Genomic DNA, 57,671 nt, shown 5'->3' with positions numbered 1-57,671 from the left:
CATATTTCTCTGAATAATAGTTCTCCAAATATGTCGTCAACGTAACCGGAAAGCGACTCATCATTTCGGAGAGTTCTTTATCCTTCTCAGATTCAATAATTGCCTTTGTATCTTCTGTCATAACTTTGATCACACAAGAATGAAGCAAGTTCTCACTCAATTTATTATGCCGGTAGATATATTCCTGTTTTCGTGAAACATCAATATAGACATATGTACTCATTATTGCTCTCCTTTCTGATTGCTCTTGTTACAATGCTTATTCTGTTTAGTTGATTTTTCAAGCTCAGCTTGCTTAATTGCTTTCTTGATGTCCCTGTTGAAAGCAACTGCATAAGCAAAATGCGGGAACAACATCGGGTTATTCAGCAGCATCAGCAATTGGTTCAACTGAAGATTAAGTGTCAATAACGGATTTCCATCAACCTTTAAATCGCTTAATTTCTTTGTCATCCTCAATTGATCATTGAAATGCAATTCCTTATGTTTCTTATTGAGCTTTGCGGCTTCTTCCTTTCTGTGTTTAGCCTTTTCGTCATCTGTCATCTTCCTGTTGTTCTTCTGTTCAATTTGCTGACAGTTGTCTACATGCTGTAATGAGAGAAGAGGATCTTCCTTTTTTGTGACATCAGCAAGACCTTCGTTTAAATATTCTCCCCACCATCCGATTGACTGATCTTCATAGTTGACTTTGACCTCAAACATCGGGTCATTCCCTTGCTTATCCAATATGACAAAATCAAAAATCTCTCCCAAATCCTTCATGATATTATTCTCTGTTGACTCATGGACATATTTTTTCAACGTAGCTAATATTGTGATCGGTCGGGTTCTTGTCTGGCTACCGTTTGTAAGCCCTACGACATACCCTTGTACCATCCGGGCTATTCCAGTTCGACACGGTTTTAAATCTTTGATTCTCTTATCCCACTCTTTCAGAGCTTTTGGATCATAACCGGTGCTTTTACATTCAATGACAACAGCTACCGCTTCTATCGGAATAAATTTAAGCGTATTATATTGAAAAATATAAGGTGTGTACGTCTCGTCATAAACCGCAATATCGACCTCTTTGGAAATCTTCCCTTCGGAATCAATGATCAAGACTCCTTGAGCAAGTGAATATTTGCGTGGAATGATGCTGCGGAAAAACTTCATCCACATTTCTTCGCGAAAGTTGCCGGTAAGCCCTTGGTGCTTTGAGGCCATATACATTTCGTTTCGCATCATTTGATTCATATGGCTATAATTTTTATGAATGTCGTCAAAAAGCAAGTTCTTGTTCTCATCCGTAGGCCCCAATGGCTCATTCCCCTGATCGTTCATTAATATCCCCCTAGTTTATCTGCTAAAAATCATCTACTGGTCATAACTAACCTGATAGTTTCCAAATCCTATCGTCGCATTTTTACCGACATGCAATAGTTCTCCCGCAGCCAGAAGTTGCGAAAAAGGTGTCAAATCACCTTCATATCTTGCCCAGCCGATAATCGCCGGGAGATCAAGCTTGCCGCCGCGTGTCATGGAGTAACGCGAGAAATCAACTGGTCTCCAACTCTCTGCGACTGCCTGTATACGACGCGCGTCAGCCATCATCGCTTCCTCATCCCACTGAAGCTGATATCCTGTATACGCATGGGATAATAAAGCAATGCGCCTGCTAAGAGACTGAATTAAATCTGCAAAAGAAAGTTGATGACGAAGTTGTCTGCTTACCAGTATTCGTACAGGACTTTCAAAACGTATAACCGCTGAACGTCCCCGTCTTTCGGGGAAACTCATAGGCCGAGGCTGGCAGTTTCGCATCCACAGCTTCCCGCTATTCCAAATGAGCGTATTCTGAACAGGGTTAGTAATTTGCTGCAATTCAAAGGGCAAACGCGAGGCTCCCCATCCCCGTGATTGCATTTCTTGTAACGCATCAATAAATAAACCCGCCTGTTCACTGGACTTACCAATTAATGTGATATCAAACTGGCAAGTGTCCATCGGATTCCAATCTGCTTTATCACGTGTTAAAGCTCTTAATACGTAAGGGTTGACGGCTCCCGCTTCATTCCCTGGCGAACAAAAATTTTGTGCATACGCACAATCAGCAGAAATTGTGCATAAGTGACATTTCACTTCAGGATGAGGACAAACAAAACTCCGAATGCAGTGCCCCAGTACCCCTCGAATTGTCGAGCCTAAATATGGGGGCAATCTTCCCTTGCCTGTTGCGGCAAATGTCGCACGCAACGTTATCGTATTCATATGGTCAAACATAAATCAACACCTCACTTCATTGAGAAAATATCTTTATGCGCCCAGCCAAATTTCAACAACAATTTACAATCTGTGATCTATTCAAGGGTATAATCCATATAATTGTAGGTATATTGTACCATATGAAAAGATACTTTTGGAATATTCTCCAATGCCCTCCAGACAACTTTAATTTCAATAAGGATTAGATTGAATATTCACATTGTTTTCATCTTATCGTCAATCCATATAAAACTTATATTTACACCCAGTTCCATAATTACCCGAGGCTCTCAATTCAATAAAAAACAACGCACCCATCCAGTTAAGGAATGGGTGCGTTTAGCACCTTACTTTTTAAGTCTACAGAGACTTGGACAGTTCAATTATGCGGCTTTACACTAAATATATAAATAACGGCAACTCGAATTACTGATTTACAGCAATCATAGCAAAATTCCAATTGACTACTGCTTTATCAGCTTTTTGAGTGAATAACTTCTTCTTAATGTTAGCCGTAAATAAAATGGAAACCTTTTGGCATGATTTTCGTCTTATAGTTGGACTCTCGAAAGCTTTCACTTGAAACACCTAAATCGATTATTTTTAAAACTACTTGCTTTTTCAACTTGTATTGGCATCTAGCTCGCCTCAAGCACTCTCTATTCATCATCCGATTCCCGTAGTAAGCAGATATTATGAGAGTTGTCTTAAGCGCTATGAAGAAGTGATTTACGGAATTCACAAAGGTATAGGTACTTCTGGATCAACAACATATGAGATATATGGAATGGAGTTATTAACCAATCTTATCCAGCCCAGGCGAAAGCGAAAGAAATTACAATGATTGAATAGTTTTATTCCATCTAAAATTGCTTCATTACAACAAAACGCGCCCCTCCAAGCTCTGACTTTTCATAGGCAAGCTTGGCTTGCATGCTTTCTGCTATCCGGCGGCATATAGAGAGTCCGAGGCCAGTCTGGCCTGACTCGCCTTTGAAATAACGGTCGAAAATTCGTTCCTGTAATTCAGCCGGAACTCCGTCCCCGTCATCCTCCACAGCAAGAAACCATTGCTCATCCGTTGAACCGAATGATACATGCACCTCAGCTGCCGCATAACGGATCGCATTTTGCAGCAAATTGATCAGCAGCTCGAACAGTTGCTCCGGGGGAGCCATAATGCGGGTCTCCTGCGCTGTCCATGTAATTTGAACCCCGTGCTTCATTGCATTCGTAGACAATAGGTCGCTAGCCTGAAGCACCATTTCTTTTAAGTCAATCCATTGCTCCTCTTGCAGCAGATCCGGATTTTCCAGGCGGGTCAGTTGCATGAGCCGGTCGACCATGCGAATTAAGCGGTAAGATTCCTCGGTTATAATGGCAAGTCCCTTTTCCTGCGTCACCACTTGATCTTTAATCGCATTCGCGTACCCCTGAATCGACATCAATGGCGTTCGAAGCTCATGAGATACTGTCTGCAAGAAATCTATCTGGTTGGCATGATGATTGCGAATCCGGCCAGACATCGATTGCAGGGTATCCACCAATTCGTCGATTTCCGCCGCTCCTGCCTGGGATACTTTAAGAACGCCGCGATCAGGATCATAAAGGTTGACGGCCTCCTTGAGCTTCTTGATCGGAGATGTAATTTTCCAAACGAGCAGAAAACCGATCACATATAAAATTAGACTGCTAACGGCTATAGAGGCCGCAACAAGGCGAATAGACTCCGCAAACATGCGGTTCAGGAGCTTTTCAGGAGTGAACAGAACGACCGTGTACCCGTCCATTTTTTCCGAGACATACATGACTTTGTTGCCTTCGAGCAAGCTGGTTCCATGCTTTTCTGTCTGTTGAAGCGCCGGCGGCTTCCCCACAAACCGCTCATTGCTGGCCGCGACGACCAAACCTTGCGAATCCACGATATAGAAGCGGGCATTGAACTCATGATGCTTGAACCGCAGTCTCAGATCGTCCGGCTCCAGGTCCATAAGTGAACCGCCCTCCAAAATATCTATCGCTTTATCCAGTTGCAGCAGCAGCTGGCTTTCCGTCTGATCAATAAGCATCCGGTATGTAATATGGGAATAAAAGCCGACCGTTACGATCACGGTACACACCATGACCAGCATCAGGGACCACAATATGCGCGCTCTGATCGTTCTCAAGATAGATTCACCGTAGCTTTATAGCCGTAGCCCCATACGGTTTCAATACTGAAGCCTGCCGCAGAGTTCAGGATTTTTTTCCGAAGCCGCTTGACCAGTTCATCCACGACCCGGGTGTCCCCCAGGAAATCATAATCCCAGACCTGCTGAATGACCTGCTCGCGGCTGTATGGGCGATTGGGATTTTTAGCAAAATGAAGCAGCAGCTCGAATTCCCGGAAGGTTAGCGCCAACTCCGGGCCATCTTCAACCTGAACTTTCCGATACTGTTCCGATATGAGCAAATTGCCCGCTTTAATATTCGGGACTGTCGCTTCTGCTCGCGGGTTCTGATAATATTCAACCAGCCGCATCATGGATCTGACTCTGCCAACCAATTCACGGGGATGAAATGGTTTGCCCAGAAAATCATTGCAACCCAGCTCAAGCCCCATGATCCGATCAAGCTGTTCCCCTCTTGCCGAAACCATAATAATCGGGAGCTCGCTGAAGCTGCGAATGGAAGTCAACAGTTGCAAACCATTCACACCAGGCATCACAATATCGAGGATCAGACAGTCCGGAGGGTCCCGTCTGATTCGCTCGACCAGCCCGTCGCCGTTGCCCAATTCCTGAACCTCATGCCCGTCTTTCTTCAAATATTCCGATATCAACTGGCGAATATTCTGATCGTCATCGATAACAAGGATACGCGACACGCCGATCCCTCCTCACCATTCTCCCGGAATACGGGCCATTTCCCTTAGATTACTACTCCCCAAGTAAAAAAGAAAGACGGGACGAGGATCGTCCCGTCTTGAATATTGAAAATCAATCACGTTAAGTATGATATTACTTTTTGGTGTCCGTCCCTGTTTTTTTAGCAGGATCAGCTTGCTTTTTTACAGGGGCGGCCGGTTTTTTAGGGGATGTTTTATGTTTGACATGCTTAATCGCTTTCCCAGACTTCCCGGAAGGCTTGGTTGCCGATTTTGTTGTAGCCGAAAGCTTCGCTGACTTAACCGGACCTGTTGCTCCTTTAGAAGGCGTCACTTTAACATTTGATGTTGTATTCGTAGTACTCACGGCTGGCTTTACCGCTTTCGAAGGCGTAGTACCGGTGGCTGCGAAGGCACTGCCCGCACCTGTAATCAGCAGAGCCGAGGAAACAATGGCAACCAATGCTTTTTTTGAGTTTAACATCTTCAACATCTCCTTTGTGTTTTGGAATTAATTTCATCTTACTTGAGAGTTGTGTTAGTTCTATAAAACAAATATGAGAAAAGTAAGAGAAATGGAGATAAAAGGAAGGTTGCGAGAACATTATCATCCAGGGAGGGACATAGCCGGATATTAACAATGAATAAATGAACAAGGCAAAAAGCAGTGACGCAGACCAGGAACAAACGTCCCGGACTTGCCACTGCTTTGATTGTGTGATCGCGGCAACACGATAAGACGGGAAAGGGAAAGAACAGCTATATCTATTTTTTCAGCGAGAATCGGAGCGTTCGAATTTCAAATGGCTTGAACCCAAGTTGCACCTTGCCGTCCAGTTTATCAATACGATCCCGTTTATTTTCCATCAAATCAGTCAGCCAGACCTCTGATACCGGAAGTGATGTGTGAACGGCCGCAGATGCCTTCGCACCTGCCGTCTCGTACAGCCGGACAATAATATCCCCGTTGTCCTCCGCTTTCTTGATGGCCTCAATCATGATATGAGGATGATCAAGACTGAACGCAGGCGGTACGGATTCCTGGGCAGATACTTCTGCAGGTACTTCAGCATCACGTCTGATATCAACTGTTCGCAGCGGAACGTTCAGCTCGTAACCGCGCTTGTAGACTTCAGCCTGTACATGGTCTCCCGCATGAGGATACAGCGAATACGTAAATTCATGCTCGGCGCGATCGGCTTCAGGATCGGGGTAATTCGGGCTGCGCAGCAAATTCAGATCCAGTACATGGCCTTCTGCACGATGTCCGTATTTGCAATCATTGAGCAGCGCAACACCATAATCCGGCTCAGATAGATCGATCCAGTGATGGGCGCAAATTTCATCCTTCGCATAGTCCCACATCGTATTGCGGTGTGTCGGACGCTTCAAATAGCCGAACTGAATTTCACAGGCTGCGGCATCCGTGCGAATATCAACCGGGAACGAGGTACGAAGCATTTTCTCCGATTCTCGCCAGTCCGCTTTTGTCACAAAGTCGATTCTTCGGCTGCCCTGCGTCAGCACCACCTTCTGAACAAGAGTAGATTGGCCATACCGATAAACATGCACGACTCCGGTTTGCGGTCCGTCCTGGAAGAACGTTGCTTCCACCAGCCCCGGCTTGGCGCCCGTCATTTGTCTGTAATCATGCCGGAAATCCCAGGCGTCGCCTTGGTCATTGTAGATTCGCAGATCGTTGGCAAATTCACCCTTTGCTACAATCTCGCGCCGTAGCTCTTTATCGTAGATGGAGCGTATCGTTCCATCCTCCGCAAATGCGACTGTGAGCAAGTCGTTGTCCAAATGCCGGACAGATGAAGACTCAGGCGAGGCAGCACTTGAGTCATATACGGATGAAGGCAGTACAGAGATCACGCTATTCCCCATGGCGGGTACGCGCACATGAAGCCATTGTCCCTCTTCCGTTCTATGCCATTCGTTTCGTTCCCACGGCAATGAATTGAACACAGCAATCTGATTGCCCGAATCATCCTTCTTGACAGTCATCCGGGAGGCAAGCGCATCGTACCGCTGTGCAATCAACTGTTCTACTCTGTTCAGCAGAATCTCGTATCGCTCCAGTGATTCATCATAGACTCGCTTGATGGACGAGCCAGGCAAAATATCATGGAACTGATAGAGCAGCACTTCCTTCCAGATTTCCTCCAGGTCCTCTGTCGGATAAGGAAGAACAAACCGGTCATCCCCGGCTGCCGGGGTGGCCGCAAGAACAGCCGCATACTCCAGTTCACGCAGCGCCTTCTCCAATTTGCGGTTGTAACGCTTGCTGCGCGCCTGACTCGTCAGTGTCCCCTGGTGCTTCTCCAGATAAAGCTCTCCCCGCCATGACGGATAACGATCCGCATCTTCACTGAGCTTTTCAAAAAAGACATGGGACGGCTCCTGAACAACCGGACTTAGGCCAAGCAGATTTTTTTCCCGCGAAAGGCGCTCCAGATGTTCCTCTCCCGGTCCGCCCCCGCCGTCACCAATCCCGAATAGCATGAGGGCGTGTTCGGAAATATTTTTATCCAGATAATCTGTCTCCAGCTTGATAATCGACCGTGGTGCGGCAGGGCTGTTGTAGGTATCCTCAGGCGGCATATGGGTCAGTACCCGTGAACCGTCAATTCCTTCCCACATAAACGTATGATGCGGATGCTTGTTGTACATGCTCCAGGACAGCTTCTGGGTCATCATATAATCGACGCCGGACAGCTTCAAAATCTGCGGCAGACTGGCCGAATAACCGAACACATCCGGCATCCACAGCGATTTCATCTCCATGCCGAATTCTTGTTGAAAAAAACGTTTGCCATACAAAACCTGTCTGACAAGCGCTTCGCCCCCGGGCACATTCGTATCCGACTCTACCCACATCGCCCCTTGAGGTTCCCAGCGTCCTTCACGGATTCGTTCCTTCACCCTGTCATATAACTTGGGATAATGCTGCTTCATCCAATCATATAACTGCGGCTGGCTGGCGCCGAATATATAGTCCGGGTAGCGCTCCATCATGCGGAGTGCGGTCGAGAACGTCCGGGCGCCCTTGCGGATTGTCTCCCGGATCGGCCATAGCCATGCGAGATCAATATGCGCGTGACCGATTGCACTGACCGTAAGCACAGGATCGCCGCCTTTCATGGCAAGCTGCTTGCCTAATGTCTGCCGTGCTTCCGCAACAGACTGTGCACCCAATTCATGAAGAGACAGCGTGACATCATACAGCGTCTTGAAAATCCGCGACTTGCGCGCGCTTCCATCCGGCAGCTTCTCGGCAGTTTCCAGTAGCACTTCAAAATCGTAGTAGAGCTGCCGCACCTCTTCCCGACAAATCGCAATTACTGCTTCCTTCAACGTGCCGCTGCGATAGCGCCCGAACAAATCGTTGCAGCCCGCATCTCCCCAAAGGTCTATGGTTTCCTCGCCATTCGAACAGTCGCTTATATGAACAACACGTTTGCCAGGAAGTCCAAGCGAATAGTCGAACTCGGAATTAATATTGGTCAAGCCCTGCACGGGTGAGCCTTCTTCATCCACAAGACATAGTTCCCCGTTCACGTCGATCAGCAGCACCACCTTTTCGCCGCTTCCTGCCGCGGGCACCTTGCCGCTAAAATGGAACCAGGCGCAATCCCATAAATCTCCCCATCTGTCCCCCGGCTTTAATTCCAGACGAATGCCGGATTCACGCCCGGCATAAGCTACCGGTTCACTTGTAACCCATGCCGTAACCTTCATTTCGTCGATCGGTTGATAAACATGCTGCTCCATATTCTTTAAAAAAGCTCTTAACATCTCCGGCTTCACGGTTTCGTATGGCATCGCTAGTCCTCTTCTCCTATTTCAAAATCATATTGCCAATAAATTATTGCGTCGAAACCAATTTAATATAATATATATAACAATTCAATATAAAACCTGTAAATAATACATATTAAATATAATATATATTTCATCCTTTGGCAGGCAAATGCTCCGTTTCGCGAAGAAAAAAAGCACTCGCCGCAACACTGAAGCTCCCCTTAGATCCAATTGAGATGGTCTCCAATTGTAGATCGGGAAAATTGCTTCAAGCGATGGACGAATGCCAGGCTTATTTCATGTATTCAATTGAATCGGGTACAAGGCCGGTTGTTTTGCGAATGATGAGCTTCGGCTCCATCAGGTACTTGCTGTATTTGGGTTGAGCCTCTTCCTGGGACTGCCGCTCTTGGATCGCATCGACCAGTCTGAGTACCGCTTGCTTGCCAAGATCGTATTCAAATTGCTTGACATGTGTAAAAATACTGAAGTCTTCGATAACGGATGTCGGATCGTCAAATGAAATAATGGACAGATCATCCGGCGCCTGGAGTCCTGCCCGTTTGGCCATCTGATAAATATGGACGCTCAACTCGCCGTTCAGTGTAATATACGCTGTCGCCATCCGATTGCGGATGTAACGATAGAGCGGATGCTCATCCGAATCAACGGCATTGTCAAGCCGAAAGCCTGTAATGATATGGGCTGGATTAACTAGCGCTCCCTTATCCTTCATCGCATTCATGTACCCTTCGATACGCTCCTGCACGGTCACGGTCTGAAGCGGGGAGTCCGAGCAAATTGCAATTTCCCGATGCCCGAGCTGCCACAGATGATCAACCGCAAGTTTCGTGCCAAGCCGTCCGTCCGAGCCGATAAAGTTCGTCTCAATCCCCGGCAAGTAACGATCGATAAGAACAAAAGGGAACTTGTCCAGCTTCATGCTTAATATTTCATCATTGTATTGCTGGTCATCCAGCGGGAAAATCAACAATCCTTCCGCCCCGATATCCTTTAATGTTCGAATCGCATCCTTCTCCTGCTGTAAAGTTTCTTCGGAAAACATGATCATGCTTTTATAACCCTTTTCAGCCAGGCCCTGCCGAATGCCATTAAGGAGCCGAATCGCAAAATAATCATGAATGAACGGCATGATGATGCCAATTATTTTCTTGCTTGCGCCAATGCTGACTGGCGACGGGATGTCCGTCGTCTCCGGGTGCTCAGTCGGAACATTTACCACGGCGCTTTCTTCTTGTTCCTCCAACAGGTCTTCCGCCTGAGCGCCTGCTGCACCGACGAAACTGCCCCTTCCCGGAACTCGAGTAATCACATTTTCACTTGCAAGGCCTGTCATGGCGTTCACAACAGTAATTTTGCTCACCTGAAAGCGCTCCATGAGCTCTTTCTCCGTCGGAATCCGGTCCCCCTCTACCAGCTTCTCCATGCGAATCAGCTCCCGGATGTAACCCTGCACCTTCTTATATAACGGCGTACGGTTCGTTAAACTCATTTAATCACCATTTTTCCTCATGCTTTTTTATATATACAATATATATTTTATTGGGGTTTTGTCAATATTTGTTTAGATTTGATGGATTTACAGTACAACTAGAGAGCGGAAAATACTGCGGGGCAGAGGAGTTCTTGCTCATTGAAAATTGAAAAAGACACCTATCGGTGCCTTTGATTGACTATTCTTGCAGGTTGCCCATTTTCCGCGATACGAGCTCCGCCGAACTCGTTACGGCTTGAATGGACTTTTGCTTGACCGTTTCGTCGAACCGATAGGTCGGTCCGGCGATGGACAAGCTTGCAATCAATGAGCCGTGCGAATCGAATATCGGCGCGCCGACAGCGAATACATCCGGGTCTGCCTCGCCTCGGCTCATCGCGTAGCCTTGCTCGCGGATACGGCTCAAATCCTGCTGCAGCGCTTCCCGCTCTGTCCGAGTAGACAACTTGTCCAGCACGGTCTGAACGACCTTGTCGCTCTCGTAAGCGAGAATCGCTTTGCTGGAGGCGCCCAAATGCAGCGGCAAAATGCGTCCGTTCTCCGATGAGTACTGGATAAGGGCCTTGCTCTTCACATTTTGAATGCAAATGGCATTCGTGCCGGAACGAATAAATAATAAAGAAGTCTCGTTGGTTGTCGTCGTCAGCTCTTCCATAATCGGCAGAGAAAGCGGTATTAGCTCCCGGTGCACTTGCTGGCTGAGGCTTCGCGCCAGGTCGAGAATACGCATCCCTAGCCCGATTTGGCCCTTGCCTCTTCTCTCCACGATTCCGTTCTGCTCCAGTGTTTGCAGAAACCGATAGGTCGAACTTTCCGGGATCGAAACCTTTTGCGCAATTTCACTCACCGACAGGTGACCGTCAGCCTCTGCAAGTGCAAATAAAATATCAAGCGCCCGACTTAACGTCTGTGTTCCATTCATTGTTCGCACCTCTACACTTTTACTCATATCCACCTCCTTCTAGTATTCGTTCGAAAAGTTCAAATTCCTCCCACCAGCCTTGAACTATGGCTTCGCAGCAGTGTATACGACGCTTCAATGTCATCGGTCAAGCAGCGGTCTTTATCCAGGAAAGGAACGACTTCGCGAATCGCTTTATACAGCGTCCGTGTTCCCTGCCCCAGTTGGACCGCTTCGCGCAAATCGATGGCCTGTGCAGCGTGAATGGCTTCGATAGCCAGAATATAGAGCAATCGATCTGTAATCTGCTCCACCTTGCTCACCACGAGCGGGGCGTTGCTGCCATGGTCTTCAATATCGCCTGCCAAGGCATAGTAGTCAGAGGATGACGGGTTGATCAGATGGCGGATTTCTGCGTCCAGCGCTGAAAATGTCTTTTGAATCGTGCCAAAAGCGATGGTCGCCTCGTCCGGGGCCAGGAAGCGGCTTAACCCGGTAAACGCCGGCGACGCCAGCCGGATCGTCCGGAAGCTGGCGCTCTTGGACAGATGGCTCAGCGCAATAGCCAGCGATTCGAAGCCGAGCACCCAGGTGAGCGGCTCAAAGTTGGCACTGGGCACGATGCGCGCTTCCTCGAAGATCACGCAGGGATTGTCGTCGGAGGCGTTCAGGTGCGTATGCAGCGCATCTTTGGCAAAAGCGAGCACATCCAGAGCTGCGCCGTGAATATGCGAAGCGCTGCGGAAGCTGAGCGGGTCTTGCAGCGCAGCGCTTTCTTTATCCCAAAGCGAGCTGTCGTGCAAGAAGCGGCGTATCCTCGCTGCGCTGGCTCCTTGCCCGGCATAAGGCCGGTAGCGGTGCAAGCTCGCGTCCAGAGGCGCGACGCGGCCTTGCAGCGCTTCCAGCGAGAGCGCATACACGAGATCGGCAAGCTCAAGCAGCCGCTCGCAATCGTACAACGCCAGCGCGCCTGTGCCTGCCGAAACAGCGTTCGATGATACAATTGCCAGGCCGTCCTTGGGACCCAGGCATAAGGGCTCCAGCCCGGTCTGCGCCAATGCTTCGGCGGCGGGCACTCGCTTCCCGCCAAACATCACTTCCCCTTCGCCGATGAAGGCCAGCCCCACATGGGAAAGCAGTGTAATATCGCCCACGCCGACAGAACCCCGCAGCGGCACCAGCGGATGAATGCCGAGATTCAAAAACTCGGCATACCGCTCGGCAATCGCCGGGTCCAGCCCGGTCCGGCCGACGAGCAGCGTGTTCAAGCGGGCTGCCAGCACGGCGCGGACTTGCGCTTCGCTCGCATAGGGCTGGACGCCTGCTGCGTGCGAATACAGCAAATTTCGATTATAGGTTTCATAACGCGCCGATTCGACGACACGGTCTTTATTCAATCCGACGCCGCGATTAAAGCCATACACCGGAGTATCGCTGTCTGCGAGGCTCAGTACGAATTTCCGCGACGCAGCCAGCAGTTCCTTCGCCTCCCCGGCAATTTTGACCTTGACGCCGCCATGCGCAATTGCGTGAACATCCTCAATGGTTAGATGTTGACCATTCAACACAAGGACGCGTTCTTGTTCAAAGCTCATGCGGGTTCACCCTCGCCTCTTAGAGTTTATCCACGATGACCGGCTCTACCCCGTCAAACGCGTATTCGGCTAGTGAAATGCCAAGCGCCTTCTCCACCTCCGGGTATACCGACGGGTCTTTGACACTCGTGCTGAGCGGCACCTTGCTTTTGTGAACGGACAGCACGGCCAGTTCAGCCCCTGCTTTGACATGACCGATGCTGACGGGAAGTCCTGTCTCTCCCGACAATGTTGTGATGACGTCCGGATAGGTTGTCAGACGATTGCCCTTGGCGTCGTCAACCGCCATATACTCGTTCATGACGTGCAGCGTCAGCGCCTCTCCCCCCGGTACTTCGACGGTAATTGTGCCGATGTCGAAGGCGCCGGAATAATGAACATTGCGCTCAGTAACGATGCCTTTGCCAAGCAACGTGCCTTGCGTATGATTCACAATTGTATTTATGACATGCTCCGCGCCTTCCGGCTGGGCGGCAATAATCGCTTTGCCCAACTCGATAGCGATGGAAATGCCGCCAATAGCTGCGTGTTTCTTAATATAGGAGGCAGGGAGCGGATGACGCGCCGAAGCGATAAAGCCGCCCGCCTGATCTGCCGCTGTGCGCAAAATGTTGGACGTTTTTGCCGGGGAGCCCTTGACGACCAGTTCCAGGTAAGAGCCTGTTTCGCGTTTGCCGCCCACCACAACCTGAACGGTCTCGTAGTCCTGAATCCCGGCCAGACCCATTGAGCCCATTTTGCCCGTCGGATGCGCGCGGATATCCCCGGTTGCATCGACGACAACCAGACCAAGCAGCGCTGCGGGCAGCCAGCCGTTAATCGAACTGGACATGCCGTTTTGCGGAGTCATTACGCCGACGATCTTGCCGTCATAGTTCTCCTGCAGCAATTGAACAGCTTTAATATAGTCGGTTCCGAGCATTTGCCAGTCCGTCCCGGCAGGAGCGCCGATAGCCGTAGCGGTAATAATGATGGCGTCGTCCGGCAGTTCGTCTACGGACACCAGCTTCGGTTGACCGATGGATACCGCCGCATTGCCGATTTGCAGGCCATGATCGACCCACCCGCCGCCGCCGCTGGCAAATACCGAGCCGCCGCGCACGGCAGCCCATACATCTTCTTCTGTTAAAATACGCATTTTCATGCCCTCCAATTAATTAGATAGCGTTCGTCCACTTCAATCAGGCTTAGTTCGTCCGAATCCAACGGATGTCCTTGCGGGCAATCTCATCTATCGATTCCTCATACCCGGCATCCGCATAGCGCAGCACGCCAAGACCGGTATCGTTGTTAAGTGTCGTTTCCAGACGGATATCGCCCTCCGCCGTGCCATCAGCAACAAGCGTGACCCCCGCGCTCGTCATGTAGCCTGCGTAGCCGCCGCCGCCGGAATGGATCGTCACCAGATCGGCCATGGAGGAGCAATTCAGCATCGCATTCAGCAGCGGCCAGTCGGCGATGGCGTCGCTGCCGTCCTTCATGCGCTCGGTCATAATGTTCGGATGCGTCATTGAAGCGGCGTCCAAATGATCGCGGGAGAAGGCAATTGGCCCTTTGAGTTTGCCGTCTCTAACCATCTGGTTGACGGCAAGCGCAAGCTTCGTGCGGTCACCGTGTCCGAACCAGCCGATTCGGGCTGGCAGCCCTTCTACAGGAATATGCTCGCGCGCCAGACGAATCCAGTTCACAATGATCTCATTATCTGAGAACGCTTCGAGTATATAATTGTCAATCGCGCGAATATCACTCTCTTCCCCGCTGAGCGCTACCCAGCGGAACGGGCCGATCGCCCTTGCAAAGAGCGGGCGCAGAAACGCTTCCGTGAAAATATCGATCTCGAATGCACGTTCGACCCCGTATTGCTGCGCCTGCGAACGAATATTGTTGCCGTTATCGAACACGATCGAGCCGCGCGCTTTGAACGCCAGCATGGCCTCGACCTCTCTTGCAATCGATGCGCCAGCATCGCGTTGGAGCTGCTCCGGCGACTTGCTGCGCGCTTCCTCCAGCTCTGCCGTGCTGTAGCCGGATGGCACATAGCCGTAGAGCAGGTCATGTGCGGATGTTTGATCCGTTACGATATCGGGCACGATGCCAAGACGACCGATTTCCGGATATACATCGGCCGCATTGCCGAGCAGACCGACCGAAATCGACTGCTTCTCCTGTACCGCCTCCGCAATCCAGGCCAGCGCTTCATCTAGATTGTCGGTTTTGCGCTGCAAATAGCCCGCTTTGATACGCCGGTCAATCCTCTCTTCCGACACCTCCACGCACAGGATGGCAGCTCCGGCCATCGTGCCTGCCAACGGCTGAGCGCCGCCCATTCCGCCCAGACCTGCCGTCAAAATAAATTTACCGGCTAGCTGGCCGCCAAAATGCATTCTTGCGATGCTTTGGAAAATTTCGTACGTTCCCTGAATGACGCCTTGGGAACCAATATATTGCCACGCTGCAGCAGTCAGACCGCCCCAGATGAGCAGCCCCTGTTCCTGCAAGCGGTAAAAGTTCTCGCTCGTCGCCCAGCGTCCGACCAGATTGCAGTTCGCCATGACAATGAGCGGCGCAAACCGATGCGTTTTGAAAATACCGATTGGCTTGCCCGACTGGATGACGAGCGTCTCATCCTCTTCCAGCGTTTTCAGCGTATCGACAATGGCATGATAGGAGGGCCAGTTTCTCGCCGCTTTCGCCAGCGCCGCATACACGATCAGTTCCTCCTGGTTTTCGCCGTTTTCAAGCACATTCTCCAGCATACGGAGCAGCGCTTCCTGCCGCCAGCCTTTGCAGCGCAACGTCGTCCCTCTGGCCGCCGTAATTCGTTCCACCGGAATCATCCTTTCTCTGCGTCAAGATGCTCGTCAAAGTACAATACCGACCGAATGAGCGCCGTAGCGCCAAGCGCCACATCCTCCTCATCGGTCCATTCTTCCGGACAATGGCTACGGCCATCCCGGCTTGGCACAAAAATCATCCCGATCGGCGCGATGCGCGACAACTGGTTGCCGTCATGCCCGGCGCCACTCGGCATCTCGATTGCAGACGCCGTCTGCGAGCACGCCTCCAGAATACCTGCCGCCACTTCATCCGGCACGCGAACAGGCTCCGACTTGGACAAGCTGTCAAAGGAGACCGTCAGTCCGCGCTCGGCAGCAATTTGCAGGGCACGGTCGCGATAGTGGACAAAGAGCTCTTCCAGGATTTCTACGCTAAGCGAGCGAATTTCCAGGTCGAACACCACGCGGCCCGGAATGACATTCGAGGCATTAGGCTCGACATGCAGCCTGCCAACTGTGCCAACAACCGGTTCGGCATAAGCCTGCCCCGCCAGCGCTTCCAGTTCCAGCACAAGTTGTGCCGCCCCGGTAAGCGCATCCGCCCGCAAATGCATCGGCGTCGTGCCGGCATGATTCGGGTGGCCCTCAACGACAACGCGATAGCGGTGAATGCCGACAATGCCGGTTACAACGCCAAGCTTGTTGCCGGTCTGCTCAAGTAAAGGGCCTTGTTCAATATGCAGCTCAAGATAGAGCGCGACATCCCTCTCTTGCCGCGCTTCCTCAGCGATACGTTCCGGTTGCCCCCCGGCTTGCCGGAGCGCATCGCGCAGCACGAGACCATTCGGGTCCTGCCGCTCCAGGCTCGATTCGGACAAATTATTGACCATGCCCCGGCTTCCGATTGTAGAAATACCAAATTCGCTTGGCTCTTCTGCTGTAAAATCGACAATTTCGAGCGGATGCCGCAACTGGATGCCCGATTCCCGCAACACGCGGACAAGTTCCAACCCGGCGATAACGCCGATAATGCCGTCGAAACGGCCGCCCCCGGTCACCGTATCCGTGTGCGAACCGACGAGAATCGGCTTTAGCCCAGGCTCGCTGCCAGCCACTGTACCAATCAGATTGGAAGCGGCATCCAGTCTGACCGTCATGCCCGCTTCCTCCATTTGCCTTGCCAGCCATGCCCGGCCTTCAGCATACCAACTGGTAAACGGCCGCCGCGTCCAGCCCGGCTTATCCGGGTTCGTATATCCGGCGAGTTGCTGCACATCGCCCGTTATTCGCTCCTGATTTGCCGTGACGATCCTCACACTCATACGAGCGCCTCCTTTTTGACAGCAGATCCCGGAATAAAGCGGCCGAAGCCGGGCTGCACCTGGATATCTTGTCCGTCATATACAGTGGTTCCGCGCACGATCGTGTGCGCCACTTTTCCCTGCACCTCGCGTCCATGGAACGGCGACAGCTTGGAGTTCGACCGAAACGCTTGTTCATCTATAGTCCAGATGCAATCGGGATCGATAACGGTAAAATCTGCATCGTACCCCGGCGCGATCTTCCCTTTTTCGGGAATTTGAAACACCTCGGCTGGATGCTGCGCCAGCCATTTCGCCAGTTCGACCGGCGACAACCCGGATTTGACAACCGCCCATTCAAACATGAGCGGCACAATAATCTCCACGCCAGGCATACCTGACGCCGCTTGAAAAATATTGTCATTCCCGGCGTCTTTCACCGCCTGGCCCCAAGGCGCATGATCCGAAGTTACAAGATTGATATGCCCCTTAAGTTGGTGATCGCATAAGCCTGCTGCTTCCTCCGGGCGACGGAGCGGCGGATTGTTTTTCGCTTTCGGGCCCATCCGTTCCAGATCGTCCACGTTCAGCAGCAAATACGGATAACATGTCTCCGTCGTGACGTCAGTCCCCATCTGCTGGTAAATCCGGGCCAGATCGATCGTGCGCGGGTGGCTGACGTGGACAATGTGCAGTTTCACACCGCTCCAATAAGCAAATTCCATCAGCTTCAACACAGCGCTTGTTTCCGTCAATGGCGGCCTGCTTTCCATATGGGCTGCCGGATCGACGCGTCCCTGTTCGATGAAAGAGGCAATCAGCGCTTTAATCACTTCATCGTTCTCCGCATGGAAAGCGGCTCTTAGGCCCGTCTGCCGAATTTGTTCCATCGCTTGCAAAATTTCCGCATCCGGGATAGACGGAAATCGATAGGCATCTGTTTCAAATGTTGACATCTTGAATGCGATTGCTCCGGCTTCCGCCAAGCGGCTGATTTCCGATGTGCCGCCGGTTTTGGCAATCGTAGCCCACAGCCCGACGTCGATTAGCGCTTCTTGCTGGAGCCGACCGACTTTTGCAACAAAACGGTCAGCCTGTGTAATCGGCTCGGGCAAATCGTAAGGCATGTCCAAAATCGTCGTCAAGCCGCCGGCGGCTGCCGAAGCAGTCGTCGCTGCAAAGCCTTCCTGCGGATTGCTGAAACAATGCACATGTGCATCAATCATGCCTGGAAACACAAGCTGCTCTCCAAAATCAAGCGTCCGATGCGCCTGCAGTTGTCCGACCGGTTCAATGCCGACAATCCGGCCGTCCTTTACACCCGCTTCTCCATACAGCACTTTGTCCTCCAAAACAAGATTGCCTCTCACTATTAAATCAAGCATTCCGCCATAACCTCTTCCATGTGGAGTAGATAAGCCGAAAGGACAGACGATTGTGCGAGCACAAGTCTGTCCTTATTCAGTTCTTGTCAAGTTTGTTCTCTTCTCAAGTCACGTTGCCGCTACGCGTTGACCGAGTTGTCCTTCGCTACCGGCGACCATTGTTCCCCATCAATATACAGCGCATCGACGATTTCGTTGTAAAAGCAGAGCAGCCCGGAGATTTCATGCACTTCAGGGAGTGCCTCGGGATAGCTCCATACGACATCACTGTACGTTTTTCCGCCTATTTGAGCCGACCAGTAAGCAGCGCTGCCTTTATACTGGCAGCGCGACGCGCTGTCCGATGGCTCAAGCAGGTCCATCCGCACATCTTCCTTCGGCAGGTAGTACCTGTCGGGCAAGCCTGCTTCGGATACAATCACAGGACGCCGGCTGTTCGCAACAAGTTCTCCGCCAATGTAAACCTGGATATGGCTTGTGCTTGGAACCGCTTTGAAGCGCAAATATGGATTATGCGGATGCGCGGCAATCCGCTCTTCATCCTCATGCCAGACCTCAATCTGCTTCCATACGAAGGAAATATACCCTTTTAGAAAACTGCCTTCCCCTTGCGGATCAGCGTATGCCCAGGCGGCCCTCTCGACAGTCCTGCCATCGATCTGAAGACTGAAGAAGGTCGCCTCGCCTTTATCGCCGTGCTGCTCACGGTCAGTTGAAGCAATCAATATATCCGTGCGAACATCGGAACGAGGGAAGTAGTATACCGGCAGCTTGCGGGCTTCAGCCACAACGAGCACTTGCTTGCTCTCGGCCACCGTCACGCCCGCAATCTGCACGCGGATCGACTTGGGACTGATTGCGGCATAGCCGCCGTCTTGCAACGGCCATTGCCGATCTGTTTGGGACATGCTGCTTCCTCCTTACGAGCGTCCATTGACAAAGCGGCTCGCTGGACGCTGCAATTGGAAATGTTCACGCAATGTGTTGCCTGTATATTCGGTACGGAACAAGCCTCTGCGCTGCAACTCCGGTACGACGAGATCGACGAAATCGTCCAGGCAACCCGGCAAATGAGGGAACACCAGATTGAATCCGTCCGCTGCTCCCTTCACGAACCATTCTTCCAAATAATCCGCGATTTGCTCCGGGGTTCCGACAACGCTCTTTCGATTTGTAAAGCGTCGGGCCAGTTCGCGAACGGTCAGCTTTTCTTCAGTCACCATCTGGCGCAGTCGCTCCAGGGCGGATTTGCTCTGGTTGAAGCCTTCAATCTCCGGAATGAATGGCAAGGGCTCATCAAGCGGCAAATCCGAGATATCCCGGCCCAAGAAGTGCGAAAGCAAATCCAGTCCCAGACGTACTGGCGCCAATCCTTCGATAATCGCAAGCTTCTCCTGGGCTTCCGCTTCCGTGCGACCGACCACTGCGGAGACAGCCGGCAAAATTTTCAACTCGTCCCGCTCCCGGCCGTATTTGGCCATACGTCCTTTCAAATCCTCATACAGCGAGATTGCGTTTTCGATTGGACCTCCAGGCCCAAACACCACTTCGGCTTTAGCGGCGGCCAGTTCCTTACCAGCGTCCGAAGCTCCCGCTTGAATCAGAACCGGGTAACCTTGAGGCGGTCGGCTAACATTGAGCGGTCCGCGTACAGAGAAATGTTTGCCTTTGTAATCCAGATTGTGCAGCTTGTTAATATCCGCGAAATATCCGCTTTCCTTGTCGAACAGCAAAGCGTCATCTTCCCAACTGTCCCACAGCCCTTGTGTGACATCGATGAACTCTTTCGCTCGCTCATAACGCTCGCTGTGATCCATATGTTTTTCTTTGCCGAAATTACGGGCTTCCTCATCTGCTTGCGAAGTCACGATATTCCAGGCGGCCCGCCCCTTGCTCAAATAATCCAGCGTAGCCAGCTTGCGAGCAATATGGTAAGGCTCATTGTAAGTGGTGGAAATTGTCGCCGCCAGTCCGATATGTTCGGTAACGACCGACAAGGCGGAAAGCAAGGTAAAGGGTTCGGGGCGAATTGTATTCGCATGGCTGATCCCCGATTCGAAGCGATCCCACAGATAAACTTCATCAGCATAGAAGAACAAATCGAACTTGCCGCGCTCCGCAGTCTGAATAAATCGTTTATAGTATTCAAAATCCATCAGCTTGTCCGCTTCTGCCTGCGGATGCCGCCAGCTTGCGATATGCTCGCCCGCCGGATAGAACAACATAGCGCCAAGCGACATTTGTCGTTTCTCTTTACTCATTTTGTTCATCCTCCTCTTTACCCGATCCTTACTTTTGAATCAAGCCTTGCGCTTGCAGCCATTCTTTTGCCACTTCGAGCGCTGGTCTTTTCTCTAATTCAACTTGACCATTCAACTTCTGCATTTCGCTGTCTGTAATTTTACCGGCGAGCTTATTGATCGCTGCTTTCAGTTCCGGGTGGTCTTTCAGCACCTCATCACGGACCAAAGGTACAGCATAATAAGGAAGGAACACATTTTTGTCGTCCTCAAGCACTGTAATCGGCTTCACGGCAATATGGCTGGTTGTCGTCAACACGATCATCGTATCGATCAGTTTTTGTTCCATCGCCTGAAGCATGAGGCCCGGATTTTGCATAATCGAGATATCTTTGAACTTCAACTTATACGTTTCCTCTACTCTTGGCCAAGCATCCGGGCGGTTAAGAAACTCATCACTGGTGCCAAAGATCAAATCTCCAGCATGATCAGCAAGCTCAGACGTTGTCTTGATGCCGTATTTTTCTGCGACATCGGTGCGCAGGCCAAATGCATACGTGTTATTGAAGCCAATCGGGTCCAGCACCGCAACTTGATGTTGTTTTTCCATCTCATCTTTCACTATGTCGTATACTTTTTGCGGATCAAATTCAGGAGCTTGCTTCAAAATATTGATCAATGCTGTACCCGTGTAGTCCACATATGCGTCCACTTCTTTTTTCTTCAACGCTTCCCACAGAATGGATCTGTCTACGGTAACGATATTGGTTTTAAGCTTGGTGTCATTCTCGATCAGCAATTTCAAGGCATTGGTCAAAATATCCGATTCAGCAAAGCCTTTCGTTGCCAGGTTGATAGTCGCGGTAGAACCGGAGGAGGAAGAGCATCCGGCAATCGTCGCCGCCAGGATAACCGTCAAGCCAAGGATGGTTCCTTTTTTTACCAGATTGGCACTGCTTTTTGTTAAAGATTGAAGCAATTTCATGTTGAAGTTCCCCTTTACCCTGTTGTATTTTTTTGTTGACGCAAGCCTTTCGGCGTTAACAAACGGTTCAATCCATATAGTAAAATATTTGCCGCAATAACCAGAAGAGAAACCGGGATCGCGCCTGTCAGGATCATATTCGTATTCAGAGCCGACATTCCGCGCGTAATGATATCGCCCAGACCGCCTGCAGCGATATATGTGGCAATCGTCGCCAAGCTAATCGTTTGCACCGTGACAAGCCGGATACCCGCCAGGATAAAGCTGCGGGCGATTGGCAATTGCACCATCCACAAAATTTGACGACGGGTCATGCCCATTCCCGTTCCTGCTTCAATCAAATTGGGCGATACGCTTAGAATCCCTGAGTACGTATTTTGCAGGATCGGCAGCAGCGCATACAAGGTCAGCGCAACAATCGCAGGCGTCTTCCCGATGCCCAGCAGCGGGATCATGAAGCCAAACAGCGCCAGACTCGGAATCGTCTGGATAACGGATACGACCGTAATGACACTATTGGCAAGCCGTTTGTGCGTCGTCATATAAATGCCAGTCGGAATGGCAATCAAACATGCAAGGATAATGGAGATAAATGATAATTCCACATGCTCCAGCGTTTTTTGCACAATTTTTGGCCAGTCCGATTGTATCGTTTCCCAAAATAGACTCAAAGGACAACCTCCCCTCTTTCACGGCTCAGACCTATCTTTTTGATGAAACCGGCTTGCGTGACAATGCCGCAAAGCTTGTGGCTCTCATCTACAACCGGTATAATCGGATGCTCTGCCAATAAGCCCGATAGTTTATCCAGAGGCGTATGTTTCTGCACAGTAGGAACATCCTTCGTAATCTGCTTCACTCTCGTTGAGTGGGCTGCTGATTCATTGGAATAGCGGAGTTGCTCGAAGCCAATGATGCCGACGACACTGTTCTCCTGAGAAGTAACGACCAGGTTGCTGATCTGATTCCGACCAAGCTGCTCCAACACATCCGCGATTGATGCCTGCTGCCCGATTGATACAGCGTCTTCCATTACATCATGGGCTGTCCGCTGTACTTCCTCTGCACGAAATCTATCCGCTCCAATAAATTCGCGGACAAAATCGTTGGCCGGGCTTTGCAGCAGTTGTTCCGGCGATGCTGCCTGAACGATCGCGCCGTCTTTCAATAAAATGATGTGATCGGCAATTTTCAATGCTTCGTCGATATCATGGGTAACAAAGACGATTGTTTTCTTCACCTGCTTGTTTAAGTAAATCAGCTCTTTCTGAAGCTGAATGCGGCTGATCGGGTCAAGCGCGCTGAACGGTTCATCCATCAAAATAATCGAAGGATTCGCTGCCAGCGCTCGCGCTACGCCGATCCGCTGCTGCTGGCCGCCGCTCAGTTCATGCGGATATCGTTTACGATACTGCTCAGGCTCCAGTCCGATTAAACGCAGCAGCTCTTCTACTTTACCGACAAGCGCTTTTTTCGATTCGCCTTTCAGCCGGGGGACGAGCGAGATATTGTCCTCAATTGTCATATGCGGAAACAATCCGATCTGCTGAATGACATAACCGATATTTCGCCGCAGCTCTACCGGGTCCAGTGAGCCGATATCCGTTCCTTCCAACAAAATGCTCCCGCTCTCCGGCTCAATCAGACGGTTAATCAGTTTGAGAATTGTCGTCTTGCCGCAACCGGAAGGCCCGATCAACGTTACGATGCGCCCTTTGGGAACGGTCAAATCAAATTGATTCAAGACAAATCCCCCGCCACCGTAGCTTTTGCTTACTTGTTTAAACTCCAGAGCCGCATCGCTCATCGTCTTCGCATCCTTTCTTTGAAACATAAAAGGACTCACCTTCCCGTTGCGTCATCCTATATAAGTTAAACGAATGAAAGTTGAGCAAGGGCCTTCGTTTCTTTAGTTCGACTTATTTCGACTTATATAGCAAGGAAAATGAGACCTTCAAATCGTTTGATCGATCTCTTTTATTATCATTTTATGATAACTAAAAACCATAATTTAATATTATATTCGACCATAACCACTTGTCAACGATTATTTATACTAAACCCATCGGATTTACACGTTTTGGGTAAAAGAATACTTCCTGTCGTCAGGCCAGTTTCATCCGCCATTTAATATCAAATTAAGATAATTAATTATCGTTATTAGATAATAACATCTCCTAAACGATTCGACAAGATATTTTTCCAATTAATCCAATAGGAAATGAAAAATATTTGTGTTTCTAAAGAAATTGCCACCCGCATGTGCGCGGCAATCAGGGATTGCAATCTGCTTGGTCGTTTATTGTGTTTCATGATGGTCATCCTCGCAGTTTCCTTTATTTTGCACAGTTGGGTATAAACAATACAAAAAAAAGCAGTAGCGCAGACTAGGAACAAGACCGTCCTAGACTTCGCACTGCTCACCTACCATTTGCAGCTCAATTTGCTTCATTTCATAAAAATAGCCCTTTTGCTCCATTAGCTCTGCATACGTGCCCGCTTCCATGATTCTTCCATGGTCCATGACCACGATTCGGTCCATTTCTTCCAAGCCGGTCAACCGATGGCATATCAGAATAAGCGTATCATCCCGTGCCTGTGACAACAGTTGTCTGAAGACGAGCCGCTCGGTAATATAATCCAGTGAAGACGTCGGTTCATCCAAAAACCATAAACGTCCTTTCCGGAGCATTGCCCGGGCAAGGGCAATGCGTTGCTTCTCTCCATCCGACAAGTTCTCCCCCTTCTCATAAACTGCATCGTCCAGAGATTTATTCGTCAGCTGCGCTTTATCCAGTATGGCGGACAACGCTTGGTCGGTATAACGCTCCTCGCCCAGCAGCAGATTGTCCCGAATCGTTCCCCGAAAAAAATGACTGTACTGCATTACAACATTTGAAGCTTGCCAAATGCTCGCATCATCCAGTTGATCAATCGAAACATCGTTTATACGAATCTGGCCGGATGTCGAGGCACGCAGCTTGAGCAGCAACTCAATGATCGTTGTTTTCCCTGATCCGCTCGGTCCGACAATGGCCGTTTTTGATCCCGCGGGAAAATGCAGGGAAACGTCTCTGAGTGCAGGACGCCATTCATCTTCATATTGAAACGAAACCCCGCATAACTCCAACGAAACGGCCTGATTACCGGATAGGATAGCGGTTGGCTGCGGTGCTTGCACGTCAGCAGCAAGAACTGTTTCCGCAAGCCGCTTTGCCGCATGCTCGCTATCCTGTTTATAAGCAGGCAGTGTGGCCATCGGAGCAGCTTCTTCAAACACCGTAAGCGAAGTCATGACCAGCATAGCCAGAAACACGCCGGCAAACGAACCGTTCATAATCAAATAAGCGCCCAGTACCAACACACCCCAGGAAATGAGATACATCACAAAAGCATGCAGCGATTGCCCCCGCAGCAAGTGTACGGCAGATGCCTGCTGTTCCTCTGATAGTGCTGACGAGGCATGCTGCAACTGCTCTTCCCGCTTATTCAGCTGTCCATATACTTTTAAGTCGCGGAACCCGTAAAGCAATTCAGTCACTTCAGTTGAAAACACCGTTCGTTGTCGGCGAACACGTCCATGCACCTTCCTCAGCCCAAGCAACACAAGCCCCGGAACCACAAAAGCCGCAGCCAGCATTCCCACCACAAACAAACAGGCAATCCAGATCGAAAAGGCGGACGTATACAATACCGTAGCCAAAAACACCATGACAACGATGATTGGGGGATAAGCAACGCGCAAAAAATAATGCTGCAGGCTTTCTACATCGCCAACGATTCGCGCAAGCAGCTCACCACTCCGCTTCTTGCCTAGTATCCCTGGCGTTAAAGGAATAAGCTTGGCAAAAAACGATGTGCGCAAGCGGCTGAGCAGAGAAAACGTTGCCCGATGGGCATACAAGCGTTCAGCGTATCGGCTGGCCGCCCGGAGCAGACCCAGTATTTTTACCAGGGACGTCAGCACAATCAAGGTATAGAGTGGCGGGGCGAATACCGTCTTTGAAATGAGATATCCACTAAGCGAAAAGAGGCTTACGCCCGCGATGCCGGCAATGAATCCGCCGATGATGGCCATGGCAATATCCTTACGTTCCTGAATCATCGCCTTCGTTAGAATAGCCAGTTCATTCATGCGAAGCCCCCCTTCCGATGGGCATCCACCATTTCGGCATATTCGGGCAGACAATCAAGAAGCTCCTCATGCCGCCCGCAGCCCAGCAGAGTTCCATCGCCCATAAACATGATGTTGTCGGCATTTCTTATCGTATACAATCGGTGCGCCACGGTTATCATGGTTGCCTTGCTTGCAAGCAAGGCAATGGACTGCTGCAGGACGCGTTCGGTTTGCAAATCCAATCCCACCGTGGGTTCATCAAATAAAATGACGGCTGGCCGCTTCAAAAAAGCGCGTGCCAGCGCAAGCCGCTGCTTCTCCCCGCCTGACAACCCCCTGCCTCCTTCGCCGACAAGGGTGTCATAGCCATGCTCAAGTTCGGATGCGACCGCAGCAAGCCCGGCGGCTGCAGCCGCCTGAACGACGTCATCCCTTGAGACGGCCCGACCCGCGCCTATCGCGATATTGTCAGCAAACGTACCGGCAAATATATAAGGATGCTGCGTAATGTAGCTCACATGGCCAAACCATGAATCCTCATCGTAATGCATAAGCGGAGTTCCGTTTACAAGCACTTCTCCCGATGACGGCTTCAGCAGTCCGGCAATGAGATGCATCAAGGTTGTTTTGCCGGACCCGCTTTTCCCGACAATGGCAATATGCTTCCCAGGTCCAAACGAAATGTTACCCACTGCAAGCTCGAAGGAATCCGGCGCATACCGAAACCGGACATCCCTCAGCTCAATGATTGGCGGCATCCGGGTCAAACTCATATCGTCGCTCCCTGGCTTGTTCGCCGTAATCATCCTGTCGGCCCCGCTTATTCCATCCGTAATTCCGCCATCCTCCCGCCTAGGATTTACTGCTCCTTCATCCCGGGTTCCCGCAAGCATCTCTTCCACCTTACCGATTGCCCCCATGCTGGTACGACCGCTGTGAAAAGCAGTACCCGTATTTTTTAACAGACTGTAAAACTCGGGCGCCAGCAGCAGGATCAAAAAGGCGGTGTGGAAGGAGAGCGATTTGAAAATCAGCAATTGAAGCGCCAGCTCAAGCGCAACAATGCCGATGCCAAGCATTACGATGGATTCCAGCATGAAAGTGTTGGTAAACGCGATTCGCAAAATGTCCATCGTCGCATCCCGGTATCCAATGCTGCTGCGTTCAATCTCCTGCTCATGTTGACGCGCCCGACCGAACAGCTTCAACGAAACGAGTCCTTGAAGAGAGTCGAGAAACGTGCCGGAAAATTCGGCCAGCTGCGCAAACTTCTCCTCGGATTTGTTCTTTGTTTTGAGCCCCACCAGTATCATGAATATCGGGATAAAGGGGGCGGTAACCAGCATGATGAATCCGGAATTCATATGTTGGGTAAAAACAACGACCAATATCAGAATAGGAATAACGGCAGCTTCCATCATTCGCGGCATATACTGGCTGAAATAACTGTCCGCCTCATCCACGGCATCCAGCGCCACACTCACCTTCCCGCCCGTTTGCCCGCGAAGCGCCGCCGGCATGGAGGCTCTGGTCAGCTTTCGCAGCAACGCTGCCCGCATATCCGTTTTGGCGCTGGCAGCCATCCGCAAACCGATACGCCCATTTCCATACGACAGCAACGTACGCGCAGCCATGACGGCCAGCAAAATGCCAAGAATGACCGCAACCGACGAAAAAGAAGCACGCTGCACAAATATCTTCTCAACCGATTCCGCGAGCAATGCTGCCTGGCCAACAATAGCTGCACCGAGCGCAAGAGACATGCCCCCCAAGAGAACAAGGCGTTTCCTTTGCGCGGACATTTGCTCAGAGATCAAACCCGTTTTCTTTTTCACGATGAGTCCCCTCCTTTATAGCTAATTCTGCATATCATCCACGCGTTGGTTTATTTTTTGCCTTTTACATAATCCGCATCAAACAGAAACAGCCTGAAGACCAGAATAAGGGACGGAATCAGCAGGAAGAGGCCGCCGACAAAGGCAATCACCAGTGCAACGCCCATCGATTCGTGCGTAGCGCCGCCTTGAATGGTAATATACGGGTCCAGAATATAAGGATATTGCCCGATGCCGTAAGCAAAAAAGGCACAAAAAAACTGCAGCATGACACAGATGAAGGCCAGCCCATAACGGCGTCCGTTGTACAGCAGCCACACGGATATCATAAAAAAACCAACGGAAAGCGCCAGCAGCCACCATAAATCCATCATGTTTTGAAAATGCCGCCCATTGTGTTGAGAGAGATAAATAAATGCCGTTAGTGCGGCAATGATGGTTGGCATGCTCCAAAATAAGGCATAGGTCCGCATCAACTTAAGCGCTGGTTGATCGCCCGCTCGGGAAGCATAATAGGACAGGAACGAACCACTAATAAACAGCACCGATACAATGGCCAATGCGACGATGCTCCAGGATAACGGGCTGATCATCAGCGCCAAATAATCCAGAGAAACCGTCCCGCCTTCTTCCATAATAAAACCGCCTTCGGAAAGGGTCAGCGCTACCGACAAAGAAGCCGGAATCAGCAAACCCGTTGCTCCATATAAAAACAGGTAGACGATATTTTCTTTGGAGCCGTAATTCTCAAATGCGTAAAAGGAGCCGCGAATAGCCAGCAGAATAATAGCGATACTTCCCGGAACAAGCAGGGCAGAGCCATAATAGTAGGCCGTGTCGGGGAAAAAACCGACGATACCCACGAAGAAAAACACAAAAAATACATTCGTAATCTCCCAAACCGGGGATAAATAACGGGAGATCAAACGATTGATCAAGTGATCCTGTTTCGTCAGGCGAGCATAGAAGGCAAAAAAACCGGCACCGTAATCTATGGAGGCCACGATCAAATAGCCGTATAAAAACAGCCAAAGCACCGAAATGCCTATCAATTCATAATTGATCATACCGACTCACCCTTTTGCATAGATTGTTTATTCTTTTCGTTCAACAACTTCTCCAGCTCCACTTCAACCGGTTTATGACGGAATAAGCGCCTTAGTACAAAGACACACATGACGCCCAATACAATATACAGAAGCAGAAAAACGAAAAAGAGAATTCTCACATTCGGCGATGAAGTGGCCGCTTCCTCTACTCGCATATATCCCCGGATAATCCACGGCTGCCGCCCGACTTCTGCGTAAAACCAGCCCAGCTCAACTCCTAAAAACCCCAGCAAGGCACTAAGTACAATGGATCGAAGTATCCATTTATTCAACTCATTGCGTTTTTTCCAGATCGAAAACAGGAAATACAGGAGAGCGACGCCCAACATTACAAAACCGATTCCGGCCATGAGGTCAAACAGATAGTGCACGAGAAGCGGCGGTCGTTCATCGATAGGAAACTCCTCCAGCCCCTTAACCTCGGCATCAAAGTCGCCAAATGCCAGAAAGCTGAGCGCCTTCGGAATGTGAAGCGCTCCGATTACCTCCTGTTCGGCATTGAGCCAGCCCAACAATATCAAATCCGCACCGCTTTCCGTTTCGAAATGCCATTCTGCGGCCGCCAGCTTCTCCGGTTGATGCTCCGCCAGGAACTTGGCCGACATATCTCCTGCCAGGGTTGTCAGCAAGCTGAAGACGAGAACAACACCCATCATCAGCTTCAATGCTTTCTTGTAATACAAGGACACCCCTTTTCTTAGAATAACGTAGGCCGCAATTCCAGCCAGCAAGGCAGCTCCTGTCAAATAGGCTGAGGACAATACATGGAATACCTTTGAGGGGGTCGCCGTATTAAACATCGCCTGCAAGGGATTCACTGCCGTAAAGTGGCCGTCTTCCATGACAAAGCCTCCGGGCTGATTCATAAATCCATTCACCGTCGTAATAAAAAAAGCGGACATACTAGCCCCGGCTACAACGGGTAAAGTCAGAAGCCAGTGGATATACGGATTGCGGAAACGGTCCCACGTGTACAAATAAATCCCCAGAAAGATGGCTTCAAAAAAGAATGCAAAAACCTCCATGAATAAAGGCAGAGCGATCACATTTCCTGCCAATTGCATAAAATTCGGCCAAACCAATGCCAGTTGTAAAGCAATCGCTGTTCCGGTCACCACGCCCACTGCCACAGAAATGACAAATCCTCGCGTCCATCGTTTGGCCATCAGAATGTAATGCGGGTCCTTCTTTCGTATACCTACGAATTCGGCAATGGCAATCATTAGCGGAACACCAACGCCAACCGTCGCAAAAATGACATGAAACGCCAGTGTCAGTCCCGTCAACCATCTGCTCCACAGCACAGTATCTATCATCACAATAGCTGTCTCCTTTCAAATACGGTTATTAATGGATCAGGGTGGAGCCCTTCAAACTAAAACTATAATAACGAAGTAATCTCTCCATGTAATCATTAAAGCTGCTATGTTCGAAATAGAATCAAATCTTTCTGACAACTCGGTGAAAAATGATAAAACTACTCCTTCGAGTCATTGTTTGAGTAGCCCGTGTATGGTATTTAAAACAAAATGCTTCTCATGTACATGCTCATGATTATGAAGCAGAGTCAATCCTGATCATACATTTCTATCAATATATACATTGACACATTCGAAATAGAAATATAGAATAAAAATGTAATATATATACTAATTTTGAAAGGGAGTGTAATTGTGAGAAAGTTTTCTGTAATCATCATTATGATGATCATGTTGTTGTCCTTATCGTCCATCGCTTCAGCTGGAACATCAGCGCCTTTCTATCTCCAAGGTAATGTTTCCTACAAGTTTACCGCCTACAATCCGAGTTTTAATGGGCATGGATCTGTTCAAATTACGTTGCTCAGAGTCACCCCGAACGGCGACGTTCCGGTAGGCTCCAACTCCGTTACTGTGCGCCCGCTTGAGACAACAACGCAAAAACTGCTATTAGCTTCCAACCTCCCGCCAGATTACTACAAAGTGAGAGTTACGGTTTCTTTTGGCACCGTTAATGTTTACTCGGATCAACTGATTCAAGAGTGACCCTTTAAACGAGCAACTATACTAAAACTGCAGGACGACAGCTCTATGCTGTCGTCTTTTTATCTTTGAAATTGGGCTCAAAACCAAAACTAGTGGTTGACCTCTAGGTGGAGGGACGCTGCGTGGCAGAGGATTCTTCCGATCGCTGTTAAAGCCCGATTCCTTTATAGGATAGAGACTAGCAGGGGGAATCGGGCTTTAAAGGCGACCACGTTCGTTTCTCCAGAATTCCTCTGCCCCTTCGCTGCTATCTCCTCAATGTCAACCACTAATTTTTAGATTGCGCCTGAAATTGTTTAGAAAAATCTTGGCTCCATTTTAATATTCCCAGAAAAATCAGGAAAGTATATTATTGAGGTATGTATGAAGTCAAAAACATAGGAGGACATTATGGGAAGACTTGTTCATTTCGAAATTCATGTTGAGGACATGGAGCGTGCTAAAACATTTTATAGCGAGGTATTTGGGTGGACATTCGAGGATTGGAGCGAGTATGCCGGAATGCCTTATTTCGGTGCGGTGACTGGCGATGCGGATCAACTCGGCATCAACGGGGCGCTGGTTCAGCGTAGAGGAGATTCTCCCCAACCCGGTCAGGCTGTGAATGGTTATGCATGTACGATGGGAGTAGAAGACTACGATTCTACGGCAACCAACATTTTAAATCTTGGCGGCAAGCTCGCACTGCCAAAGTATGCATTGCCGGGGATGGCATGGCAAGGGTATTACATCGATACCGAAGGAAACATTTTTGGTATTCATCAGCCGGATAAGAATGCAAAGTAGAATTTTTTAACCACTAGAGTTGTATGCAAACTATCAAAACAGCAAATGGAGCAGCATCTACAGTCGTTTCCGGCGGTAGGGGAAATCTGGCGTTTTTGACCGCATGTAATACACGAACATCGTCTTCTTGTATAGGGTACAGAGATAGAGTTCGTGTATTACAAATTTTTTTGGAAGAAAGGAAAAAATATGTTATTTATATTAAAAAAATCAACTTTTTGGCTCGGAATAGCAAGCTTAATCATATGTTTGTTCGACATTTGGAAAACTTTAAATGCACCCACTATATTTTATGTAGGAGTGGGAGCGTTTGAATCATTTAACCATTGGTTTTTGAAATTTGACAAATTCGATCTTGACATTGAAAGTGCAAGTATATCAGCAAAAATTCCGGCTTATATCGTTCATTTTATTACTTTCACTGTTGCTGGAATGATAATTGATAAGATTGTCACTACTATTCAAACACTTCGGGGCAAGACGAATCAAAAGTAAATATTCGAATGGGCAAATCTTTATTAGAATGAATGACTTTGCCCCGCCGCACTACACATCATTCTTGACAATCTGTTATGCCTATACATAATCCCCGGGAGCCGTTTTACTGCTCATCGCCACTCCAAAATCTGTATAAATTCGTTGACTAAGATTGTTCCCTCTTCCTTCGGCAATATGATATGCAAGCACTTGGAACGGTACAATCAGCACAAGCGGCGCAATCCATTCACTAATGGAAAGCTCCAGCCCAATGGTACGAGGATCGCTTGAGGCTTCCAGCACAATTCCGTACGTATACGGTGTAATTTTGCTTTCATATTGCTTCAAGCGAATTAAACGATCCCTCACCTTGCTATCCGTCTCAACGAAGAAGATTCGATGTTCCTGATTAACCTCCAAATAAGGACCGTGCATAAATGCCTCCAGCTCCACCCCTCTCGAAGGTACACGTACAGTCTCAATAAACTTCGTTTCAAACTCATTGATTGTTCCTACAGCAGGGCCACATGCGATTACAGTAAATTTAGGCGCTGTTAGAAGCTCATCCTTAAACTGCTCATAGAAGCTCTCTGTCTTCGCAATAATGCTATTGATGGAACTGCATGCAAGGTTGAACTGATTGATCTGCTCGGCAACTTCATCCGAGGAAAGCTTGCCGCTTAGATCGGCAATGCGCAATCCTGCAAGCATCAATGTCAATGTTGTAGCTGTAAATCCTTTTGTCACATAGCCAACTCTCTCTTTTCCGCAGCCTACATCTACCATAAGATCAGCAACCTCGGACATTGCACTATGCACATCACTGGATAATGCTGCAATCGGAAGACCGCTTTCTTTCTTGATTCTTTCAAGTGCGCCAATCGTAGATGTGCTTTGACCGCTTTGCGATACACCGGCAATATAATCGATATGATCGGACAACTGATCATAATTCGTGAAATGGAACGGTTCTCTAATATCTAAAATAGCGCCTGTCATTTTCTCGATATAGTATCTGGCACTTTGAGCAGCGTTTATGCTGGAGCCAGTAGCAAGCACTAGCCAGTGCTTTTTTCCGAGAGCCTGTCTAGCCATTTCATCCACATTATTTGGATAGCGGCTTAAAATTTGCTTCGTCGTCTGCTCCTGCTCTAACGTATACGACATCATCGTTGGTTTAGCTTCCACCCATATCCTCCTCACCCGTCTCTCAATGCTGAACATAATTGATCGATCTATTTCTATGTGCAGTGTGTAAGGTCTTCACGTGGGTCGCCTGACAGATGACCATCACCCTTTTGCACAACCATTCCTTGATTAGGGGCCATAAATTTCGCTGCATTACGAAGCACTTGACGAATTTCCTCCTGATAGTAGATCGGGAATGTCTCATGTCCTGGTGTAAATCCAAACACCTTGCCACGACCGCGATCATAAAGCACTCCGCTGCGGCAAACGTCTCCACCTTCCCACCATGCGATAAACAACAGCTTATCGGGGTCCGGAATAAACATAGGCTCGCCATACATTTCATCCTTGGGAATGTCGATGCAATCTGCTATGCCTTGGCAGATCGGGTGACCTGGTGTAATGACCCACAATCTCTCCCTCTCACCCTTTGGCATTGTACGGAAACGGCCCCAATCGCCTGCTTCAAATTCAATACCTAACAGGCGCTGCCACGGCTTCGAGAACGCAGCGGAATGAAGCGCTACAAAGCCCATGCCATCTTGCACAACACGCTTGCAAACAGCGTTTACCACTCGATCATCTACTAGATGATTATCAATATGACTCCACCAGAACAGAACATCCGTTCCATCCAGCACCTCATCATTCAGCCCATGCATAGGCATATCTTGCGTTGCAATCGTAACATCAAATTCACTGTCATCAAAGGCTCCTGCAATCGCAGCATGCATTCCCTCAGGATATACACTTTTTACTGGCTCATGCTTGTCTTGATTATGCTCACAAAAAACGGTTACCCGGATTTTTCTCATAATAAGTTCCCCTTTTTAATGATCTATTGCTCAGAATCAAGCTCTTGTATAAATTCAATTTCTTCTCCATCAAATCCGATAACATATGCAAAATACATATATACCGGCTTTGGCTTTGCTTCCATAATATCCGCATAGGTAGGTTCAAGCTTAGGCTTGCCTCCCGCTGCAATGGCTCGTTGATAGCTCGCCTGAATATCGTCGGTTCGAATAGCAACATGCAGCCAGCGCCCCGTTGGCGGCGTGTCCTCTTGGCCGCCCTCAAAAACCTCGATACAAGCACCGTCGCCCATATCCATCATATAAACTCGCTTGTCACGCCCCCATATATGCTTAACCGTGAAGCCCAGGCCCTCCTGATAAAACTTTATCGTTTGATCAAAATGATAAGAGGTCATGCCAATATGGTGGACACTTGGTTTTGTATTTGTCATCTATGATCCTATCCTTTCACTGCTCCTGCAACGGAGTTAATATAGTTTTTTTGGAAAAATACAAACACGATTATAATCGGAACGATCGAAATAATCGTTGCTGCGGCAATATAACCAAATTGGAAGTTAAACGCCCCTTTAAGATTGTTAAGTGCGGCTGCGATCGGATATTTATCGGAATCAAGTACAATGATCGGCCATAGAAAGTTATTCCATTTGTTAATAAAATCAAAAATAATGACTGTAGATACGGTAGGCATAATTTGAGGAACCATTACGCGATACCAAATTTTAATTTCGGATGCGCCGTCAATTCTTGCAGCCTCCAATACTTCATTCGATATGGAGAAATACGCTTGACGAAATAGAATGATACTAAATACCGTCACAGAGCTTGGGATAATAACAGCCCAGTAGCTTCCCATCATACCCAGTGCGCCTACTGTAATATAATTGACAATCAATCCTGCGGCGGCGGGAAGAATTTGCGTGACTAATAGAGCAGAGATAATCAGTTTTTTTCCGTAAAAATCAAATTTTGCAAGCGGATAGGCACATAATGATGCAAAACCTACATCCAGCAAAATTCCAAAGAAGGTCATATATAATGTGTTCCATATATATTTATGAAGTTGCAGAAATTCTACAACCCCCACATAGTTTGCAAAAGTTGGATGTTTAGGTATCAATGCCATCTCATAAATGTTTTCACTCCCCTTAAAGGAAGTGCTTAACATCCAGAAGAAAGGCCCTGCACAAATAATCGCTACGACAATTAAGATGACATATAAGAGCGCTTTTTTAGCCATTGCCCGATCCGCCTTTTCTTCCGTAAATAAAAATCAATACGCTGAAAAGTGTTGTAATTATACTCATTACTAATCCTGCTGCAGCAGAATATCCAAATTCAAAGGATTGGAAAGCCTTGTTATACGTATAGAGATTCATAACCATCGTTGCTCCATCTGGTCCGCCCTTTGTCATTGCAAATACAACATCGAATACGCCAAGCGCTGCGAGTAAGCTAAATAGTGTACAGAACCAGATGTAAGGCTGTAGCATTGGAAGTGTAATCTTAAAGAACGTTACCGCTTTGCTCGCACCATCAATCATTGCCGATTCATTCAGCTCAGCCGGCACCGACTGAAGACCAGCCAAATATAGCATCATATAGTAACCAAGACCTTGCCACACCGTTACAAACATAAGGGAAAATAACGCGTATTTTGTATCAGCTAAAAAGTAAATCGGAGATTTAATGAGCCCCATATCAAGCAATAGACTGTTAATGATTCCATCTTGATTAAAGATAAAGCTCCACATAATAGAAATCGCGATCATAGATGTAATAACCGGAATGTAATACATGACTCTAAAAAATACAATGCCTCGCAACTTTGTATTTACGAGCACTGCCAACAAAATAGATAGAATTTGCAAGACAGGCACACACGCCACGAAAATTGCAGAGTTTTTCATCGCTATCCAGAAGCCCTGATCCTGGAAAGCACGCTTGAAATTATCAAGCCCTACGTAATGCGTTTCTCCTATTGCTGAATAGTCTGTAAACGCTAGTGGTATGCTGTATACGATTGGATAGATAACAAATAGCGCTACTAGAATTAACGCTGGCGCCATGAAAAAATAAGCAATAAAGGTCAATCGAAGCTTTTTATTTATTTTTTTCGCTGGCCTATCGTTATTCTCTGTAGGGATATGGCTTGATGCGGCGTTAATACCTGCCATATGATTCATCTCCTTCATGGTGTAGTCCGCTACTCTCATCGAAACATGAGGGCAAACTTAAAGATGAATCTGACAGACTGCTTGGCGGTCTGTCAGATTCCATACAGCTTATTTCAACAATTCATTCACTTTAATTTCCACTTCATTCAGTACAGTTTGAGGGTCCTTATTCGCTTGCATAATGGATTCAAACATACTATTAACTGCAGCAGTTACTTCACTTTCCTTCTCTACACCAAGACCTAAATCGAAGCTTACTGCCGTTGCTTTAGCAGCCTCAGCACGTGCCTTGCCGCCCAATGTTTCTGTATCTGATGTGAAGAATGGATCTTCGGATGCTGTTTTAGTTGTTGGCATAATTGCTGCAAGCTTGGCAAACTCCAATAAATATTTGTCACTCGCTACAAATGTCGCAAAGCGAATTGCTTCCTCTTGATGCTTCGACGCTTTAGGAATAGCTAGGCTTTGCAGAGCGCCTTGTGCAATTCCAGCACTCCCCAGAAGCGGTGCTCCTACAGCAGTTTTACTAACAGAGCCTGGAGATTCATTTTCAATTCGTGTTACTGTTTGTGCACCAAGGCTGATTAGAGCCAGCTTATCCTGTGCATATAGCTTGATCATTTGATCCCAGCTATTCCAATCTGTCTTCGGCATCCAGCCCTCATTTACACCTGTTTTAATTTCAGTTAGAAGCTCAAGAGCTTCAGGCGTGTTAAATGCTGCTGATTTTTTGTCATCGCTTAAAATCTGAATGCCGTTACTATATAGAACCTGTGCCATTTCGTTAGGGATATACAGAAATGCACCTGTTTTTTCTTTCATTTGCTTTGCCATCGCAAGCATTTCTTTATAGTTGCTTGGAGGAGCATCAAATCCCGCTTTTTTGATTAGTTCTGTATTGTAGGTTGAAATTGGAGGCGTCACATACCAAGGAACACCGTACATTCCTTCTCCCATCATGTTGGATTTCGTAAGACTTTCAAGATAAGGAGCTAATTGTTCCGCGCTTGCACTTTTATTCAAATCAACAAGAGCATTTTTACCAGCCATACCAAGCAGCAGCGTCGTCCATATATTTACAACATCTGGCGCCTTGCTGCCAGCAATTTGTGCAACCAGTTTGGATTGCATTGCATCATACGGCAGATCTGTCCATTTAATTTTGATTCCTTCATTTTGGCTTTCAAAATCTTTAATAATACCTGTAATATACTCTGTAAAGGTAGGCTGCAGGGATAGCGTCCAGAATTCCAGCGTTACTGTCGATTTCTTTTCGCCCTCGCCCTTGGGGTTTTCTTTATTTCCATTTGTTGATGGAGATGATGCGCCACAAGCTGCTAACACAAAAAGCAAGGTCAATGTCATTAAGATAGCTAATGTTTTTTTCATTTCCCTATTCCCCCAATTTGATTTACATCAAAGTCATCCTGTTTCTTAAACGTGTTCATTCAAACCATGAACAGCCTCATGCTTTTCAAATCACGTTCAGCAACCCCAAGCTTATCACCCAATGTTTCTGCTTCATTTTCAATTGCTAGCCATTGACAATACTCACTCTCACACTGCTCGATAATCTTTGGCCAGGAATTAAGATCGCCTGGTGAGGCTATTGCGGTTTCAATCCCCCCTTCCAAGCTAAACGGTTTCGCGTGTACAACCTTGATTCTTCCTGCTGCTTCCTGCAGAGCCTTGACGGGATCATAGTGACCCTCTAAGCAATTTCCAGTATCCAGCTCCATGAAAATAGTCGGTTTTGTATGCTCAAGCAGTATATTCCATGGCGTAATGCCATTGAAATCATCCTCAAATTCGTGTGCATGCGTATGGTAGCCGAGTGTCATGCCAGCAGCTTCAACCTTCTCTGCAATCTCATTCATTTTTTTAGCGTGTGCAAGCCAGGTTTCCTTTGTATTTTCCTCTGCAGTATGTGCTACACTCCAAGGACCGCCTAAACAAGGAATAATTATATTTGGATTCCCTAGCTCTTTGTGATATTGAATGGTTTCCTCGATCGTATCAGCTTGCAGCAGCTTCCACTCGACATGCCATCCGCAGATTTCTAATTCGTACTCCTTAAGGAGTCGCTTCACCTCAACTGCAGGCCAGTTCGCTTCGCCATAGAACTCAACACCCTGATACCCGATCTGTTTTATTGCAGCCAGTGTATGTTCCAGACTTTGCTGAACTTCACCATATACGGTATACATCGCAAGAGCTAATTTCATTATGCTTCGCTCCCTGTTAGCCAGTTGATCGTGTTCGTTGCCAGCTTGAGCATTTCTGGATCATTTTGCATTTCTAGCGTATGCCCTTGGCTTATTCCAGCCACTTTCCCTGCACCATATGAGTGACACCATACACTAGCAGCCGTAATATCAACTGAAGTTGCACAAGCAAGAAGATTCGTACGAGAGATATCAATCTGACAGAAGTAATGCTCATCCTTTTGTGTAAATGGCAATACTCCTTTTGTTATAGGATGCTCTACATTTGAGAGCGGTACGACTGTAACTGGAGTTTGTTCCGGATGATGGACAAAACGACCTGAATTCAGCTTTAGATAGAATGGGCTTTGTTCGTCAATCAGCACCAGACCTGCATGGTAAAAAAGAATACCCATTCCATCTTTAACCTTATGGATAACAAGCTCTTGCTCATCAAATGTAATGTCCGCTTCTCCATCAGGACGACCGTTTGTATAAAGAATTGCAAGGTCAGGTCTTTGCTCCATCTCAATGAGATCACGCAGGCGATCTGTCGCAGTAACCTCCCATTCTTCAGAAGCAAACAGCTTTTCAACCGCAGGAGCAATGACTTCTTTTGGATGATAGAAATCATTCCAGATAATAACGACCTGTTTTTTCATTGCATGTACACTCCTTTTAGCTTAATAATGATTAGGATCTATTTTCCAGCTTCGTAAAGCCTACTGCCGCTGCTCCGATTAAACCAACGCTTGCCGGGTCCAGGCTTGATAGCTGAACTCCTTTATGAACCGCTTTTATTACACGGATATGAAGGCGTTTGGGCAACTCTCTACGCATCCATTCACTTCCTGCTAGCCCTCCGCCTAATAGAACAAGCTCGGGATTTGTTACACGAACCAAATTAATAATGAGTTCAGATGCCGCATCCACCGCATCATGAGCAATAAGCACTGCAAGCGGATCACCTTCATCAGCCAGATCAAAGATTTGCTTCGCTCCTACAAACCCAAGCTCGGCCTGCTTAAGCAGCGGCGACTCTGGATATCGCTGACCCAGTAAGCGGATTCTTCGATCCATGCCCCCGCCTGAGGCAAGCGCCTCTGCGCAGCCAAACCGGCCACATACACAAGGCGTATTGCTTTTATAATTGACAGATAAATGACCAATCTCGCCAGAATCATTCTGATAGCCCCGAATTAATTTGCCTCCAGCGACAAAACCAGCAGCAATTCCTGTACCTAAATTCAAATATATGAAGTCACTGCTGTTTTGTCCCAGACCGAACCTTAGCTCAGCTTGTGTTGCTGCCTTTACATCATTATCGATGACGACCGCCATTTCAAAGCGTTCCTCTAATACTCGAGCTATCGCAATCGGATGTTTGCGATCTGGATCAATCATGATCCATTGGCCACTGTTTGGATCGACAAGACCTACAATGCCCAGGCCCATGACCTCAGGATAGGGCTCAACAAATCCAACAGTAGTCATGTAATCTTCCAACGATTGAAGTATAAGCTCAAGTGCTTGCTCCTGATTCAGAAAGCCTGAGGGAAACTGCTTTGACCGCAGTATTTCCCCCGACTCATTCACCTGACCAATGAGAAGCTTTGTACCTCCAAGATCGATTCCAAGTACCGTACTTCCCAAATCAGTCACCGCCTATTTCGATAAAATTTCAATTTTATCCTGAAGGCTTCCATTAGGTACTAAAACAACAATCCAAGGTTTTTTGCTATTCTCTATTACTGCACTATGCTTTGTTGCTTGACCTGGAGTAGCTCTTATTACTGAAACCGCTTCCACATTGCCAGTACGGCATTCAAAGCTCACTTCTTTGTCACCAGTCACTAAAATCTCAATGTGTATCGTTTGACCTTCGATCTCATGCTTCACAGCATAGTTATTGAATTCATTCGTAAGCTCATACTCCGAGCCGTTAACTAGTGTAAGCTCTTTAGACTTATCGTCACAATGGAAGCTGTACGTTCCGCTTGGTAGCTCTAAGCTAAATTCACCAGTTCGAGCAGCTGTTTTTACGCTAAATTCTTTTCCCGTCAGCACGCATACTGCTCTTACATAGGAATCAGCATGCTCGGATAACCAGCCATACACTCTGGACTTTTTGTTGACGTGGCTGGCAAGCAGCAAGTAGCGCACGCTCGGGTGAATCCACATTTCTCGATACACTGCATTGATGCTTTGCGGCCAGTATGGAACGTCTTCATTACGGTAGCTCTGTATTCCAACACATAGCGAGCCAGATAATGGACCAGGCAAGCATACATATTGATCTGCGTAATTGTAGCCTTCACCTAGCATTAACGATTGCCCGAATGGATTTCTTCCTACAATCCATTCCAGCTGTCTATGGGCAAGCTGTTCAAGCTCATAGTCATTGCGAATGCTTGCACCATAGGCTAGAGCATTACCACTGCCAAGCACTAGCCCGCTATTTCCACGATAGCTGAACCATATCGGGAACCTTCTTAAATAGTAGCCTTTTCCAAGATTAAGACCGTTACGAACCTGCTCTTTGTATTCGTCAAGCATGCCTGGATGTGCAAATGCCTGCTGGTTCAAGAAAAGCGCAGCGTCCTTCTCTGCTTCATCCTCATGATAGATCGAAGCTGGACTCATCTCATATGGAGATGTAATTCCAATAGACTGCTTGCAGTATTCTGTATATCGTACAATGGAGTGATACCAACGTACCCAGCTCGGATGATCAGGAAGCAGCTGACACAATAAGCTCAATGCCATAATTGGTTCATATTCATGTGAGCGGTGATTGTAATGCTGAATCTGGTCCCTCTTCTCATCACGGTAGAAGAAACCTGTCATTGGAATGTCCCAATCAGGAATATCCTGCTGTTGACATGCCATCACTCTCTCTGCAATTTCTATGGCTTTATTCAGATAGAACTCATCACCATCAACTTGATAAATGTGACAGGCTGCCAGCATACCTACGCTGTACAGCAGAATTGGCGAAGATACACGCGCTGGGTCCATCGCCTCCGTATATTCCTCGAAATCGAGCTTTTCGTACGCAAAGCCCCAGTCCTCTTTAGCAACCTGCTTTAAATATCTGCTTTGCTCTGAATCAATATCCTGCAATACCTCTGCCGCTAACGCTTCAGCAGCCGAGGCCATGAAGTTTTCAATAGCGAGGTTTTGTGCTTCGCTATTCATTTGATCGCAGCTTCCAATAATATTCCCTGTCCAAACGGAACCGCCGCTACCCATTGTGCGGTAGCCATCACCAAAGCGAGTGCGGAGCATCCAATCAAGCCCCCACTTTCCTTCATCAATCAGCCTTTGGAATAGTTCGGCATTATGCTTTTGATTAATCGCTGCTTGGAAAAAGGAATACACACCTTCGGCTGTATTGGTCAAGTTCTGTGACATATCTGCTGCATCGTGCCATCCGCCATTTGCTACAACACTCTTGTCGCCATGATGACTAAGTACATTGCCATGACAGTACTTATGTACACCTGGAACCTCATAGCCGCAGCGTTCAGCAAAAAACAGATTGATTGTCTTCCAAATTGAGTTTTCCCAAACAGTGTCCGCAATGGGGAAGGTACGTGTAACGGTGTCGCCACACACGATTAAATAATTCCCTTCTTCCCTTACCGCTGAGAAGTCCAATATTGCAAATTTGCCCTGCTCATTCTGAATTTGCTCTACTTCACTTTCAAGCACAACCTTGCCCGTGATAGCGTTTACTATTTTGAAGCGCTGTGATAGCCCGTAGTGCGCGATTGCTCTTTTGATCGCACCGGGTTGATACCCCGTTCCGCAAAAGATTATTTCATTTTGTTCAGGCTCCCAACCTAGCCATTTTGCCGTCTTTTCAAGCGTCTCCAATCTCATGTCTGAGAAGTAAAAGGTTGCATGATCAACAGCTTCTCTTTCATTTCCGACCATATCGTAGCCAATTTTTAAGGCCGTAATTTTATCTCTAGATACATTTGGAATCTCAACACTTACATGATTCCATTCATGATTTTTCAGGTTAATATTGTGGCATCCCTCTCGTTCATATCGATCAGGAACTGGCTCAACACCTTCATTAACTAACTGAATGTGCAGGCTTACAAATTTAAAGCCCGGCATCTCTGGACGAATACTTAAGGAAATTCGGTCATAATTCGTCCAATCCTCATGATTTATAATTCGAGTCAGATAAGGCGTGTAGTAAATTCGTGCGTAACTGCCTGGCCAATGATCTAACCTTGTAGGAGAAACGAGTTTAATGCTTGAATGACCATCTAAGGGGTAATCAGAACTTAAAGACATTTGTGCTAACGAATCGACTGTCCAGTTATCGAGACTATTGCAAGCATCTAGTACTCTAGAGGCCAATACAGCGGTATCTTTAATCGTTTTCTCGAAGTATTCCTCTTCATCTATAAGTAACGGTTGGCGAATCATGCCACTCTCTTCCAGCTGCTTGTAGAATACGCTATTCTGCATAGGACATTATCTCCTGTCAATATCAAAGTAACTAACATGTAGTGGTGTGTAACGATATACATCATTTATACATAGAATATATCAAAACCCTTTGATATCGTCAACTAGTAACCGCTTACTTTTTAAAAAGTTAGAAATTATTAAGATATTCTGATTAATTTCGTGTAAAATAGACGAAAAAAAGCAGCGACAAGGCTGTGTCACCACTGTTTTTTCGTCATTATATTAAGATATCGTCAAAAATGTGTATCGTTTTATGTCTACATGATTATTTTTTGCTTTTACAACTATCCCTAACAATTAAATCTGTTTTAAGAACAATTCGCTCCTCTGGTCTCTCGGGATTGTTCACCTTTTGAATTAGACGCTTAATCCCAATGTAGCCAAGATCATAGAGCGGCTGTCTCATTGTCGTTATTTTATGGTTTGTCGCACCATAATCTCTAGGGTCCTCATCATCAAAGCCAACGATTGAAATATCATCAGGAACAGACAATCCCGCCTCCTCCAGTGCCTGCATCGCACCAAAGGCACTAATGTCTGTTGCAAAAAAAATCGCGTCAGGCAAATTGCCCCCGTCAATTAGTTTTTTCATCTCTCTGTACCCCGCAGAGTAGTAAGAGCGATCTCCTCGGAGATAACGATCATCCTTTACGGCGAGTTCCATTGAATCAAAGGATGGGTGAATAATCAGATCACTTGAGATTGGTATTTGATAATCTTGCAGTGCGCGTATATAACCATTCATCCGCTCTAGCGTAATTTTCAAGTTCATATTTCCGGCCATATGCGCAATACGTTTATGCCCTTGCTTAATCAAGTGCTCTGTTGCTCGAAAGGCGCCGTCTACATTATCAATTACAACTTTATCGACAGGTATCCCCTCAACATCGTTCTCGATGAGCAGAAATGGAAATGTTGATTGTGCAAGTTCGGATATCAACGTATCATCCGACGTTAAACTACCATAGATAATAATGCCATCGACTCTTCCCTGCGTCAGAAAATTAATATGACGTCTCTTTTTTTCCGCATCACCATTGGAAGAGCAAAACATCACATTGTATTTATTTTCCTTATCAAAATCCTCAGCGCCTTGCTCAAGCCCCGATATTAATCTTGCTGCGAAGGGAGCACATAAATTATCAAGCACTATCCCGATGCTTTGCGTTTTTTGCAATACTAAAGAGCGAGCTATTCCATTAGGACGATAATTCAACTCTTTAATAGCATTTCGAATTCGCTCCTTTGATGATGGACTAACGCCGGAACGCTGATTCAAATATCTGGAAACCAGTGTAGTCGATAGTCCTGCACGCTCTGCTACATCCTTAATTGTTGCCATTGAAACAACTCCTACAACAAAATTTCAATTATGCCTGAAGTGCTCTCCAATCATAAATAATGCATGTTTTGGCGGTCGTTTTATTAATAATGGATTGGTAAGCAGCATCACAGTCACGAGGAGATTTCACCTCATAGATATCGTTAACCTTCAGATCGCCATCTTTAATTAGCTGCATACATACTGCAAAGTTACCATAATTGCTGCTAGGGAAAAACTCTGTCGGATGCTTCGGAATACTCCATTCCCATCCAGAAGTGATGGTTACGAACCCATAAAAAATCTTTTGCAGAAGCTCATGAGCAAACGTATCTGTCCCTCTATACCAAGGAACACCTACCAAGGCCAGCTCGCCGCCTTTGCGCAGAACTTCCACACTATCCAATATCGCTTGCTCAGCACCAGAGCATTCGACAGCAAAACCGATACGCCCCTTAACAGGAACATTCTCAATGTTTTCATACACATGGCGCAGCCCGCAATCAATTGCAGTTTGTCTTCTGCCTTCACCTGGATCAACAGCGTAGACTGCATAACCAAAATGTTGCAGCAGCTGTGCACACATTAAGCCAACCACTCCTAAACCGGTTACAAGAACAGGCTCAATGGGGCGAATTTGAGTTTTTAATATGCTTGTCATGGAAACGGCAGGGAAACGACAAAGCACTGCCTCCTCAGGCGCCATCCCCTCAAGCATAGGCACTGTATCACTTTCATCTACAATATTATAGAGTGAATGTGGAGCTGATGCGAACACCTTGTCCCCAACGGATACCGCAGTAACGTGATCGCCTACTTCCAGTACCTCCAAAATCGCTGCATAGCCTGTTTCCATAGGGTACTGTTCTGGCTTAAAATCTGCCATATATCCGCCAGCTTCAGATCCCGAGGATATTAATGAAACAATGGTTTTACCTAAAATTTTTGTTCCCTCTAGTTTACCATATTGCAATTCCTTAGTTAATAGCTCAGCTTTGCCTTTCGATACAAATTTTACACATTGATTACTAATGGTGTTCATAGCAGCACTCCCTGGTATGAAAGTTCGTTATTATAACGCATGTACTACACTTTAAAAAATTGTTAAAACCATCAAGGATCGCAGCTATAAGGTAAAGCACGATGTGAATGTGTATCGTTACACATTCACATTAACATAAAAAAAACAACTGCGTCAAGGTTATAATTCCCTAAAACTTGATCCGTTGAGAGCTGTGTTTCGTAATACAAACTAAATGTTTGGCAGCGCTTTCGGAAAGGGAGCCTCTCATGATCGTATTTTTTAGAAATCATATAAACATAGCCGGCTAACTCTTCTAATTGCACAAAAACACCGCCCCAATCGGGACGGTGTTCTATTTGCTTTTCACTACCGCAATTCAAGAAATCCGGGAACAACAGCGATCGGAAGAACCTTTCACACGGAGGCTCTGCTCCACTTACATTCGTTCAACCTAACTACTCGTTTCCACCAGCAGCGGAATAACTTTCCCTTTGTTCACATCAATCAGGCCGTAGTCGGTAATTTTGAGCGCCGGGCTGACTGGCAGGGAGTGCGTGCTGATCGACATAATCGGGTTATAGTGGCGGTAGCCAAGCGATTTCATTGCGCTGATCAGACGGTCAACTTCCTCAGCCATCTTCTCCAGCGGCTCTTCGGTCAGAATACCGCCCACCGGCAGATGCAGGCTCGCAAGCACCTCGCCATTCTCTACAACGCAGAAGCCGCCCTGCCGGGATATGACTTCATTGGCCGCCAGCAGCATGTCCGGCAAATTATGGCCAACAACGAGCAGATTGTGATTATCGTGGGAATACGTTGTCGCGACAGCTCCCCGCTTGATCGTATCGCCCCCGATGAGGCCGTAAGCGCGGCTGCCGCCCTTCCCGTAACGCTCGAATGTTGCAATAAGGCCATAACCGCTCTCCTGCCACATGAGCTGCCCATCCCGTACCTCAACCTCGGTCCGATGCTCCTCAACAAATGTGGAGCCGTCCTTGACCATCATGACGCGTGCAGTGTATCGGCCGTCCTCTTCTCCTGCCGATACATGAAATTCAGCCTCAGTCAATTTCTCCAGCTTAACGCTCTCATAGAAATGCGCCGGAAAGGCACGCTCCGCCTTCTTCGGCTCATAGGACTCCGCTGCGTCATAGACCTTGCGGCCTTCCTTATACACCTGGCCGATAGTCAATTCGTTCAGATCGGTCAGCAGAACGAAGTCGGCAATCTTGCCTGGCGCAATCGCCCCTCGGTCATGCATTCGCATCCGCTTGGCCGGCGTAAACGTACTGGCATAGATCGCTTGTTCCGGCGACATGCCCATACGGATCGCTTTGCGCACGATATGGTTCAGATGGCCGCGACGCTGGAACGAATCCGGCATTACGTCGTCGGTTACGAAGCAGTAATGCTCGGAAACGCCGTGACGGATCAGGTATTCCATAACTTCCGGGGTCATGGATTTCTCCTGAATTTCGATGAACATGCCTGCGCCAATCCGCGCTTCCATCCCCTCAATCGTCTGATGCGTATGGTCGGAATCGACGCCGCTATAGATCATCTTGTGCAAATCCAGATCCAGCAGCTTCGGCACATGACCTTCAATAATAAGCTGCGGATAGTTATCGCGAATATGCTTCAGAATTTTATTGGTCTTGCATTCCGGGTCCGTGATGACATCGACATAGTTCATAATCTCGCCAAGGCAGATGATGCGCTCTGTGCGCAGCAGCTCATCCATATCCTCGATCTCGATTGAACCGCCGGTTGTCTCCATCGATGTTGCAGGCACCGAGCTTGGAATCGCGTAGAACATATCGGCCACGCAATTCCGGCTCGCCTTGATCATCTCCGTTACGCCTTCAAGTCCGAACACGTTGGCCATCTCATGCGGCTCCGGCACAATCGTGGTGACGCCATTCTTGATGAGCGCATGAGAGAACGCTTCGGGCGTAATCATTGAGCTTTCGATATGAAGATGAATATCAATCAGGCCGGGAATCATGTAGCGGCCTTGACCATCAATGACTTCGCCTGCTTCGAAGCTTTCCTGCCCCCGCTGCCCGATATAAATAAATTTGCCGTCCAGCACAGCCGTATTGCCTGGCTCAAACCGCTTAAAGTAGCTATTATAGATTCGGACATTTTCAATTAATACATCCACGCGCATGCTGTCTGCACCTCCAAGTAACTTAGGCTACTCCACCAAAATCAGTTTCTCTACGGGAAAGAGCACGCGAACCTCTTGGCCGCTGACATAAGGCTGTTCCATCTCTTTGTTAACCGTGAAATCGCCGAGCTCCGTTTCCACCACATACTGGTAGCTGCGTCCGAGGAAGGTGCTTACCTTCACCCGTCCCGGCAGTACATTCGCGCCCAGATCAATATCATCCGAAGTTCCGAGCTTCAGGTCATCCGGGCGAATGGCGCCTTTCAATCCTTGTTGCGCTCCGCGTCCCTCGCCCTGAATCGCCAGGAAGGAATGTCCGCCTGCTTGAAGCTGAATCTCACGGCCATCCTCTTGTCTATTGTCGAAGGAGATGAAGTTGTTAAAACCGATAAAGCGCGCAACGAACTCTGTCTTCGGATATTTGAAAATAGTAGACGGCGCATCAAGCTGCTCGATAATCCCCTTGTTCATAATCGCGACCTGATCGGAGATGGAGAAACACTCCTCCTGGTCATGGGATACATATACCGTCGTAATGCCAAGCTCTTGCTGAATGCGACGGATTTCAACCCGCATATTCACGCGCAGATTGGCATCGAGGTTGCTGAGCGGCTCGTCAAACAGCAGCAGATCCGGCTCAATAACAAGCGCCCGCGCAATGGCGACACGCTGTCTCTGCCCGCCGGATAGCTCCTTTGGAAATCTCTGCTCAAAGCCGATCAGGTTGGCAACCTCCAGCATTTTGCGGACGCGGCGATCGATATCCGCCTTGCTCACTTTGCGCAAACGGAGTCCGAATGCCACGTTATCATACACAGACAGGTGTGGGAACAACGCATAGCTCTGAAATACAAAGCCGAAGTTGCGTTTGTTAACCGGCACACGCGTATAATCCTTGCCGTTCAGGGTGAAACGGCCGTCCTTGGCTTCCAGGAAGCCAGCGATCAGGCGCAGAGTTGTCGTCTTGCCGCAGCCGCTCGGTCCGAGCAGCGAGATGAGGCTTCCTTTTTCGACGGACAGGTTAAAATCTTTCAAAATATATTGCTGGTCATAGGCGACAGCTATATTTTCCAGGGTTAGCATGGCCATGGATGCACGCCTCCATTATCGTTTGGTAAAGTAGGACAATCCCATCAGACGCTCGATCAGGAACATCAGCGCCGCCGTGAAAAGCATCAGCAGTACAGAGATCGCAGCGATCGTCGGGTCAAAGTTGTTTTCGACATAAAGCAGCATTTGAATCGGGAAGGTGCTGATTCCAGGGCCGGTCATGAAGACGGAAATATCTACATTGTTAAAGGACTCCAGGAATGCAATCAGCACAGCGGCGATAATACCCGACTTGATATTTGGCAGTACTACGGTAAAAAATGTCTTCAGTCTGCCAGCTCCAAGGCTAAGCGAGGCCTCTTCCACTGCAAAATCGAAATTTGCCAGGCTGGAGGCGATAACCCGGATAATAAACGGCAGCATGATGACCGTATGACCGAGCAGCAGCGCCGTATAGACCGGCAGGTTGTATGTGATAATGACGTACTTGAGCATGGTAAAACCAAGTACAATGCCAGGAATCAGAACCGGCGAAATAAAGATCGCATTCAGCGCGCTTTTGCCCCGAAACTGAAAGCGGCTAAGCGCATAAGCGGCAGGCAAGCCCAGCAGCAGCGCAAGCAGATTGCCCGCCAGCGATACAAACATGGAGGTGACAAACGATGTCTTGAACATCGAAACTTCAAAAATATTCTGATACCACTTGAGCGAGAAACCCTGAGGCGGAAATTTCAGCGCGCTCCCCGGCTCAAACGAGGCAACCGCGATAATAATGAGCGGTCCAAGCAGGAACAGATAGATAAGAAGTGTAAACAGGCCGAGCCCGCGATTCTTCTCTTTCATGTTTACGACCCCTTCGGATTTAATTTAGTGGCCAGCTTGTTCATCAGCGCAATGATGATGAAGGTGATGAACATCATAATTGTGGCGATAACCGAAGCCAGATACCAGTCATTCAGCGTAATCGCATTCTGGTACAGGAATGTTGAGATGACTCGCTGTTTGCCTCCGAGAAGCGCAGGCGTCGTATAGGCCGTCAAACTGCCGACAAATACGAGGATGCCCCCGATAATAAGTCCTGGCACGCTAAGCGGGATAATAATTTTGCAAAATGCGCTGAAGCGGCTTGCGCCAAGACTTTCCGCGGCCTTTACCAGATCGGAGTCAATATTCTCCATAACGCCAACGAGCGTAATGATGATTAGCGGCAGGAATAAATGGATCAGACCGATAATCATGGCTGTCGGCGTATACAGAATGTTCAGCGGCTCCTGAATGATGCCGAGGGAGAGCAGCGTATTGTTAAGCAGTCCCTTTTTCCCCAGAATGATCGTCCAGCTAAAGGAACGGACTACGGAGCTGGTCAGCAGCGGGAAAATCGCCAGCGCCAGCAGCAGTCCCTTTCTCCGCGGGCTTTGCCGGGAAATATAGTAAGCGGTTGGAAACCCGAGTACCATGCACAACAGCGTCGTGATGATGCTGACACGCAATGTTGTCCATACAATTTTAAGGAAATACGGGTCTTTAAAAAAAAGAATATAGCCTTCAACTGTGAATCGGCTCTCATGGTAAAAGGTCGAACCTACCGTCAGGAGTATCGGTATCACCATGAAAGCAGCCAGGAATACCAGTCCGGGCAGAAGCAGCAAGGCCAAGTAGGATTTCTTCATGTCACTGTCTCCTGTTCATTAGTTCGCTAGCCGCGCAGGACGCGGATGAAATGGTTGATGAATTCGTCCGCCGCTACCTCCAGGCAGACATGTACATTTGGCTTGACGGCCAGCCGGTTCTGAAAGTCACACACGGTCTGTCCATCACACAGCTCGCTGCGTGTCTCTATATCTACATAATAGTGTCCGGTTTTAACCAGATCGGGATTTATCGCCACGGCTACTGCGAGCGGATCATGCATGGCACATGCTTTCACACCGTTTCGCTCCTGATAGCGCTTCATGTAATCCGCTGTGCTAGCCCGTACATAGCGGGCGATTTCCGAATCTCCCATAGCGTTGATATGCTCCTCGCTGAGCAGCGCCTTGCGGGTGACATCAAGACCAACAAGCGTGAGCGAAGCAAATCCGGCCCAGAACACATGCTTGGCCGCCTCCGGGTCGACGTACATATTGTACTCCGCTGTCGGCGTCACATTGCCGAAGCTCTGGACGACACCGCCCATCACGACGACCTCCTTGACCTGCTGAACCAGCTCCGGGTATTTGAGTATGGCCAGCGCCAGATTCGTCAGCGGTCCGGTCATGATCAGGGTGATTTCTCCATGGTGCTCGCGAATCTGCTCGATAATAAAATCCACCGCATATCCTTCTTCCGGCTGCTTGCGCTGCGTCATGTCGTCTAGCGCCCCGCCCAGACCGTCCTTGCCGTGAACGCGATGCTCAAAATAGGTGCTGCGGATCATCGGCTTTCCGGCTCCCTGGACAACAGGAATATGCTCCGCTCCGGCCAGTTGCAAAATTTTGCACGTATTGGCCGTCGCCTGCTCCATAGATACATTGCCGTTAACCGTCGTGATACCGAGAATATCCAGCTCTCCGCTGCGGATGGCAAGCAGCAGTCCGAGCGCGTCATCTACCCCCGTATCTACATCGATAATGACTTTCTTGTTCAACTTTTTGACCCTCCCTATAATCGAAATAAAACAAGGGTACATGCGCGACATATACCCTTGCTAATCGTAAACGGCTCCTTTTAATATTCACCGTTCATAAGGCTTCATCTTATTGGGTTACTTCACGGTTAAAACGGTCGATCCAGTTTTTAAGGTTCTCGTTAACAAACTTCATGTCCAGCTTGATCAGCTTCAGAATGGTGTCGGCACCGTACGTAATGCCTTCGGCCTCTTCTGCGCTCAGGCTTACCTTCATATTGACTGGAGAGTCGATTTTCGCTTTGGCAGCTTTCTCCTGGAACTCCTGGCTCAAATGCCAGTTGATGAAATCCTCAGCCAATTCCTTGTTTTTGCTGCCTTTGATGATATTGACGGTATTCATGATTGCATAAGCGCCTTCCGTCGGTGTCACAAACTTCGTGCCGGGAACAGCGGTCTTCAAATCTTTGACATACATCTCCATGATCGGCCCTGCAGCAATCTCTCCCTGCGTAAACATGTTCACATAGTCGGAAGTTTGATTGTAATATTTCACAACGCCAGGGTTCAGCTCTTTCAGCTTCGCCATCGCCTGATCTTCGTTAAACTCTGTATTGCCGGCTGCGCGGGAAGCGGCATCCAGAATCATCGGACCGCTTGTCGCCGTAATGTTCGGAATCGTCAGCTTCTTGGACAGCTCAGGGCTCCATAAATCGCTCCACGATTTGATTTCCTTGCCGCCTGTCTCCTCCGGATTATAGGCAATACCGAGTTGGCCGACCGTATACGCCGGACCAAAGTCCTCGCCAAGCGGAGCCTGAGCGACTTCATAAATATCCTTGAGGTTCGGAATACGGCTGCGGTCGATTTTCTCGAACAATCCGGCTTCAATACCTTGCTGTGCATAGTAATCGGACAAATAAATCAGGTCCACGGGGGAACTGCCAGTTTTCACTTTGTTCAAACGGTCCGCGTTATTGCCGGCCTCGACAACAATTTTCACATTATGCTCCTGCTCAAATGGCTCGTACAGCTCTTTGTTAAAGAAGTCAGCGGAGAATCCCCAGGTTGAAATGACAAGCTTCGTCGCTTCACCCTTCGGCGCGTTGTCCGCCCCTCCTGTATTTTCCGGTTTTGCCGCATTGCCGCAACCGGCAAGCACTACTCCGAGAATCGTTAATGATGCCAACCCTTGTACCCACTTTTTCATCTTGTAAGTCCTCCCTTAATGTACATGCTCTATGTGGTCAATCTTAACCCCCAGTTGCTCTGCGATACTCGTAGTATTCGTACGCATCTGCCCAAACCATACACTTACCCCAATGTCTTCCAATAAAAAAACGAAAAGCACACTTGTGTAGAAAAAATTCTTCTAACAAGAGCACTTTTCGTTGTAAACAACGCAAAGAGACATCTGCCTCGCTTAATCTGGTTCCCTCTTAAGATAAATCAAAAGAGCGACGCCAACGCTTGTTTATTCAATTTCATGAAGAATTACATTCGTAATGGCCCGTTGCGTCGGCGGGTCATAATCCCTGAGCACGACCTCAACAGATAATCCCAGCTCTTGCTCCAGGCGTTCGCGAATCTTCCGCTTGTAAATGACAGACATATGATAATCCACTTCATACTTCAGCGCAGGAGCCTCGTCCTCCAGAGCATTGGAGCGCGGCGACCGGCGGTGCTTGGCATGAATCGTAATAACCGATTGATCGATGGACACCTTCAGCATTGTCGTTCCTACCCCGAACAGCTCTTTGGCGATCTCGTTGTAGATGTGACTAAGTTTCTTCCTGTTCTCGTTGGAATCGACCAAGGTCATGTGAGGGAATCACCTACTGCTATAGAATAAACCGAATGTAAAATCTAGTATTCATAATACATAAGAATATTGAATAAATCAAGTTAAACACCAAAAATATATGACCCGATTTATGGCTCAACCTTAAAATCAGTGCTTGACAAACAGGAGAGAGCAGCGAAGGGGCAGAGGAATTCTGGAGAAACGAACGTGGTCGCCTTTAAGGCCCGATTCCCCCTGCAAACTTCCATGAAATCAAGGAATCGGGCTTTAACAGCGATCGGAAGAATCCTCTGCCACGCAGCGCCCCCTCCACCTAGTGGTCAAGCACTAATTCTGGTTTTGAGCCCGATTTATTTCTTAATTTTTTTAACGGCGTTGCCAGCGGCCTCCATAATTACTTCTCCTAAAGTAGGGTGTGGATGGATGGTCATCGCCAAATCCTCAACATTCGCCCCCATCTCAATGGCCAGAGCAAGCTCTGAGATGAGAGACGACGCCTCCGCGCCCACGATTTGCGCACCTCGTATGATCCCGGAATTCGGATCAGCTATCACTTTGACAAATCCATCCGTCGCTTTCAGCGCCAATGCTCTGCCGTTAATTCCGAATGAAGACTTTCCGATAACAACGGGTATCCCTTTGGCCTTGCACTCTGTTTCACTGAGCCCAACACTGGCTAATTCCGGGTCGGAAAAAACGACTAGCGGCATCGCTCTATAGTCAAGGGCGGAAGCTTCGCCCGCAATCGTTTCAGCCGCCACCCTTGCTTCATAAGACGCTTTATGAGCCAAAGCCGGACCGCTCGCAATATCTCCAATTGCAAAAATATGCGGAATGGCCGTTCTGCATTGCTTATCTGTTTCAATTAACCCTCTGTCGGTTGTCTTCAAGCCAATACGATCCAGCCCCAGGCTTCCGTCTGTGTTCGGCGTTCTGCCAACCGTTACTAATGCATACTCCGCAGTAATCGATTGGTGCTCTCCATGTCTCATATAGTAAAGAGTTAGATCATCTGCCCCCTGCTCTGCTTTGGCTGCTGCAGCTTCTGTTATCATTTCAATTCCTTCAGCCTTCATCTGCTTGATGACAGGAGCGACAAGGTCGGCCTCAAATCCTGGCAAAATTTGTGGACCTCCCTCCAGAATCGTGACTTTGCTGCCAAATTTGGCATACATTTGTCCAAGCTCAACCCCAATATAACCGCCGCCGACCACAACCAGACTTTTTGGAACCCCCGCAAGCGACAACACCCCGGTTGAAGAGAGTATGCGATTTCCGAATGGCAATGCCCGAAGCTCGATCGGGCGAGAACCGTTAGCCAGTATGGCATGCCTGAACGAAACAATTTCCTCTGCTCCTGACTTCTTGACAACAACCGTATGGTCATCAAGAAAGCTTGCTTCCCCTTCCAAAATTTCAACCCCGGCATTCTTTAGCAGAAACAGAACCCCGTTGACCTGTTTGTTTACAACCGCCTGTTTAAAATTCTGTGCATCTGTAAAGGATGCTGAACTCGCAATACGTTTCAATTGTCTGTCCGTTTCATAGCGGTGAGCTTCTGCGATTAGTGCTTTGGAGGGGATACATCCCACATTCGTGCACACCCCGCCAATCTGGCCGCGCTCTACAATAACTGTCTTCATACCGAGCTGCGCCGATTTGACTGCCGCTGCATAACCTCCCGGACCTGAGCCAATAACCAACGTATCGATCTGATTAAACTTGCTCATTCATATGCGCCTCCAATTTTAAAATATGATAATCATAATATATTATAATCATAATATTTTAGATGCGTCAACGTCACTAGGGCGTGTCTGAAAACTCCTCTTAATGGAGTTACTTCAACAAAACCATGGCAGAAGCCAAGAAGGCGAAGCTCAGAACGTTTCGAGAAAGCTTATCATAGCGTGTTGCGATCCCGCGGAATTGTTTGAGTTTGTTGAAGAAACATTCTACAATATGCCGTTCTTTATAGTGATAAAAGTCGCAAAGCGTTACGCCGGAGAGAACTTCAATCGCTACGGTGCAATCATGGATATTTCCAGGTGTTAAAAATGTTAGCGTCAAATAGCCCCCACCTAGCGGCGGGAGCAGACTTTCGGCTATGCTGGTGTTAGCTTTTCTTTATCCGACAATGAGCCGGAAGCGAATCGGACCAAGCCAGGAAAGATTCGAGCGCTTCGGCATCAAGCGGAGTGGCTAGCTGCGGCAACTGTTCAAAAAGAGACTGCAGGTAGTGGAACGGAAGGAGTCCTTCCTCCTTTGCCGTCTCAATTACGCTGTAGATCGTCGCGCTAGCTTTGGCGCCGCGTGGCGTGTTGGCGAACAACCAATTTTACGCCCGATCACAAACGGCTTGATTGACCGTTCGCTGCGGTTGTTGTCAAGTTCCAGTCGACCGTCTTCCGAAAATGCCGTCAGCTTCTCTCATTGATTGAGGCTGTACGTGATCGCTTCACCCGCCTTGCTCTTCGGGATCGTCCGAGAGAGTTGCTGCTTGAGTCACTTTCCATACGCCTCCACCACCGGTTGGCTGTGGGCGGTGCGTGCTGCTTTGCGTTCCTCTGGCGTAGCCTCCGTCCAGCCGCGCTCAAGCGCAAACAGCTTGTTGCAGAAGGCAAGCCCTTGCACCGCAACCGACTCCGGGTTGTGTAGGGCTTCCGGCGGCGCTGCTCGCTGCGCTTCGTCAAATTTCCGGCACGCATGCGCCCAGCAGCCGACGAGCTTCACCTTGGCCACTTTGTGGTAACCGGCATAGCCGTCCACATGTAAGTATCCGCCATACCCCGCCAGAAAGTTTCGCGGATGTTCGCCGCCCCGCGTCTGTTGGTACTCGTACAATACAGCAGGCGCAACACCGCGCCCGGTGCGGTACAGCCACAAATACGATTTTGCTTATGCCGACGTTCTTTATGTATCCGCCGGAGCTGCGCAAGCTGATCTATACGACGAATATGATCGAGGGCTATCACCGGCAATTGCACAAGGTGACGAAAGGAAAAAGCATTTTTCCCCATAACGAATCGCTACTCAAGATGCTGTACCTGGCTACCATGGATAGCGTGTATAAATGGACAGGCCACGTTCAAAACTGGGGACAAATGCTGTTACAGTTGTCCGTTTTCTTCCCCGATCGCGTTGGTCAGTACCTGGAGTAGGGGGCGGAGTTCGCCCTCCACCGTAAACACCCTTTACATTCGTTTACACATAATTCTTGACAGACCCTATGGAATCCTTTTGGGGAAAGCTCAAAATGGAATGGCTCAATGATTACAACTTTAAGACCCGGAAAGAGGCTAGGAAGGCCGTATTTGAATACATTGAGCTATTCTACAACCGACGGAGAACGCACTCCGCCAATCAATATGTCCCGCCATTCTAAGATAAATCACTTGGATGACGTTAGGATAATGGGTATGCTGGGGTCTTTCTTGGTGTCTATTATTTCGATGCAAGGTCACTTTACCTGTTTATGTGTTGAATGGGTTTGTGGAGGGGAATACCTGCATCTCGTGTTTCCGCTTTGCGAAGGTAAACAGTTAGTTCCTCCGCCTCCACCAAAGAGAAAACCTTGAAGGCCGAAGCCAATCAAGGTTAAGGTCTTGCTAATTATAAATTAATTGCTAGAATCAAATTATCGGCTACTTCTTTAAAGCTCCATTTGGAAAGCACAAAAAGTCCTCCATAAAGCTGGTCTATTTGAACCGACTTGCTAATAATTGTGTCTTCCTCGATGTTTTCAGAAGCACAAGATATGATAATTAACTTCAAAGATTCAATATTCATCTTACTACAAAAATCAATGATTTCTTTCTTAAGATTGACCAGTTCGATTGGCGGATTTTCTTCTTCCTTCCAATCTTCGAATACACCTATAAACTCTTGGTCAAATAGCTCGATTACGTTTTCCTCAAGGAATGGACTCAAGTACGTTAGCTTCTTTTTTGCTATTTCTTCTTTTAGTAAAACTTTCATTCCAAATGGAGCTACTTTGTTCTTTAATTCTGCTTCATCACAACTAAAAGTAAGGAACTGGGAGCAATCAAAAATCACATAAGACATGATACACCTCTCTCGATTAAGGCCTATACTTCCCATTATTAAGATTATCATAAAGTTGACTAATATCTTTCTTAGTTGGAGATGCTACTCCTCCATTTTTTGTTTTACTTCCAACAGAACCTCTTACGTTTCCTGAACGGTCAACATTCCTTTGAGGTTGATGAACATGAGGGGATAGATTAGCGTGCGAATCGCTACCATATCTTTTAAATTGCCCCCCTGATTGACCTACATTGTTGAATCCTGACGATTTCGTATATAATTTTGTTTCTTTATCTATTGGAACATTCTTTTTTACATATCCTTCGAGATTACGCTCACCAGCTTGAGGCTTATACCCTCTAGTTTCGAGACCTTTTCCCGTCCCCGTCCCCCCACTACCACCAGAAGACACCTTAAGCTTATTGGTCGCCTTGCCTGCTCCATAAGTACCCACGCTCTGCACGCTACTCATCAGTGCTTGCTTTTGATTGACCTTACCCGTTGTAATGTATTGCTCTGCAGCACTGCTAGCATACCCAGCTCCGGCACGCACCCCCATATTTGCAACAAGGGAGGCTCCGCCAGTTAATCCGGCAGTCAATCCTGTTATCGCGCCTGCGGCAGCGGCCCCCGCATATTTCTTCCAATTGCTCTTGGATAGCTGACCTTTCGCAGCATCCCTCGCCATTTCAATGCCGGCTCCAATAGCGGCTCCTGCCGCTGCTCCTACTGCCGCAGCAACAAAATTGAAGAAGTGTCCGGTAGGGTCATCATACATCACGGGTTCATTTTTGACGTAAGCAT

The 57,671-nt window shown here is 48.1% G+C and carries 46 protein-coding genes and 5 pseudogenes (1 of these 51 running past the window's edge); 5 read left to right on the top strand and 46 right to left on the bottom strand.

Features of this window, described 5'->3' with window-relative positions; genetic code table 11:
• The 5 genes from JFN88_RS01155 to JFN88_RS01135 form a co-directional block, all read right to left on the bottom strand.
• A protein-coding gene (locus JFN88_RS01155; protein WP_199017456.1) for a Cas10/Cmr2 second palm domain-containing protein crosses the window boundary here: on the bottom strand, positions 1 to 223 show its beginning. Its footprint begins 1,418 nt before the window's first position; 223 of the gene's 1,641 nt are visible here — the first part of the coding sequence; it begins with the start codon at positions 221 to 223; the stop codon falls past the left edge of the window.
• Complete coding sequence (locus JFN88_RS01150) at positions 223 to 1,326, bottom strand: DUF6602 domain-containing protein (RefSeq protein ID WP_233167316.1); 1,104 nt, start codon at positions 1,324 to 1,326, stop codon at positions 223 to 225. Before JFN88_RS01150 ends, JFN88_RS01155 begins: the two co-directional genes overlap by 1 nt.
• A gap of 33 nt (positions 1,327 to 1,359) precedes the next feature.
• The gene (cas6, locus tag JFN88_RS01145; RefSeq protein WP_199017455.1) at positions 1,360 to 2,265 is read right to left on the bottom strand and encodes a CRISPR system precrRNA processing endoribonuclease RAMP protein Cas6; all 906 of its coding nucleotides are present in this window, start codon (positions 2,263 to 2,265) and stop codon (positions 1,360 to 1,362) included.
• 845 nt (positions 2,266 to 3,110) lie between these two features.
• Positions 3,111 to 4,415 carry a sensor histidine kinase gene (locus JFN88_RS01140; RefSeq protein ID WP_199017454.1) on the bottom strand — a complete coding sequence of 435 codons (1,305 nt, stop codon included), beginning with the start codon at positions 4,413 to 4,415 and terminating at the stop codon, positions 3,111 to 3,113.
• On the bottom strand, positions 4,412 to 5,113 hold the full coding sequence (locus tag JFN88_RS01135) for a response regulator transcription factor (RefSeq protein ID WP_199017453.1): 702 nt from the start codon (positions 5,111 to 5,113) through the stop codon (positions 4,412 to 4,414). Before JFN88_RS01135 ends, JFN88_RS01140 begins: the two co-directional genes overlap by 4 nt.
• A gap of 221 nt (positions 5,114 to 5,334) precedes the next feature.
• On the opposite strand from JFN88_RS01135, the gene JFN88_RS01130 reads away from it, so the two are divergent.
• Complete coding sequence (locus JFN88_RS01130; RefSeq protein ID WP_199017452.1) at positions 5,335 to 5,628, top strand: hypothetical protein; 294 nt, start codon at positions 5,335 to 5,337, stop codon at positions 5,626 to 5,628.
• Between the two features lie 250 nt (positions 5,629 to 5,878).
• Here the strand turns inward: JFN88_RS01130 and JFN88_RS01125 are convergent, their stop codons facing one another.
• From JFN88_RS01125 to JFN88_RS01045, 17 genes are all read right to left on the bottom strand, one after another.
• Entirely contained in the window at positions 5,879 to 8,941 is a 3,063-nt protein-coding gene (locus JFN88_RS01125; protein WP_199017451.1) for an alpha-mannosidase, read from the bottom strand.
• A gap of 271 nt (positions 8,942 to 9,212) precedes the next feature.
• Entirely contained in the window at positions 9,213 to 10,433 is a 1,221-nt protein-coding gene (locus tag JFN88_RS01120) for a GntR family transcriptional regulator (RefSeq protein ID WP_199017450.1), read from the bottom strand.
• A 181-nt stretch (positions 10,434 to 10,614) separates the two neighbouring features.
• A complete protein-coding gene (locus tag JFN88_RS01115; protein ID WP_233167315.1) occupies positions 10,615 to 11,385 on the bottom strand; it encodes an IclR family transcriptional regulator in 771 nt (256 codons plus the stop codon).
• A gap of 32 nt (positions 11,386 to 11,417) precedes the next feature.
• Entirely contained in the window at positions 11,418 to 12,932 is a 1,515-nt protein-coding gene (locus JFN88_RS01110; protein WP_199017449.1) for an HAL/PAL/TAL family ammonia-lyase, read from the bottom strand.
• Between the two features lie 19 nt (positions 12,933 to 12,951).
• Positions 12,952 to 14,070, bottom strand: a complete 1,119-nt coding sequence (gene ertC / locus JFN88_RS01105; RefSeq protein ID WP_199017448.1) for a thiohydantoin desulfurase — start codon at positions 14,068 to 14,070, stop codon at positions 12,952 to 12,954.
• A gap of 49 nt (positions 14,071 to 14,119) precedes the next feature.
• The gene (gene ertB / locus JFN88_RS01100) at positions 14,120 to 15,769 is read right to left on the bottom strand and encodes a thiourocanate hydratase (protein ID WP_199017447.1); all 1,650 of its coding nucleotides are present in this window, start codon (positions 15,767 to 15,769) and stop codon (positions 14,120 to 14,122) included.
• Entirely contained in the window at positions 15,766 to 17,031 is a 1,266-nt protein-coding gene (gene ertE, locus JFN88_RS01095) for an N-carbamyl-l-glutamate amidohydrolase ErtE (protein WP_199017446.1), read from the bottom strand. The genes ertB and ertE overlap by 4 nt, the downstream gene beginning before the upstream one ends.
• Positions 17,028 to 18,395 (bottom strand): hydantoin-5-propionate amidohydrolase, encoded by a 1,368-nt coding sequence (locus JFN88_RS01090; RefSeq protein WP_199017445.1) that lies wholly within the window; start codon positions 18,393 to 18,395, stop codon positions 17,028 to 17,030. Before JFN88_RS01090 ends, ertE begins: the two co-directional genes overlap by 4 nt.
• 119 nt (positions 18,396 to 18,514) lie before the next feature.
• Positions 18,515 to 19,303 carry a DUF427 domain-containing protein gene (locus JFN88_RS01085; protein ID WP_199017444.1) on the bottom strand — a complete coding sequence of 263 codons (789 nt, stop codon included), beginning with the start codon at positions 19,301 to 19,303 and terminating at the stop codon, positions 18,515 to 18,517.
• Positions 19,304 to 19,315: 12 nt separating this feature from the next.
• Positions 19,316 to 20,656 carry an LLM class flavin-dependent oxidoreductase gene (locus JFN88_RS01080; RefSeq protein WP_199017443.1) on the bottom strand — a complete coding sequence of 447 codons (1,341 nt, stop codon included), beginning with the start codon at positions 20,654 to 20,656 and terminating at the stop codon, positions 19,316 to 19,318.
• 28 nt (positions 20,657 to 20,684) lie between these two features.
• The gene (locus tag JFN88_RS01075) at positions 20,685 to 21,620 is read right to left on the bottom strand and encodes an ABC transporter substrate-binding protein (protein WP_199017442.1); all 936 of its coding nucleotides are present in this window, start codon (positions 21,618 to 21,620) and stop codon (positions 20,685 to 20,687) included.
• Positions 21,621 to 21,634: 14 nt separating this feature from the next.
• Positions 21,635 to 22,291, bottom strand: coding sequence for an ABC transporter permease (locus JFN88_RS01070; protein WP_199017441.1), 657 nt, complete (start codon positions 22,289 to 22,291; stop codon positions 21,635 to 21,637).
• Positions 22,288 to 23,454, bottom strand: a complete 1,167-nt coding sequence (locus JFN88_RS01065; protein ID WP_199017440.1) for a betaine/proline/choline family ABC transporter ATP-binding protein — start codon at positions 23,452 to 23,454, stop codon at positions 22,288 to 22,290. Before JFN88_RS01065 ends, JFN88_RS01070 begins: the two co-directional genes overlap by 4 nt.
• Positions 23,455 to 24,024: 570 nt before the next feature.
• Positions 24,025 to 25,755, bottom strand: a complete 1,731-nt coding sequence (cydC, locus tag JFN88_RS01060) for a thiol reductant ABC exporter subunit CydC (RefSeq protein ID WP_199017439.1) — start codon at positions 25,753 to 25,755, stop codon at positions 24,025 to 24,027.
• Positions 25,752 to 27,572 carry a thiol reductant ABC exporter subunit CydD gene (gene cydD / locus JFN88_RS01055; RefSeq protein ID WP_199017438.1) on the bottom strand — a complete coding sequence of 607 codons (1,821 nt, stop codon included), beginning with the start codon at positions 27,570 to 27,572 and terminating at the stop codon, positions 25,752 to 25,754. The genes cydC and cydD overlap by 4 nt, the downstream gene beginning before the upstream one ends.
• Before the next feature lie 50 nt (positions 27,573 to 27,622).
• Positions 27,623 to 28,639, bottom strand: coding sequence for a cytochrome d ubiquinol oxidase subunit II (locus JFN88_RS01050; protein WP_199017437.1), 1,017 nt, complete (start codon positions 28,637 to 28,639; stop codon positions 27,623 to 27,625).
• Positions 28,636 to 30,000, bottom strand: a complete 1,365-nt coding sequence (locus JFN88_RS01045; RefSeq protein ID WP_199017436.1) for a cytochrome ubiquinol oxidase subunit I — start codon at positions 29,998 to 30,000, stop codon at positions 28,636 to 28,638. Before JFN88_RS01045 ends, JFN88_RS01050 begins: the two co-directional genes overlap by 4 nt.
• Before the next feature lie 354 nt (positions 30,001 to 30,354).
• Between JFN88_RS01045 and JFN88_RS01040 the strand changes: the two genes are divergently transcribed.
• Together JFN88_RS01040 and JFN88_RS01035 are read left to right on the top strand one after the other, a co-directional pair.
• Positions 30,355 to 30,705, top strand: coding sequence for a hypothetical protein (locus JFN88_RS01040; RefSeq protein ID WP_199017435.1), 351 nt, complete (start codon positions 30,355 to 30,357; stop codon positions 30,703 to 30,705).
• 390 nt (positions 30,706 to 31,095) lie between these two features.
• Positions 31,096 to 31,491: a VOC family protein gene (locus JFN88_RS01035; protein ID WP_199017434.1), complete on the top strand. Its 396-nt coding sequence runs from the start codon at positions 31,096 to 31,098 to the stop codon at positions 31,489 to 31,491.
• A 576-nt stretch (positions 31,492 to 32,067) separates the two neighbouring features.
• On the opposite strand, the gene JFN88_RS01030 is transcribed toward JFN88_RS01035, so the two are convergent.
• From JFN88_RS01030 to tnpC, 22 genes and pseudogenes are all read right to left on the bottom strand, one after another.
• Positions 32,068 to 33,192 (bottom strand): SIS domain-containing protein, encoded by a 1,125-nt coding sequence (locus JFN88_RS01030; RefSeq protein ID WP_199017433.1) that lies wholly within the window; start codon positions 33,190 to 33,192, stop codon positions 32,068 to 32,070.
• 17 nt (positions 33,193 to 33,209) lie between these two features.
• Positions 33,210 to 33,971, bottom strand: coding sequence for a ThuA domain-containing protein (locus JFN88_RS01025; protein WP_199017432.1), 762 nt, complete (start codon positions 33,969 to 33,971; stop codon positions 33,210 to 33,212).
• A 23-nt stretch (positions 33,972 to 33,994) separates the two neighbouring features.
• Complete coding sequence (locus tag JFN88_RS01020) at positions 33,995 to 34,405, bottom strand: VOC family protein (RefSeq protein ID WP_199017431.1); 411 nt, start codon at positions 34,403 to 34,405, stop codon at positions 33,995 to 33,997.
• 8 nt (positions 34,406 to 34,413) lie between these two features.
• On the bottom strand, positions 34,414 to 35,214 hold the full coding sequence (locus JFN88_RS01015; protein ID WP_199017430.1) for a carbohydrate ABC transporter permease: 801 nt from the start codon (positions 35,212 to 35,214) through the stop codon (positions 34,414 to 34,416).
• A complete protein-coding gene (locus tag JFN88_RS01010) occupies positions 35,207 to 36,151 on the bottom strand; it encodes a carbohydrate ABC transporter permease (protein ID WP_233167314.1) in 945 nt (314 codons plus the stop codon). Before JFN88_RS01010 ends, JFN88_RS01015 begins: the two co-directional genes overlap by 8 nt.
• Before the next feature lie 108 nt (positions 36,152 to 36,259).
• Entirely contained in the window at positions 36,260 to 37,540 is a 1,281-nt protein-coding gene (locus tag JFN88_RS01005; RefSeq protein ID WP_199017429.1) for an ABC transporter substrate-binding protein, read from the bottom strand.
• Between the two features lie 59 nt (positions 37,541 to 37,599).
• Entirely contained in the window at positions 37,600 to 38,376 is a 777-nt protein-coding gene (locus JFN88_RS01000) for a sugar phosphate isomerase/epimerase family protein (protein ID WP_199017428.1), read from the bottom strand.
• Entirely contained in the window at positions 38,376 to 39,017 is a 642-nt protein-coding gene (locus tag JFN88_RS00995; protein ID WP_199017427.1) for a ThuA domain-containing protein, read from the bottom strand. Before JFN88_RS00995 ends, JFN88_RS01000 begins: the two co-directional genes overlap by 1 nt.
• Before the next feature lie 31 nt (positions 39,018 to 39,048).
• Positions 39,049 to 40,008 (bottom strand): ROK family protein, encoded by a 960-nt coding sequence (locus JFN88_RS00990; protein WP_199017426.1) that lies wholly within the window; start codon positions 40,006 to 40,008, stop codon positions 39,049 to 39,051.
• 12 nt (positions 40,009 to 40,020) lie between these two features.
• The gene (locus tag JFN88_RS00985) at positions 40,021 to 42,843 is read right to left on the bottom strand and encodes a glycoside hydrolase family 9 protein (RefSeq protein WP_199017425.1); all 2,823 of its coding nucleotides are present in this window, start codon (positions 42,841 to 42,843) and stop codon (positions 40,021 to 40,023) included.
• 268 nt (positions 42,844 to 43,111) lie between these two features.
• Entirely contained in the window at positions 43,112 to 44,188 is a 1,077-nt protein-coding gene (locus tag JFN88_RS00980) for a LacI family DNA-binding transcriptional regulator (protein WP_199017424.1), read from the bottom strand.
• Between the two features lie 28 nt (positions 44,189 to 44,216).
• On the bottom strand, positions 44,217 to 45,209 hold the full coding sequence (locus JFN88_RS00975) for a zinc-binding dehydrogenase (protein ID WP_199017423.1): 993 nt from the start codon (positions 45,207 to 45,209) through the stop codon (positions 44,217 to 44,219).
• 433 nt (positions 45,210 to 45,642) lie between these two features.
• A complete protein-coding gene (locus JFN88_RS00970; RefSeq protein ID WP_199017422.1) occupies positions 45,643 to 47,361 on the bottom strand; it encodes an adenine deaminase in 1,719 nt (572 codons plus the stop codon).
• Between the two features lie 27 nt (positions 47,362 to 47,388).
• On the bottom strand, positions 47,389 to 48,450 hold the full coding sequence (locus JFN88_RS00965; protein WP_199017421.1) for an ABC transporter ATP-binding protein: 1,062 nt from the start codon (positions 48,448 to 48,450) through the stop codon (positions 47,389 to 47,391).
• Positions 48,451 to 48,465: 15 nt separating this feature from the next.
• The gene (locus JFN88_RS00960; protein WP_199017420.1) at positions 48,466 to 49,254 is read right to left on the bottom strand and encodes an ABC transporter permease; all 789 of its coding nucleotides are present in this window, start codon (positions 49,252 to 49,254) and stop codon (positions 48,466 to 48,468) included.
• A gap of 2 nt (positions 49,255 to 49,256) precedes the next feature.
• Entirely contained in the window at positions 49,257 to 50,081 is an 825-nt protein-coding gene (locus tag JFN88_RS00955) for an ABC transporter permease (protein ID WP_199017419.1), read from the bottom strand.
• 26 nt (positions 50,082 to 50,107) lie between these two features.
• Positions 50,108 to 51,037 (bottom strand): nucleoside hydrolase, encoded by a 930-nt coding sequence (locus tag JFN88_RS00950; protein ID WP_233167313.1) that lies wholly within the window; start codon positions 51,035 to 51,037, stop codon positions 50,108 to 50,110.
• A gap of 109 nt (positions 51,038 to 51,146) precedes the next feature.
• Positions 51,147 to 52,226 carry an ABC transporter substrate-binding protein gene (locus JFN88_RS00945; RefSeq protein WP_199017418.1) on the bottom strand — a complete coding sequence of 360 codons (1,080 nt, stop codon included), beginning with the start codon at positions 52,224 to 52,226 and terminating at the stop codon, positions 51,147 to 51,149.
• 264 nt (positions 52,227 to 52,490) lie between these two features.
• The gene (locus JFN88_RS00940; protein WP_199017417.1) at positions 52,491 to 52,838 is read right to left on the bottom strand and encodes a Na-translocating system protein MpsC family protein; all 348 of its coding nucleotides are present in this window, start codon (positions 52,836 to 52,838) and stop codon (positions 52,491 to 52,493) included.
• 332 nt (positions 52,839 to 53,170) lie between these two features.
• Positions 53,171 to 54,550, bottom strand: a complete 1,380-nt coding sequence (gene lpdA, locus JFN88_RS00935; protein WP_199017416.1) for a dihydrolipoyl dehydrogenase — start codon at positions 54,548 to 54,550, stop codon at positions 53,171 to 53,173.
• A gap of 109 nt (positions 54,551 to 54,659) precedes the next feature.
• A pseudogene (locus JFN88_RS00930) lies at positions 54,660 to 54,809 on the bottom strand (IS5-like element ISSoc13 family transposase); the annotation flags it as partial.
• 127 nt (positions 54,810 to 54,936) lie between these two features.
• Positions 54,937 to 55,712: pseudogene (gene tnpC / locus JFN88_RS00925) on the bottom strand (IS66 family transposase); the annotation flags it as partial.
• 8 nt (positions 55,713 to 55,720) lie between these two features.
• On the opposite strand from tnpC, the pseudogene JFN88_RS00920 reads away from it, so the two are divergent.
• Positions 55,721 to 55,981: pseudogene (locus tag JFN88_RS00920) on the top strand (transposase); the annotation flags it as partial.
• A gap of 65 nt (positions 55,982 to 56,046) precedes the next feature.
• Positions 56,047 to 56,205: pseudogene (locus JFN88_RS00915) on the top strand (IS3 family transposase); the annotation flags it as partial.
• Between the two features lie 227 nt (positions 56,206 to 56,432).
• Here the strand turns inward: JFN88_RS00915 and JFN88_RS00910 are convergent.
• Positions 56,433 to 56,885, bottom strand: coding sequence for a hypothetical protein (locus JFN88_RS00910; RefSeq protein ID WP_199017414.1), 453 nt, complete (start codon positions 56,883 to 56,885; stop codon positions 56,433 to 56,435).
• A 16-nt stretch (positions 56,886 to 56,901) separates the two neighbouring features.
• Positions 56,902 to 57,671: pseudogene (locus JFN88_RS00905) on the bottom strand (hypothetical protein); the annotation flags it as partial.

The sequence above is a fragment of the Paenibacillus roseus genome, from assembly GCF_016424485.1.
In the GTDB taxonomy this organism is placed as follows: Bacteria; Bacillota; Bacilli; order Paenibacillales; family Paenibacillaceae; genus Paenibacillus_D; species Paenibacillus_D roseus.
Note: the sequence above shows the minus strand (reverse complement) of the source record. Positions and strands in the feature narration are given on the sequence as shown.

Bases quoted from the DNA above. Each gene is read 5' to 3' on its own strand.
- JFN88_RS01150 (WP_233167316.1), bottom strand. From the start codon at position 1,326: ATGAACGATCAGGGGAATGAGCCATTGGGGCCTACGGATGAGAACAAG.
- cas6 (WP_199017455.1), bottom strand. From the start codon at position 2,265: ATGTTTGACCATATGAATACGATAACGTTGCGTGCGACATTTGCCGCA.
- JFN88_RS01125 (WP_199017451.1), bottom strand. From the start codon at position 8,941: ATGCCATACGAAACCGTGAAGCCGGAGATGTTAAGAGCTTTTTTAAAG.
- JFN88_RS01120 (WP_199017450.1), bottom strand. From the start codon at position 10,433: ATGAGTTTAACGAACCGTACGCCGTTATATAAGAAGGTGCAGGGTTAC.
- JFN88_RS01115 (WP_233167315.1), bottom strand. From the start codon at position 11,385: ATGAGTAAAAGTGTAGAGGTGCGAACAATGAATGGAACACAGACGTTA.
- JFN88_RS01110 (WP_199017449.1), bottom strand. From the start codon at position 12,932: ATGAGCTTTGAACAAGAACGCGTCCTTGTGTTGAATGGTCAACATCTA.
- ertC (WP_199017448.1), bottom strand. From the start codon at position 14,070: ATGCGTATTTTAACAGAAGAAGATGTATGGGCTGCCGTGCGCGGCGGC.
- ertB (WP_199017447.1), bottom strand. From the start codon at position 15,769: ATGATTCCGGTGGAACGAATTACGGCGGCCAGAGGGACGACGTTGCGC.
- ertE (WP_199017446.1), bottom strand. From the start codon at position 17,031: ATGAGTGTGAGGATCGTCACGGCAAATCAGGAGCGAATAACGGGCGAT.
- JFN88_RS01090 (WP_199017445.1), bottom strand. From the start codon at position 18,395: ATGCTTGATTTAATAGTGAGAGGCAATCTTGTTTTGGAGGACAAAGTG.
- JFN88_RS01085 (WP_199017444.1), bottom strand. From the start codon at position 19,303: ATGTCCCAAACAGATCGGCAATGGCCGTTGCAAGACGGCGGCTATGCC.
- JFN88_RS01080 (WP_199017443.1), bottom strand. From the start codon at position 20,656: ATGAGTAAAGAGAAACGACAAATGTCGCTTGGCGCTATGTTGTTCTAT.
- JFN88_RS01075 (WP_199017442.1), bottom strand. From the start codon at position 21,620: ATGAAATTGCTTCAATCTTTAACAAAAAGCAGTGCCAATCTGGTAAAA.
- JFN88_RS01065 (WP_199017440.1), bottom strand. From the start codon at position 23,454: ATGTTTCAAAGAAAGGATGCGAAGACGATGAGCGATGCGGCTCTGGAG.
- cydC (WP_199017439.1), bottom strand. From the start codon at position 25,755: ATGAATGAACTGGCTATTCTAACGAAGGCGATGATTCAGGAACGTAAG.
- JFN88_RS01050 (WP_199017437.1), bottom strand. From the start codon at position 28,639: ATGATCAATTATGAATTGATAGGCATTTCGGTGCTTTGGCTGTTTTTA.
- JFN88_RS01035 (WP_199017434.1), top strand. From the start codon at position 31,096: ATGGGAAGACTTGTTCATTTCGAAATTCATGTTGAGGACATGGAGCGT.
- JFN88_RS01030 (WP_199017433.1), bottom strand. From the start codon at position 33,192: ATGTTCAGCATTGAGAGACGGGTGAGGAGGATATGGGTGGAAGCTAAA.
- JFN88_RS01025 (WP_199017432.1), bottom strand. From the start codon at position 33,971: ATGAGAAAAATCCGGGTAACCGTTTTTTGTGAGCATAATCAAGACAAG.
- JFN88_RS01020 (WP_199017431.1), bottom strand. From the start codon at position 34,405: ATGACAAATACAAAACCAAGTGTCCACCATATTGGCATGACCTCTTAT.
- JFN88_RS01015 (WP_199017430.1), bottom strand. From the start codon at position 35,214: ATGGCTAAAAAAGCGCTCTTATATGTCATCTTAATTGTCGTAGCGATT.
- JFN88_RS01010 (WP_233167314.1), bottom strand. From the start codon at position 36,151: ATGGCAGGTATTAACGCCGCATCAAGCCATATCCCTACAGAGAATAAC.
- JFN88_RS01005 (WP_199017429.1), bottom strand. From the start codon at position 37,540: ATGAAAAAAACATTAGCTATCTTAATGACATTGACCTTGCTTTTTGTG.
- JFN88_RS01000 (WP_199017428.1), bottom strand. From the start codon at position 38,376: ATGAAATTAGCTCTTGCGATGTATACCGTATATGGTGAAGTTCAGCAA.
- JFN88_RS00995 (WP_199017427.1), bottom strand. From the start codon at position 39,017: ATGAAAAAACAGGTCGTTATTATCTGGAATGATTTCTATCATCCAAAA.
- JFN88_RS00985 (WP_199017425.1), bottom strand. From the start codon at position 42,843: ATGCAGAATAGCGTATTCTACAAGCAGCTGGAAGAGAGTGGCATGATT.
- JFN88_RS00980 (WP_199017424.1), bottom strand. From the start codon at position 44,188: ATGGCAACAATTAAGGATGTAGCAGAGCGTGCAGGACTATCGACTACA.
- JFN88_RS00975 (WP_199017423.1), bottom strand. From the start codon at position 45,209: ATGAACACCATTAGTAATCAATGTGTAAAATTTGTATCGAAAGGCAAA.
- JFN88_RS00970 (WP_199017422.1), bottom strand. From the start codon at position 47,361: ATGCGCGTGGATGTATTAATTGAAAATGTCCGAATCTATAATAGCTAC.
- JFN88_RS00965 (WP_199017421.1), bottom strand. From the start codon at position 48,450: ATGGCCATGCTAACCCTGGAAAATATAGCTGTCGCCTATGACCAGCAA.
- JFN88_RS00960 (WP_199017420.1), bottom strand. From the start codon at position 49,254: ATGAAAGAGAAGAATCGCGGGCTCGGCCTGTTTACACTTCTTATCTAT.
- JFN88_RS00955 (WP_199017419.1), bottom strand. From the start codon at position 50,081: ATGAAGAAATCCTACTTGGCCTTGCTGCTTCTGCCCGGACTGGTATTC.
- JFN88_RS00945 (WP_199017418.1), bottom strand. From the start codon at position 52,226: ATGAAAAAGTGGGTACAAGGGTTGGCATCATTAACGATTCTCGGAGTA.
- JFN88_RS00940 (WP_199017417.1), bottom strand. From the start codon at position 52,838: ATGACCTTGGTCGATTCCAACGAGAACAGGAAGAAACTTAGTCACATC.
- lpdA (WP_199017416.1), bottom strand. From the start codon at position 54,550: ATGAGCAAGTTTAATCAGATCGATACGTTGGTTATTGGCTCAGGTCCG.
- JFN88_RS00910 (WP_199017414.1), bottom strand. From the start codon at position 56,885: ATGTCTTATGTGATTTTTGATTGCTCCCAGTTCCTTACTTTTAGTTGT.